The organism is Yersinia enterocolitica, from assembly GCA_002082245.2.
Classification (GTDB): Bacteria; Pseudomonadota; Gammaproteobacteria; order Enterobacterales; family Enterobacteriaceae; genus Yersinia; species Yersinia enterocolitica_E.
Genome location: NBTC02000002.1, coordinates 3,171,928 through 3,229,598, shown reverse-complemented (window position 1 = coordinate 3,229,598; position 57,671 = coordinate 3,171,928). Strand labels below are relative to the sequence as shown.

The window sequence follows — 57,671 nt, the reverse complement described above, 5'->3', positions numbered from 1 at the left end:
CTAAATTTATCTCCGGCATGATAAGTGACCGCTCAAATCCGCGCTACTTTATGGGCATTGGGTTGGTTATGACCGGGGTTATCAATATCCTGTTCGGCATGAGCTCGTCACTGCTTGTGTTTGGTTCTTTGTGGATCCTTAATGCCTTCTTCCAAGGTTGGGGTTGGCCGCCTTGTTCCAAAATCCTGACCAGTTGGTATTCGCGCTCAGAACGCGGGGGTTGGTGGGCGATGTGGAATACTTCGCATAACTTTGGTGGTGCACTGATTCCCTTGTTGGTCGGCTTTATTTCTCTGCACTTTAGCTGGCGTTACGGCATGATTATCCCTGGTATTATCGGTGTGGTGATCGGTTTACTGATGTGTTGGCGCTTGCGTGATAAGCCGAGCACGATGGGGTTGCCGAGTGTGGGTAAGTGGCGCAATGATGCGATGGAATTGGTCCAGGAATCTGAAGGCCAGGGGCTATCAAATAAAGAGATTGTGAAGCGCTATGTATTAACCAACAAATATATCTGGTTGCTGGCGGTATCTTACGTGCTGGTTTATATCGTTCGTACTGCTATCAATGACTGGGGTAACCTTTATTTGACACAAGAGAAAGGTTATTCATTGATGACGGCCAACTCGGCGATTTCACTGTTCGAGGTGGGGGGTTTTATTGGCTCGTTGGTGGCAGGTTGGGGTTCTGATAAGTGGTTCCGTGGCAACCGTGGGCCAATGAACTTGATATTTGCTATTGGAATTTTCCTCTCGGTGGCGTCGTTGTGGATTATGCCGGGTGTCAGTTACATCTTGCAGGCGAGTTGCTTCTTTGCCATTGGCTTCTTCATTTTTGGCCCGCAGATGTTAATTGGTATGGCTGCCGCTGAATGCTCACATAAGGATGCTGCGGGAGCTGCTACCGGTTTTGTTGGGTTGTTTGCCTACTTGGGTGCGGCCTTATCTGGCTACCCCATTGCCCGCGTGATGGAGGTTTGGCACTGGAATGGTTTCTTTGTGGTTATTTCCATTGCGGCCTGTTTATCTGCATTCTTCTTGCTGCCATTCCTACGGGCGCAATCGCCAGAATTAAAGCAAGCGGAAGCCTGATTTACGTGCAAATGCGTCAGTTTTAGCCGTTGGTGATGTTTTTAACAACAGTCACTCAGCGTTTGTTAAAAAGTGATTGACGGCCAAAAATCGTAGCAGTAAGATGCGCCCCGATTCGGCGAGTAGCGCAGCTTGGTAGCGCAACTGGTTTGGGACCAGTGGGTCGGAGGTTCGAATCCTCTCTCGCCGACCAAATTTAAGAACCCTGACTTTTAAGTCAGGTTTTTTTTTGTGTTTTTTCTGCCAAATTTGCCTATCCATCCCGCTATTTCCTTAATCTAAATCGCCCCCACTGACATGATTTGGTCACCGATAATATCTGTTGCGCAGTCATGCACTCATAAGGGGCACCATTAGGGTGCACTTTCGTATGAAGCCTTGCTATCTCTTGGACGGTGAGGGGGGTGGCAAGCTGACTTTGCTTTTTTAACGGCACGCAAGATGTGTGAAATTCTGGCTGGATGTGACAACGATCACGTCACTTATCGGCTGTCACGACAGCATTTCCTCCTGTTTTCTGTCGAGATTACAAAAAAATCCGACCAGATATGCATCATTTAGCAACAAAGTTTTTTCGTTTGTCACTGGATGTTGCGACTGCTTTATTCTAATTAGCCAGTCAATATCGCTGGCATATTACCGCTAGCATAATTTTTCATGCTAATAATGTTAACGAGAAGTTTTTTTTATGTTTGCATGCTGTTTCTCATTGTCTTGATAAAACCTTTCAGACCGTATTGACGTTGCCACCAACTGTTGCCAAATTGGTACCCTCAGGGGGAGTCATAGAGAGCAGTTTGGGTGATTCAATGCATTCAAAATTGCTGTCGTGATAGCTTTTATCCGACATCTCAATCCCGCATCCCTGCGGCTAATGAGCCAAAACGGTACAGTCCACGGACGAAAAAATTATAGGGTCTGGCCGTACACACAACACACATCACCATAATGGAGCACAAGCGATGACGATTTCCTTGGGAAAAACAGGGATACTGAAATTCGGTATTGGGCTGATTGCACTGACCGTGGCGGCCAGTGTACAAGCAAAAACATTAGTCTATTGTTCTGAAGGTTCACCTGAGGGTTTCAACCCGCAGCTCTTTACCTCTGGCACAACGTATGACGCCAGCTCGGTACCCATCTACAACCGTCTGGTTGAATTCAAACTCGGTACTACCGAAATTGAACCTGGTCTGGCTGAAAAGTGGGAAGTTAGCCCAGATGGCAAAAGCTATACCTTCCATCTGCGTAAAGGCGTGAAGTGGCAAGATAATAAAGACTTCAAACCGACCCGTGATCTCAATGCTGACGATGTGATCTACTCCTTCATGCGTCAGAAAGATGACAAACATCCGTACCATAAAGTGTCTGGCGGCAGCTATGAATACTTCCAGGGCATGGGTATGGGTGATTTGATCACCAATGTGGTTAAAGTTGACGACAACACCGTGCGTTTTGAATTGGCGCGTCCTGAGTCGCCATTCCTTGCCGATCTGGCGATGGACTTTGCCTCTATCCTGTCTGCTGAATATGCCGACAAGATGCTGAAAGCGGGCACCCCGGAAAAAGTCGATTTGAACCCAATCGGTACCGGCCCATTCCAGTTGCAACAATACCAAAAGGACTCCCGTATCCTGTACAAAGCCTTTGAGGGTTTCTGGGGTACTAAGCCGAAAATTGATCGTTTGGTGTTCTCTATTACACCAGATGCGTCAGTCCGTTACGCTAAATTGCAGAAAAATGAATGTCAGGTTATGCCATACCCTAACCCGGCTGACATTGCTCGCATGAAAGAAGACAAAACCATCAACCTGATGGAGCAACCTGGCTTGAACGTCGGTTACCTCTCCTTCAACGTTGAGAAAAAACCATTGGATAACGTGAAGGTTCGTCAGGCGTTGACCATGGCTGTTAACAAAGAAGCGATTATTGATGCGGTTTATCAGGGTGCTGGTCAAGCAGCCAAGAACCTGATCCCACCGACTATGTGGGGCTACAACGATGACGTGAAAGATTACGCTTACGATCCGGCTAAAGCGAAAGAGCTGTTGAAAGAAGCGGGCCTACCAGATGGATTCGCTATCGATCTGTGGGCAATGCCAGTTCAGCGTCCGTACAACCCGAATGCCCGTCGTATGGCTGAAATGATCCAGTCTGATTGGGCGAAAATTGGTGTGAAAGCCAAGATAGTGACTTACGAGTGGGGCGAATACCTCAAGCGTGCTAAAGACGGCGAGCATGAAACGGTGATGATGGGCTGGACTGGGGACAATGGGGACCCAGACAACTTCTTCGCCACCCTGTTTAGCTGTGATGCGGCCAAGCAAGGTTCCAACTACTCCAAATGGTGTTATAAGCCGTTTGAAGACGTGATTCAGCCTGCTCGTGCTGAGTCTGATCATGACAAACGTGTCGCACTTTACAAACAAGCTCAGGTTGTTATGCATGATCAAGCTCCGGCGCTGATTGTTGCTCACTCAACTGTGTATGAGCCAGTGCGTAAAGAAGTGAAGGGTTATGTTGTAGATCCGTTGGGTAAACACCATTTCGAGAACGTGTCCCTGGATTAATTTTAACCGTGCATAAGACCGGTGAGTATGTGTAAAAGCATATTCGCCGGTTTCTTATTGATACCCAAAATAATTCGAATTGCAGGAAGGCGGCAAGCGAATGAGTCCCGATGAGCTTACTGAAGTAAGTGATTCGGGTGATTGAGTGTAGCCAACGCACATGCAGTTTGAAGTATGAAGGGTATAGGTTAAAACAGATACAGATGTGAGCCATATAACCTCTCCCAATAAGTGTCATTGTCGCAGAAATTTTGAGCATGGACAGCGCGCAAGCACTGGAGCGGACACCATGACCTTGTAAATCATGGCTACGTGACGGTGGTGAGCACTACCCTAGGTCAAAATGGCAAGTAAAATAGCTTATTGGGAAGGTTTTAATAAGCTGGGTTGCCCACGAGCAGCCCGGCATTCTACACAGAGAGTTCGGGATATGTTGCAGTTCATACTCCGACGTTTGGGGTTAGTTATCCCAACGTTTATCGGCATTACTTTGCTGACCTTTGCTTTTGTCCATATGATCCCGGGTGACCCGGTGACCATCATGGCTGGGGAACGCGGCATCTCCACCGAGCGTCATGCTCAAATCATGGCGGAAATGGGGCTAGACAAGCCTCTCTATCAACAATACTTCCATTATGTGAATGGCGTATTACATGGCGACCTCGGCATCTCGCTGAAAAGCCGTATTGCTGTCTGGGAAGAGTTCGTCCCACGCTTTAAAGCGACACTGGAACTGGGGATCTGCGCGATGCTGTTTGCTATCGCGGTGGGTATTCCGGTGGGGGTGTTGGCGGCAGTTAAACGCGGTTCAATATTCGATCACACCGCTGTTGGGATCTCCCTTACCGGCTATTCGATGCCTATCTTCTGGTGGGGCATCATGCTGATTATGTTGGTCTCGGTCCAATGGAACCTGACTCCGGTTTCCGGGCGCGTCAGTGATACGGTGTTCCTTGATGACAGCCTGCCTTTGACTGGTTTTATGCTGATTGACACCTTTGTTTGGGGTGAGCCGGGTGATTTCAAAGACGCGGTGATGCATATGATTTTGCCTGCCATCGTTTTAGGGACTATCCCTCTTGCCGTCATCGTGCGTATGACGCGCTCCTCGATGCTGGAAGTCTTGGGTGAAGATTATATCCGTACTGCGCGGGCGAAAGGCCTGAGCCGGATGCGGGTGATTGTGGTCCATGCACTGCGTAATGCTTTGCTACCGGTGGTTACCGTGATTGGTTTGCAGGTTGGTACCATGCTGGCAGGCGCTATCCTGACGGAAACCATCTTCTCCTGGCCGGGGTTAGGGCGCTGGCTGATGGATGCTTTGCAACGCCGTGATTACCCAGTGGTTCAGGGTGGTGTGTTGCTGGTCGCAATCATGATTATTTTAGTTAACTTGCTGGTAGATGTGCTCTATGGCGTAGTTAACCCGCGTATTCGTCACAAGAAATAAGGGGCGCAGAATGTCTCAACTTACTGAGTCTACAGTAAAAAGTGCGCCGAAGCCGATGACTCCATTGCAGGAGTTTTGGCACTATTTCAAGCGCAATAAAGGGGCTGTTATCGGCCTGTTCTACATTATTATTATGCTATTGATTGCTGCCGGTGCTACCTGGCTTGCCCCGCACGGGCCGGCAGAGCAATTTCGTGATGCGTTACTGAAGCCGCCGGTCTGGGAAGAGGGCGGCAGTTGGAAATTCCTGCTGGGTACCGATGATGTGGGCCGTGATGTCTTATCTCGCCTGATGTACGGTGCTCGCCTCTCGCTGCTGGTGGGTTGTCTGGTGGTGGTGCTATCACTGGTGATGGGCGTGATTTTCGGTTTATTGGCCGGTTATTTTGGCGGTATCGTTGATGCCATCATCATGCGTGTTGTCGATATCATGCTGGCACTGCCAAGCCTGTTGCTGGCATTAGTGCTGGTGGCGGTATTTGGCCCCTCCATCGTTAACGCCTCGCTCGCATTGACCTTTGTTGCCTTGCCGCATTATGTGCGTTTAACCCGTGCCGCGGTGCTGGTTGAGGTTAACCGCGACTACGTAACGGCCTCAAGAGTGGCTGGGGCGGGTGCGATGCGCCAGATGTTTATCAATATCCTGCCCAACTGCCTTGCGCCGTTAATCGTGCAGGCTTCTCTCGGCTTCTCTAACGCCATTCTGGATATGGCGGCTCTCGGCTTTCTCGGCATGGGTGCGCAACCGCCAACACCGGAATGGGGCACCATGCTCTCTGACGTGTTGCAGTTCGCCCAAAGCGCCTGGTGGGTCGTGACCTTCCCCGGTGTGGCGATCCTGCTGACGGTTCTGGCGTTTAACCTGATGGGGGACGGCCTGCGTGATGCTCTCGACCCCAAACTCAAGCAGTAACAGAGGTAGAGAGAGATGGCACTTTTAAATGTAGATAAATTATCGGTGCACTTCGGTGACGAAGGTGCGCCGTTCAAGGCCGTAGACCGTATTAGCTACAGCATTGAGCAAGGGCAGGTGGTAGGGATTGTGGGTGAATCCGGTTCCGGTAAGTCGGTCAGTTCACTGGCGATTATGGGACTGATTGATTACCCCGGCAAAGTGATGGCTGACAAGTTGGAGTTTAATGGCCGTGACCTGACCAAGATTTCCGAGAAAGAGCGACGTCAGTTAGTGGGTTCGGAAGTGGCCATGATCTTCCAGGACCCGATGACCAGTTTGAACCCGTGCTATACCGTCGGTTTTCAGATTATGGAAGCGCTGAAGGTGCATCAGGGCGGCAACCGTAAAACCCGCCGTCAGCGGGCGGTGGATTTGCTGACGCTGGTGGGCATTCCTGATCCCGCGTCACGTCTGGATGTGTATCCGCATCAGCTTTCCGGCGGGATGAGCCAGCGCGTGATGATTGCGATGGCGATTGCTTGTCGGCCGAAATTGTTGATTGCTGATGAGCCAACGACTGCGCTGGACGTGACCATTCAGGCCCAGATTATTGAATTGCTGCTGGAGTTACAGCAGCGTGAAAATATGGCGCTGCTGTTGATAACCCATGATCTGGCACTGGTGGCTGAGGCGGCTCATCATATTATTGTGATGTATGCCGGTCAGGTAGTGGAAACCGGTAAAGCCTCGGAAATCTTCCGCGCGCCACGGCACCCGTACACTCAGGCATTGTTACGAGCCTTACCGGAGTTTGCTCAGGATAAAGCGCGTCTGGCGTCGTTACCGGGTGTGGTACCGGGTAAATATGACCGTCCTGACGGGTGCTTATTGAACCCACGTTGCCCGTATGCCAATGATCGTTGCCGCCGTGAAGAGCCAGAACTGCTGGGGCCAGCGGGGCGTCAGGTTAAATGTCATACACCGCTCGATGATGCGGGGAGGCCGACCTTATGAGCCAACCAACTGATATGAAAAAAGAATCACAGGTATCCAAGCCGCTATTACAGGCTATCGACCTGAAAAAATACTATCCGGTCAAAAAAGGGTTCTTTGCACCAGAGCGTCTGGTTAAAGCACTGGATGGGGTTTCTTTCACCTTGGAGCGCGGTAAAACATTGGCCGTGGTTGGCGAGTCCGGTTGTGGTAAATCCACACTGGGCCGCTTGCTGACCATGATAGAGATCCCAACTGGCGGTGAGCTTTACTACCAGGGTCAGGATTTACTTAAGCCGGATGAAAGTGCGGAAAAACTACGGCGTCAGAAGATTCAAATTGTGTTCCAGAACCCTTATGGCTCGCTGAACCCACGTAAGAAAGTGGGGCAGATTCTGGAAGAGCCACTGCAAATCAATACTAATCTCAACAGCAAAGAGCGGCGTGAGAAAACATTGGCAATGATGGCAAAGGTCGGCCTAAAAACCGAGCATTATGACCGTTATCCCCATATGTTTTCCGGCGGTCAGCGCCAGCGTATCGCCATTGCTCGTGGGCTGATGTTGAATCCCGATGTGGTGATTGCCGATGAGCCGGTTTCTGCACTGGATGTTTCGGTGCGGGCTCAGGTATTGAACCTGATGATGGATTTGCAGCAGGAACTGGGTCTGTCGTATGTCTTTATTTCCCATGATTTATCAGTGGTTGAGCACATTGCTGATGAAGTGATGGTGATGTATCTGGGGCGCTGTGTTGAGAAAGGCAGTAAAGAAGCCATTTTTAATAACCCACGCCACCCTTATACACAGGCATTGCTCTCTGCTACCCCTCGGCTGAACCCTGATATGCGCCGTGAGCGAATTAAATTGACGGGTGAGCTACCTAGCCCCATGAGCCCGCCACCGGGGTGCGCATTTAATGCCCGTTGTCGTCGGGCGTTTGGGACTTGCACCCAACTACAGCCGCAACTGAAGCAATATGGTGATCAAATGGTCGCCTGCTTTGCGGTTGATCAGGATGAAGCAGAAAAAGCCAGCTAACACGAGTTAAGGCCCCAGCGCTGTTGGTTGGGGTCCAATCGACGAGTGCGATATCAATTACAACAACGCCGATAATTCGGCGTTTTTTTATAACTGAAAATAGCCTTCCACTGACTATTTATAACTTCATTTTAAAAATAATTACTGTAAATGTGAATGTAATATTGTAAATAAATAGTTACGCAACAATTTAATATTGCTGAATGTGACTTAATAACCGAGTACTCCTGTTATTTAGGTCGAGATTAACATTCACTTAAAATGATATAGATCACATTTTTAGTTCTATCTGGCAAATGCAGTCACTATCGATGTAAACATCATTTTGTTGATATGTGAATAATAAAGGGTGCAATGAATGCACCCTTTATCAAATAGCCGAAGACAATACTATTCGGTTTTTATTGTGGGTAAGGCACCCAGTCACCGCCATTTAATCGAATATAAGGTTTTCCCTGATATTGAATCACAATGGCATTATCGTTTTCCGATATTACCGCTGTTTGCGGCAATCCTTGTGTCAGGGTCTGCCAATTGATAGTCGGCGCAGTAAATACTTTGCCATCGACCATACGTGATACTAATTCAGAAAGCGCCAGATAGCTGCTTGGCGTATTGATAATCACCGGGCTGGCGGGCTGTGGCGCTTTGATTCCCATTAACGTAATCCCAACAGGGATATGCGTGATACTTGGGCTGGGGATATCCCTCAGGCCGGACATCTGCATTTTATCGCCAACCAGCGCGGCTCCATGCTCTGGTACCACCACCACCATAACTTTGCGGCCTGATTTTTCCAACGCCGCCAAAAACGTATTCAATTGGTCAAATAGCGTTTGGGCGCGAGCGTGGTAATCAGCCGTTTTATTGGTACCAACGAAACGGTTACCATCATGTAACGGTATGATATTCAGGAAGGTTGCGCTGCGGCTATCCCCCCCTTTCTGCTGCTGTTCCAGCCAGCGGTTGAGCAGTTCCAGATCATTGTAAATTGGCTCACCATCGAAGGACGCCAATTGATTACTGATGCCTTTTTGTGACATCAGCGGCGCGCGCATATTGCCGTCATCTTGAATGTTTTGCAGATAATTACCAAATACACCTGAGTGGTCCATCATCAACTGAGATGTGAAGCCAAGTTTCGCAAGATTATCAAACAGATAACACTGCTGCTCTTGTGGCAGATAGAGGTCTTTGTGCGATGACTGGCCACAACTGGCGCGCAGTAGTCGAATAGAGGCTGGGCCACTGTAGGCGGTGGCAGAGTTGAAGTTCTTGAACAGAATATCAAACTTATTCCACAGCGGGTGCTTATCCAGTTGGATAGCTTCAATGTCTGACCAAGACAGCGAGCAGATATTAATAACTAACAAATCAAAAGGTTGCGCATCTGTTGGCAGCGATGTAGGGAATGCCGTATGGCGGGTTTTCTCCTGCTCATAAAATGCATTCAGATAAGCCGTCAGATTGGCATCGGTTGGTGGGCCATTGGCCGCCACCTGATGACTATTAGGCGTTGGCGGCTCAGCCCCCAGTGTTACTGGAGATGATGCTACCGACGTTTCAGCGGCAGGTGCCAGAGAAAATGCCGGTGCGGCGATGCTGGCAACATTCAGCCAAATCATGGCTGCAACAACAAAAACCGTCACTCGAATCCACTGTGAAATAAACAGGTAGCCCACCAGAATAACAAAGGCGGTCCCTATCATGGCCCAGTTAATAAAACGGCTAATTAATTCAATTAGATAACTGAAGCTAAAGCCCGTAATCTGCGAGCCTTGGCTCAGGATACTGTTGAGCCCCGGTAGCCAGGTGTCGTGATATAGCAAACCAATACCTATTGGTATCGCAATCCAGTGACGCCAGCGGTGGACCCTATAGGCCGGGATCGGAAATAGCAGGAAAGCAATAAACACCAAGTTGGCCAGCGGATGGAAGTTCAGGTAACCAAACCACAGCAAGGCAAACTTTAGCAGGAAATAGTAGTTCCATGCGCCAAGACCACGCCAATAGCGCCACGGGCTCGGTGATTCTTGCAGTTTATTCTTTGCATTCATGGTTGTTTCTTCGTCAGTGAAGAGGAGCCATTACGCAACCAAACCCCTTCTGATTTTAAATATCGCGCAGATAAGAACAGATGTTGTCTTTTCTCCCACCAGCGTGGAAACCAACGGTGTGCTACATAACCCAGAGGGAAAAAGATAACCGCAGCGCACAGCAGGATTTGCCAGATATCGTTGAGATTCATTGGGTTTGCTCCTTGTTCGGCCCGACATTCAGTGCCAGAGGCACGGGGACTCGTCGGCTAACTTCGGCTTGCTCAGCTGTATCCATTTGTTGCGTATAGGATTTTTTGTCACCGGTCATTTGCCATGCATCGGGGGTATTCATCCGATGAATCTCAGCGATAATTGCCTGATCCTGATACCACACCCGTTGATTACTGAAAATTTCAGCCACCGGCAAACGGAATATATACTTCAGAGCGGTATCTAAATCATTGATACGGCAGGTAGAAAGGAATAATACCACGTGGTTATCAGCTACCGTTACCACATCACCATAGCGGCGTAGATGGCACAGTGTTAGTGCTTGTCTGGCCTGTAACCCAGGGACTGTCCGCAGAGCAACCATGACACCTTTGCCGTTTTCTGGCAGCAGCGTGTTGTTCATCAGTTGCAAAACAGAGTGGCAGAACTCAGCGGGAGGTAAATAACCTTTAAGCTGAAGTGGGCGTAACGCCTCCAATAACGCATTGATATCTTGAGGAACATGCCGAGAGGAATGTTGGCCCTGAATACCTTCTAACATGGTAAGAAAGCGTGACAGCGGTGCGATGTGAGGCACGATCAGATTCGCGCCGCAGGCCAGCAATAAACGTTCATCGCTGTAACGCAGGCTGGCGTTCATTTCACGCACCACAATTTTGATAGCATCACCCCGTTGGCGGCGTATGTTATGGATCTGATGTGCTAAATCGTCAATTTGCTCACTTTGATTAAGGGCAAAAATCAATGTGGCGGCATGAGCACTTATTGCCCGCTGCGCCAATACTACATTATTATCAAGTAGTTGCCAGTTGGTAGAGAGTGGCGGAGCGCCTTCCAAAATAGTGCGCTCCGCCAAATACAGATGCTCATCATTACGTGAAAGCGGCAGTGCCTGTTGAACTTCATCCGCCATGCTCCAGCCTTGTTCATCTGCTTCCAATCGGACTAACTGATTGGCGGTAACCCCTTTTTCAGTGCTCCACCAAGAGGCAACATACTGGGCATTATCTTGCTGCCATTGCAGGCTAGCCAATCCTTGTAAATAACGGTGCTGGCTAACTAATTGATTCTTAATTTTATTAATACCAGAACTGTGGCAAATTACGATTAACGTACAGTTTTGCGCCTCCAGCCATTGCTGAATATGCTGTAGCCACTGCTGCATCTCTTCGCCAGTGAATGTTTGCCATAAACTGGCCGGTGCTAACAGAATGAACAGTCGCTGTTGCGGCCGTAATGAACGCATTAAATCTTGAGTTAAATGTAGTAATGCTTTTCTTTGTGCCGGTAAGGTAAAAAGTGGCAATTTATAGGGGCCATAACCCACAATATTTGCCAGTAATTTCTCAGGTTTTAGCCCGCAACAAATCAAGGCGGCCCGAGTATTTTCAGATTGGTTACGAATAAGTTGCTGACAGAATAAATTAGCATCAATTTGACGTTCAATATTGACCCAATAAAACCCAGGCGCCTGCATCACTGCTAATTCATCCCAGATTTTTCGAATACCTAATGTGAAAGATCGTGGCATAGATTCTTTATCTGCTTGGTTAAAATGCGATTGGGCCAATTACTGGATAAATTCAGTGAACAATTGTAACATTGCAATAATTATTAACCAATGTCTTTCCCGTGATAATAATCTAAGACTCATCTTATTGGGAGAAAGTATACTCGAATTATTGTTATAATTAATTACCATAGCCTATTTTCTAAAGGCGGATAAATGAAAACCATAATAAATCGATTTCACGCCAAAACATCGCTCGAATCTCAGGATGATCTACTAGCATTAACTCAGGCTTTCTCATTACCAACGTTAAGTTATATCGATATCGTCCGTCAGGAACGATTAACTCAGATGATGGCTCGCTGGCCATTGTTGGCTGAACTGGCACAATCCACAGGGAGTGAATAGTTTATGCCGGTACTGGCGTTACAAGGGATAAGAGGGGGGACTGGTACCACATCGGTAACCGCCGCGCTTGCTTGGGCATTGCAACAACTGAAGGAATCAGTTCTGGTGATCGATTTTTCACCGGATAATTTATTGCGGTTGCATTTCAATATGCCGTTTGATCAAACCCGTGGTTGGGCCAAAGCTGAAATTGAGGGCCAAGGTTGGCAGCAAGGGGCGATGCGCTATACCGAAGGGTTGGATTTTCTGCCATTTGGCCAACTAACTCTCATTGAAACTGAGCAACTGAACTCGTCCTTACAACAGCACCCCGGTCAATGGCGAGAAAACCTGTCTGCGTTGCAAGCCAGCGCGCCCGATTGCTGGATTCTATTGGATATCCCTGCGGGTGATAGTATATTCACGCGCCAAATTTTAGCGCTGGCTGATCTGGTGCTGGTATTGATCCATGCCGATGCCAGTTGTCATATTCGTCTACATCAGCAAAATTTGCCTGTCGACTGCCATTTCCTGCTGAACCAATTTTCTGCCAGTAGCCATCTACAACAGGATTTACATCAGCTTTGGCTACAAAGCCTAGATAACTTATTGCCTACATTTATTCATCGCGATGAAGCAATGGCTGAAGCGTTGGCGGCCAAACAACCATTGGGTGAATACAGTGAGCAAAGTTTGGCTGCTGAAGAGGTCACCACACTGGCAAATTGGTGTTTGATTACTGTGGCGAACAACAGGCTATGAACTACTTGATGCGGATGTTATTTCTGACCCCGGTTTATCAGGGGATGCGCCGTCGTTATCATCTGTATATGCAGCAAGGTTGCACCGTGCTCACCGCCTTTTTGACCACGTTGGCGCTGCCGTTGTGCTGGATTTTTCTGCGTCTGGAGTCGCCCAGTTGGCAACGTGTAATACAAAACCGCACTTACTGGTTCCCACAGATTTCACCTATTCGCCCACGGCTTGGCGATGGCCTACGGTATCTCTTGCAAGGGCTGTGGCTGCTACTGACCTATCCTGAATCGCGCAATGAAAAGAGGCACCAGCCTGCCGCAGTCGGCAAAAAGTGGGTAAAACATACCAGACAAGGTTATATCCGTTGGCTGGGGAATATGCCCGAACGTTTTGAACTCCAGCGACTGGAACAATCGCTTATCACCCGATTAACCCCGTCATCAAAGCGCACCCGCCGGGTCCTGTTTATTATTTTGGGTATTTTTACCGGCATATTAGCGTTGCTGTGTATTTCTCAGCCGTTTGGCATGATGGCGCAGTTCGTTTTTGTGCTGTTGCTTTGGGCGTTGGCGATGGTGGTGCGACGGGTGCCGGGTCGCTTACCAACCTTAATGCTTATCGTGCTGTCTTTAACCGTCTCCTGCCGCTATCTGTGGTGGCGCTATACCGAAACTCTGAACTGGGATGACCCCGTCAGTCTGGTATGCGGCTTATTGTTGCTGTTCGCTGAAACATACGCCTGGGTGGTGCTGGTGCTGGGTTACTTCCAGACCATTTGGCCGCTTAATCGCCAGCCGGTGGCAATGCCGGATGATATCAATAGTTGGCCGACCATTGATTTGATGGTGCCGACCTATAACGAAGATCTTGGCGTGGTTAAACCAACTATTTATGCCGCTCTTGGTATTGATTGGCCAAAAGACAAAATCAATATCTATATTTTGGATGATGGTAACCGACCCGCGTTTAAAGCATTCGCTGCTGAGGTCGGGGTGCACTACATTGCCCGACCCACCCACGAGCATGCTAAAGCCGGTAACATTAACCATGCACTGAAACAGGCTAACGGTGAGTTTGTCGCCATTTTTGACTGCGACCACGTGCCGACCCGTTCTTTCCTGCAACTGACGTTGGGTTGGTTCTTTAAAGATACCAAGTTGGGCATACTCCAGACGCCGCATCACTTTTTCTCTCCCGACCCCTTTGAGCGAAACCTGGGGCGTTTTCGTCAGACGCCGAATGAAGGCACACTGTTTTATGGCTTGGTGCAAGACGGTAACGATATGTGGGATGCCACCTTCTTCTGTGGCTCTTGCGCTGTGCTGCGCCGCAGTGCGTTAGATGCTATTGGCGGTATTGCGGTAGAAACAGTGACTGAAGATGCCCATACCTCGTTGCGTATGCACCGTAAAGGATACTCCTCCGCCTATATCCGCATTCCGCAGGCCGCAGGCTTGGCAACAGAGAGTTTATCGGCGCATATCGGGCAGCGTATCCGCTGGGCGCGGGGCATGGTTCAGATCTTCCGGCTGGATAATCCACTACTGGGTAAGGGGCTGAAGTTAGTCCAGCGCTTATGTTATGCCAATGCCATGCTGCACTTTTTATCCGGTATTCCACGCTTAATCTTTCTAACCGCTCCGCTGGCTTTCTTGTTGCTGCATGCTTACATCATTTTTGCTCCGGCACTGGCGATTGCACTCTATGTGTTGCCGCATATGATCCATGCCAGTCTGACCAACTCCCGCCTGCAAGGGAAATACCGCCATTCCTTCTGGAGTGAAATCTATGAAACGGTGTTGGCATGGTATATCGCCCGTCCGACCACCATGGCACTTCTCAGCCCACACAAAGGAACGTTTAATGTGACGTCGAAAGGGGGGTTGGTTGAAGAGCAGCATGTGGATTGGGTGATTACCCGCCCGTATATCGCGCTGGTTCTTCTCAACGTTGCCGGCCTGATTGCGGGTTTGTGGCGTTTGGGTCATGGCCCGTCGAATGAAATTATGACGGTGGTTATCAGCTTGGTGTGGGTGATTTATAACATGACGATTTTAGGCGGTGCCGTCGCGGTGGCAGTTGAAGCTAAACAAGTGCGCCAGTCACACCGGGTCGAGATAGCCATGCCAGCCGCAGTAGCCCGTGCTGATGGTCACTTGTTCTCCTGTACATTGCGCGACTATTCCGATGGTGGCGTGGGGATTGAAATGCGCGAAGCCGGATTACTGCAAGAGGGTGAGGCGGTTCATTTACTGCTCAAACGTGGGGCGCAGGAGTACACCTTCCCCTGTGAGGTGACCCGAGCCTTCGGCACTAAAGCCGGGATGCGAATGCATCAACTGAGCGTGGCACAACATATTGATTTTATACAGTGTACCTTTGCCCGTGCCGATACCTGGGCGCTGTGGCAGGATGGTTTTCCTGAAGATAAGCCGATTGAAAGTCTGCGCGATGTGTTGGCGCTGGGCTTTAGAGGATATGTCCGTATGGCCAGCTATGCGCCACCGGTAATGCGAAATGTATTGGTAGGATTTACTTCCCTGATTGCCTGGATAGCGTCATTTGTACCCCATGGCGTCGGTAAGAATCAGGCTCCGAGTAGCCAAGGCCAGACAGTGGCTCAACATTGATGATGGTATGGTGATGAGAAAAATAACATGGTTTACCGCATTGGCTTTGGGATTGACGTCATTCACCCATGCTGAAACTCCAACGGTACCGTCAGCTCAATCGGCGGTCATGGCCACTGACGTGGCGCAGATACCCGCAATATCGGGTGATGTACCGATGCGCGACGTAGAATATTCGTTTGCCAAAATCGCGCCGCCGCCGGGGACCTTCTCCTTGCGTGGCACTAACCCTGAAGGCCAGCTTGAGTTCGGCGTGCGCAGTGATGAGGTGGTGACTCATGCGACCTTGAATCTTGAGTTTACGCCATCACCTTCGCTGATCCCGGTGGAGTCGCAGGTGAAAATTTTGCTGAATGATGAACTGATGGGCGTCATGGCGATCACCAAAGATCAGCTTGGTAAACCCACCCACCTTCAATTACCGATCGATCCGCGTTACATCACTGATTTCAACCGCTTGCGGTTAGTTTTTGTCGGCCATTATCAAAATATCTGTGAGAACCCAGCGAGCAATACCCTGTGGTTGGATGTCAGTAAGTCCAGCTCACTGGATTTGCGCTATCAATCGCTGCTGGTTAAAAATGATTTATCCCACTTTCCTGAGCCATTTTTTGATGCCAGAGATAATCGCCCGCTGATTCTACCCGTGATATTTGCTGCTGCACCTGATGTGTCGCAGCAGCGGGCCGCCGCTATTCTGGCCTCATGGTTTGGTGATAAGGCGCAATGGCATGGGCAGAACTTCCCGGTATTGTATAACCAACTGCCTACTCAGCATGGCGTAGTATTCGCGACTAATGCTCAACGCCCTGATTTCCTAAAAGATTACCCGCTGGTGAAAGCTCCAACGGTGGAAATCATCAGTCATCCGAATAACCCGTATGTGAAGTTATTGCTGATTCTGGGGCGCGATGATAATGACCTGATTACTGCGGCACAGGGGATCGCGCAAGGCAATATTCTGTTTCGTGGTCAGAATGTAACGGTGGATAAGGTTGAGCCATTAGCACCTCGCCTGCCTTATGATGCACCAAATTGGGTGCGTACCGACCGCCCGATGACATTTGCTGAGTTGCAGCAATATCCTGAGCAACTGCAAACATCGGGATTACTGCCGCCGCCGATTTCATTAGCGATGAATCTGCCACCGGATTTGTTCTTGACTCGCAGTGCTGGTATCGATATGCGCTTGATATATCGTTACACCTCAACACGTTTGATGGATGGTTCCCGCTTAAGTATTAGCTTGAATAATCAGTTTGTGCAGGATTACCCACTGTCACCGAATATGCCCGAAGACAGTAAGATCCTGCGTCTGCCATTGCTACAAGGCTTACAGGATGCTGCCAAAAGGCTAAGCATTCCGTCCTTGAAACTGGGCGCGACTAACCAATTACGTTTTGATTTTGATTACAGCACCTTGCTGGCAAGCGGTGCCGAGGGGCGATGTGAAACCTATTCTACCGCGCCGAATCACGCGGTAATTGACGGTAACTCTACTATTGATTTCTCCGGTTACCGTCACTTTATGGAAATGCCTGATCTACGGGCATTTGCCAATGCTGGATTCCCCTTCAGCCGTATGGCTGATCTCTCCGAAACGCTAGTTCTGGTACCACCAAACCCGGCGCCAGCACAGATAACCACCCTACTCAATGCGGTGGGAAATATCGGGGCGCAGGTGGGTTACCCCGCGGTCGGTATTAACATTACCGATGATTGGTCACAGGCGGCGGAGAAAGATGCGGATGTGTTGATTATTGGCACCATTCCGCCAGAACTGCGCAATGATCGAAAGATTAACGTACTGGTGGAACAGACCCTGAGTTGGGTAAAAATGCCAAATCGGCAAACCGGCTTACCAACCATGATGGTACCGCAATCAGATTGGGTAGCAGACAGCCAGGCGACGATAAGCTCTGAAGGGGCGATGTCGGCGATTATCGGTCTACAGTCACCTCACTTCCCTCAGCGCAGTATTGTGGCGTTATTGGCCGACAGCTCGCGTGGTTATACCTTGCTGAACAATGCCATGCTCGATACTGGCAAACGCGAAGCGATATTTGGCTCAGTCGCGGTTATTCGCGAGTCGGGCGTCAACAGCCTGCGGGTTGGTGAGACCTATGATGTCGGTCATTTACCGTGGTGGGAACGTATCTGGCATACCTTATCTACCCATCCGGTACTGTTGGCAGGGGTGGCCGTATTGGTCGTGGTTATGGCTGCAATGATGGTCTGGCGTGTATTACGTCTGATCAGTCGCCGCCGGTTATCACCTGATGAGCGAGATTGACGTTGAAGGTCGTGATGTTTAAGCGACAGATCTGTGCCCTGCTGCTCGTCAGTTTTGGTAGCGCAGCAACATGTGATTGGCCAGCATGGCAGCAGTTCAAACATGACTATGTCAGCGATGGCGGGCGCATTATTGATCCCAGCAGCCCGAGGAAAGTCACCACGTCGGAAGGACAGAGTTATGGGTTGTTTTTTGCTCTGGTTGCCAATGATCGGGAAACCTTTGACCAATTATTGTCCTGGACGGAAAACAACCTGGCCGCCGGGGATTTAACCGCACGTCTGCCGGTATGGCTATGGGGACAACGCAAGGATAATAATTGGGATGTTCTGGACCCCAATTCGGCCTCTGACGCGGATTTATGGATTGCATACAGCTTGCTGGAAGCGGGGCGGTTATGGGATAGCCGCCGTTACCAGACGATGGGTACTTTGTTGCTGCAACGTATTGCTCAAGAGGAAGTGGTGAATATTCCGGGCCTTGGCGAAATGCTATTGCCGGGGAAAATTGGTTTTAATGATGATGACCGTTGGCGGCTCAACCCGAGTTATCTGCCGCCACAACTGTTGGCCCGCTTTGCCTCTTTGGCGGGGCCGTGGAAAGCGATGGTTAAAGTCAATCAGCGCTTATTGCTTGAAACGGCACCCTATGGTTTCTCCCCTGATTGGGTGGTTTGGCAAGAGGGCAAAGGCTGGCAACCTGATGAGACACGGCCCGATGTCGGTAGCTACGATGCGATACGCAGCTATTTGTGGGTTGGTATGTTGTCCAATAACAGCCCAGAAAAGGCTGTATTAATCCAGCGCTTCCAGCCGATGGCGGGGGTAACCCAACAACGTGGGGTACCACCAGAAAATACGGATACCAGCAACGGTAAAACCAGTGGTAAGGGATCGGAAGGGTTCTCGGCGGCATTACTGCCATTTTTAGCCAGTAGCCCTGAACCCTATAATCAGCAAACCTTGAGCGTGCAACAACAACGTGTGCAAGATTCGCCACCGCCCGCAGATGCCTATTACAGTGCGGTGCTAACACTGTTTGGTCAGGGATGGGCGCAGCATCGTTATAGTTTCAATCGTCAGGGTGAGCTTCAGCCCTCATGGAACAGTCAATGCGCAACATTAAAATATACTGGCTCTTAAGCTTAGCGCTGTTGTCCCAAGCCTTTACCACTCCGGCGCAGGGCGCTGAGCCTATCTCACCGACCCAGTTTTTACTGGAGCAGGTACGGCTAGGGGAAGCAACCAATAGAGACGAGTTGGTTAAGCAATCACTGTATCGCTTGAATATGATGGACTCGAATAACCCGGAAGTGGTGGCGGCAGGAATGCGCCAAGCTCTGAGACAGGGTAATTTGGCTGAAGCACAAAAACAGTTGGATAAGCTGCAACAATTGGCACCCGACTCAGAGGCTTATCAGCGGGCTAAACTGCTGTTGGCGCTGACTAAGCCGGAGGTACGCCAACAATTACAACAAGCGCGTCTGTTAGCGACCGCCGGGCGGGTGACTGAGGCCAAAGTTCAATATGATCAACTGTTGCAAGGCAAACCACCAACACTGGATCTTGCTGTGGAATACTGGCGGTTGGTCGCACGTGTACCGGGGCAGGAAGCTCTCGCCACCCAGAAATTAGCCGCGCTTGACCAACAATACCCCGGTAATGTCGCGCTGCGAATGGCCTTGGCGCGCCTGTATTTCAATCAGCAAAATGCCACGCAAGGCTATGCCACATTGGAGAAAGTGGCCGCGGACCCAGTGGGAGCTTCAGATGCCGCAGACTTGTGGATGGAGACTGTCAAAACCATGACTGTCAGTCCACAAAGCGTGGCGGCGCTGACCCATTTCCTCGACATCTTCTCGTCTGGTCCTCAGGCTAATATCGCCCGTCAAGCATTGGCCAGCCAGCAGGCCATGCTGGCTTCACCGACTTATCAAGCGCGTTTAAGTGGATTGGCAAAAGTAGACAGCGGTGGCGGGGCGGCGGCTATCCCCGCACTAAAACAGGCACTGGCTGCCGCACCTAATGACCCCGAGATACTCGGCGCGCTGGGTCTGGCATATGCCCGTAGTGGTGACCGTGCCCAAGCTCTGCGCTTGTTTGAACTGGCGCAAAAATCAGATAAAGATGGTCTGAAAAGCGACAAGTGGATCAGCCTGATAAAAACCAATCGCTACTGGCTGCTAAATGACGAGGGGGATAAAGCGCTGAAAGCCGGTAATACCGGGGTGGCACAACAGAAATACCAGCAAGCGCGCCATATTGATGGCAGCGACAGCTATGCATTGATTGGTTTGGCTGATGTTGCCGTGGCCCGTCATGATGATAAAACGGCCGAGCAGTATTATCAGCAGGCACTCCGTCTGGACCCATCAAACGGCAGTGCGGTACGAGGGCTAACCCATATCTACCAGCGCGAATCGCCGCAAAAAGCACTGAGTTATCTGAGCAGTTTACCACGCAGTCAACAAGCCAAAATGCATGACACATTAGACAGCCTGCAAGTCGATATGCTGAAACAACAAGCCGAAAATCTGGCGGCGCAGCAACAATGGCATCAAGTAGCGGAAAAATATCGCCAGGCGCTGAAGATGGCCCCGGACGATGTCTGGATAACCTACCGGCTGGCACAAGCGTTAGCGCAAGAGGGGCATTTGGTGGAAGCTGACGCACAGTTCCACCAATTAGCGAGCCGTAAGCCGAAAGATCCCGAGCAGGTATATGCCTATGCGCTGTATCTCTCCAGCACCGGGCGTGATAGTCAGGCATTGGCGCATTTGGCAACACTGCTAACCCTGCACTGGAACGATAATATCCGCGCTTTAGACCAGCGCTTGAAATTTGCTCAGCTACTGACATTAGCTCGCCAACTGCGGGCTAGTGGTGATGAAGTGGGGGCGATAACCCTATTACGTCAACAGCCAGCCAACACTGCCATTGACTTGACGCTTGCTGATTGGGCGTTGGAGCGTGGTGACTATCACACAGCGCTGGTGGGGTATCAGCGAGTTCGGGCGCGCGAGCCACAAAACCCCGATGCTATTCTGGGTGAGATTGAGGCTTATATTGCCGAAGGCCGTCTCAGTGACGCTCGCCAATATTTACAACATGAGCCACTTTCCGGTGACGGGACTAACTCAAGCGCCCAGCGGCGGATAGCCAATGCCTGGTACGGCGTGGGCGAGCCACAAAAAGCGGCAGAGATCTTCCAGCACTTGAAACCGGCGGCAGCTAAAGGGGGACCCTCACAGGATAATGCATTGATATTCCGTGATTCAGGTCGATTAGCACAAGCGCAGGGGCAACCCGCTGCGGCACAAGATGATTTCAAACATGCCATGGTAGCCAGTGGTATCACACCGACACTGGCGGCGGATAACGACAGTTATACCTTGCTGACCCGCAATCAGGCCACCGATGACTGGCTTAAGCGGGGCATTCGTTCTGATGCCGCTGACCTTTACCGCCAGCAGGAGACCCGTATCACGATTGATCACGACTACCTGCGGTCAAGCGGCACGGAAGGGATCTCTGATCTCCGGGCGCACAACACCATGTTGCAGGTAGATACCTCGCTGGCTGATGGTCGGGCTTTCTTACGAACAGATACGGTGCAGATGGATGCCGGGACCTTTGACAAGAATGCCCGATATAAAGCCGGTACCTGTTACCAGACAGAAAAGCCATGTCAGACTAATCTACATCAACAGGCAACGGGTACCAGTGTTGCCGTGGGCTGGCAAAATGACAGTTGGGAAACTGATCTTGGTACTACACCGATGGGTTTTGATGTCGTTGATGTGGTCGGTGGGCTGGCATACAGCAATAGTTGGAATCATATTGGCTGGACCGCCACGGCGTCACGTCGGCCAATATCCAGCTCGATGCTGGCCTTTGCTGGAGCCAAAGATCCGAATACCAATGTGACCTGGGGGGGCGTGCGTGCCAACGGTGTGAGCCTGGGAGCCAGTTATGACCGAGGTGAGGCTCACGGAGTGTGGAGCGATTTAAGTTATCACTATCTGACCGGGCAGAATCTGGCGGATAACCAGCGGCTGCGCTTTATGACGGGTTATTATTACAAGCTAATCAACGAAGATAACCGCCGTGTTACCGTCGGTTTGAACGGGATGTGGTGGCATTATCAAAAAGACCTCAGCGGTTATACGCTAGGCCAGGGCGGGTATTACAGCCCGCAAAAATATCTGTCACTGGCTATTCCGGTAAATTATCGGCAGCGGACGGCTAACTGGTCGTGGGAGTTGGGTGGGTCGGTGTCTGTTTCACATTCTGCAACTAGCTCACGGGCACGTTATCCACTGCAAAATCTGCTCAACCACAGTATCCAGACTATTCCAGACCGGTATGAACCCGATGATGGTGATAGCAGTAATGGGGTGGGTTATACCTTGCGCGCCTTGATCGAGCGCCGGTTGAGTTCGCATTGGACATTGGGAGCTGGGGTTGATATCCAGCAGGCGAAGGACTATACCCCAAGCCATGCGCTTATCTACTTGCGTTACTCTCTGGCTGGATGGCAAGGCTCTCTGGATATGCCACCACAGCCATTGGTGCCATACGCAGATTTTAAGTAATCATTGGGTCGTGATGATTTGCACGAAAAAACAACGTTAGAGTGAGAAATAGCACTCTGACGTTGCGATCCTGATAGGAAAAGACTGAAACCCACGGTATTCTTCCCCTCCGGTTTGGTTTCACCAGATAAAATCTGAACGCGATCGAGTATCATACACCCAAAGTAACTGACTCGCTGTGAGCGAGCCATAAGCTGATGCTGGTTAGTGCTTCGTGAGTGGAGAGCCGCTAACATCGCTGCAACTTCAAGCAAGAAGGGTATACTCAGACAGCATCGACGAGTCGCCATATCACCATGGCACTCTCTTATATTATTCAGTTGGCATTGGCGGAGAGCGAGTTTGCAGGTAAGGCGTTCATTAACGATTAAACAAATGGCGGCAGTGGCAGTTGTGGCACTGGTGACCATCTGTATTTTTATCGTCCTTCAGTTGTTCCACTTTGTGCAGCAGCGCAAAGATGACTACGCCAAGCAGTTGGAGAGCATTGCATATTCGGTTCGCCAACCGTTGTCAGAAGCCATACTAAGTGTCGATGTCCCACAAGCCAAAAAAATCCTCAATAGCTTGTTACCGATTGGTATTCTCAGCCGCGCTGAAGTGATATTACCGAATCAGATTCAGGTATTACATGCTAACTTCCCCACAGAACGGCCTGTTCCACGCTGGGCTAAGCGTATTTTTTCCCTGCCAGTACAGATAACAATACCGCTGTATGCACTGGAGCGGGTATCCGCAAATCCGCAGCCACTGGCACATTTAGTGTTGCGAGCCGACTCATTTCGTATGTATCAGTTCATTCTCAGTGCATTGTCGGCCATGCTATCGACCTATTTGTTACTGGCATTGGTACTTTCGGTCTCTATCGCCTGGTGTATTAATCGCCTGATTATTCATCCATTGCGGGCGATGGCCAAAGAGCTGGAAAAGATTGGTCAGCAAGGTGTGCTTAACCACCAACTGTCCTTACCTGCCCACCATCAGGATGATGAATTAGGCGTACTGGTACACAATTACAACCGTAACCAGCAACTATTAGCCGAAGCTTATACGGATATGACCCGTATAAATACCCGTTTCCCGGTGACTGAACTCCCCAACCGCCCGTTGTTTATGGCTCTACTTGAGCAGGAAATTGCAGCTGGCATGCATGCTGAGAAATTCCACCTGTTAGTCATTGGCATTGAAACATTGCAAGAAGTGTCCGGCGTAATGAGTGAAGAGCAGCACCGGCAGCTCTTGCTGACTATGGCACAGCAACTTGAACAATGCATTGATGAAAACAGCTTGCTGGCACAACTGAGTAAAACTGAGTTTGCAGTACTTGCCAGAGGGATCAGCCGCCCGTTCCCGGCGATGCAGTTGGCGCGGCGGATTATGCTGCAAATTACTCAACCCTTAGTCTTTGGCAATATGCAACTGCGGCCCAGCGCCAGTATTGGGATTACTGATTACCAATACCAAGATGAAACAGCCGAGTCTCTGATGGGCAATGCCAGCACTGCGATGATGGCCGCTCACCATCAGGGGCGAAACCAGATTATCGTGTTTGAGCCGCATTTGACTGAGAAAACGCAAAAGCGACTGACTCAGGAGCATGACATTTTACAGGCAATTGAAAATCACGACTTCAGGCTGTTTTTACAACCCCAATGGAATATGCAAGATCAGCGGGTTATCGGTGCAGAAGCGTTGTTACGCTGGCCCCAACCGGATGGCAGTTATCGTTCCCCTTCAGAGTTTGTCCCCGGAGCGGAAGAGGGGGGCGTGATGATGCCACTAGGTAACTGGGTACTGGAAGAGGCATGCCGCATTCTGGCTGACTGGAAAGCACAAGGGATTACCCTATCTTTGGCAGTAAATATTTCGGGTTTGCAGGTGCAGAGTGATCAGTTTTTACCGCATCTGAAAACCATCATCGATCAGTATCAAATCGACCCGCGCCAATTATTACTGGAAATAACCGAAACCGCCCGTATTCAGAATCTGGATGAAGCTCTCGGGCTACTGCGCGAATTACAAGGGCTAGGTTTGTCGATCGCTTTGGATGATTTTGGTATGGGATATTCAAGTCTTCAATATCTCAATCATCTGAAAGGCCTACCAATCAGCATGATTAAGCTCGATAAATGCTTTGTGGAGCACCTGCCAGAAGATGATGTAATGGCGCGAATAATCGCCACTATCTCAGAAGTATTAAAGCTGCGAGTGATGGCCGAAGGTGTCGAGACCGATGAGCAACGTCAATGGTTGCTAAACCACGGCATTTACTGCGGGCAGGGTTTTTTGTTTTCGGAGCCGTTACCGCGAGAGGTGTTTGAGGCGCGCTACATCCTTCGTCCTTGACGCCGCAGCGTTGTTAGCTGCACTCGTATACTCGGCCCATCCTTGGGCCTCGCCTCGTTGAGGCCGCTGCAAGCAGCGTTCAAATCTGCTCCCGGCAGATTTGTCACCCGAATCACTGACTTGAGCCAGCTCATCGGGATTCATTTGCTGGCTGCCTGGCTGCAACGACAATGACTTTGGCTGTTTCCTTCGTCCTTGGCGCCGCTGAAAGCAGCGTTCAAATCTGCTCCCGGCAGATTCGTCACCCGAATCACTGACTTGAGCCAGCTCATCCTACGGGCTAGCATAAATGCTGTCCAAATAGATTCCCGACCAATTTGCCGTTTGCTGGCTGCCTGGCCGTTATTCCATTTCAGGGGTATTGCGTTGAAGCCAGCGGTAAGTTGATCACTACTGGCTATGTGCAAATTACCAAAAAATGAGCCTTGTATTTTTATAAAAAAAAGCATGATGTTAGTTTGTATTTATCGAGAATTAAGTTAAATGAATGTAGGATAAATGTACTAACACAGGCAAATAAAAAATAAAATTCTCACTCCGTTGTAGGAATTTTATTTTTTATCTGTAGGCTAAAATACGGGGTATTTGGGATTGTTTACCCCCCAAAATGGAAATGGATTATTTTATTCTTTAAAATAAAAACATAATAATCTGCTAAAATGATCTTAATCCACATTAACGATTACTTTTCTATATGTAGACGATCTAAAAATCTTCGGAAAAGACAGTATTCGGTATAATATACTGCAAACCAATATTGCTTTCAGACCATTGATCTGCAATATCGGTGTTTACTAGATGAATCGATCGCGTATACTTTAATCCATAGCAAGTGAGCACAGCGACAAGGATGTTTCAGGTTTCTAAGTCGCTTAATATACAGCACGGACATTGTGAATATTAGAAACCCGCTTTACTCCCGCTCTTAAAAGATATTTAAAATATCGTTTTCGCTACCTAGTATATATATTGAGCTTCGACATTTATTGGATGGTTGAAAAAACTCATTACTGGTCTTATTGCCCAGCAGCGATAAATAAATATCTAATGGATTCTTGTGGAATAACCACCACCAAATTAACACAACAGTACTGAGTTATTTAACTCATACATCTATTATTAATTGGAAATATAAATGAAAAAGTTAGCTATTATTGCCTCAATCGTTGCTGCATTCGCGGGTGTTAACGCTGCTCAAGCCGCTTCTACCGGTACCATCACCTTTAACGGTGAACTGACAGCGTCTACTTGTGACGTATCCGTCGACGGCCAGGGTGCAGACGCAACAGTGGTACTGCCAACTGTCGGTACCAACCAGTTGACTTCTGCTAACCAGGTTGCTGGTAGCACAGGCTTTAACATGGCGCTGAGCGACTGTGCTGGCACCCTGAAAACAGTTTCTGCTTTCTTTGAAGCAGGCCCAAGTGTCGATGTGGTTACCGGTCACCTGAAAAATGTAAGCGGTACTGCCGGTCAGGTTAGCCTGGAACTGCTGGACGCGTCTAACGCCATGACGCCAATTAAAGCCGGTAACAGCAACCAGACGACCAGCACGACTTATATTGATGCTTCTACGGGTTCTGCTTCACTGCCGTATGCGGTTCAATATTATGCTGATGGCGCAACCACTGCCGGTACAGTTATCAGCAACGTGGTTTACTCTATTCAATACAAATAAGTATTAACGAGTAACATATAAATTTTAAAGGGCAGATATCTGCCCTTTTTGACGATAATAACTAAAATTAAAGCATGCACACATTCAATAAGTGTCGAGGTTGTTATGAACAGCACTAACCGTCTTTTATTAACAGTATTTTCAGCCTTGTTCTTGATTCTATTTGTCGGACGCTCTGTTCAGGCCAGTGTGGTTATTACCGGCACCCGGGTAATTTATCCGGAAAAACAAAAAGAAGTGACGGTAAAGGTTAATAACACCGGCACCGGCCCGGTGGTATTACAAAGCTGGATTGACAATGGGGATGTGAATGCCCGCCCGGAAACCTTGAAAGTGCCTTTTGTGCTTACGCCTCCAATCAATCGCGTCGAACCAAATAAAAGCCAGACATTACGCATCAGTTATACCGGAGCCTCTTTACCCACAGATAAAGAATCGGTGTTTTGGTTGAACGTATTGGAAATTCCCTCGAAAGTGGATTCGGGTAGCAGTCAGAATTATTTGCAGATGGCGTACCGCTCCCGTATTAAATTGTTTTTCCGTCCCGCAGGGTTAGTGGGTAATGCGAATGATGCTGCACAATCTTTAGTCTGGACCAAAGTCCCTGGCGGACTTAAAGCCACCAATCCGACACCGTTTCATGTTTCGTTGGTCACGGTGGGGATAACGGGCAGTAAAACAGCGCCGGTTGAAGGCCAAATGATTAGCCCTAATAATTCGCTGACCTTTTCGTTACCGGGAAATACCGCCGGCAATAACGTTGATTTTGAATTTGTTAATGATTATGGCGCACTCAATAAACTGAGTCAGCCCATTAAACCTTAATTTAATTTATATACAGCAGTTATACACAGCGTCCGCTGGTTATCTCGTGGGGGCGGAATACGTCTGTACACTACGGAATAATTGAATAATGAAACACCCTGCAATGCCTTTTTCAGCAGAACGGCGTACCCGCAATGTTGGTTTAACACCCGTTGCGGCGGCGGTTATTACCGTTTTTTTGTCACCAACTGTTTTGGCTGTTGATAGCATTGGAAAAACAGAGAGTACTGTATCACTTGAGCCTAATAAACCTCAGGCGGTGGAGTTTGACAGTATTTACTTAAATACCGAACACGGTGGTTCCGGCATTGATTTAAGCCGCTTCTCGAAAGGGGGCAGCGTGCTACCCGGCACTTACCGGGCTGACATTTATTTAAACAATACCCTGATTGGCAATGAGAATGTGGAATTTAAGGCCCGCGACGATAAAAGTGTCCATGCCTGCTTATCCTCGTCGGTCATTGGCAGCCTTAATCTCAAACCTGACGCGCTGCCGCCTGAATCACTGGCCCCGCTGAAAAAAGAGGACGGCTGTGTTGATCTGGCGTCGCTGCTCCCCGATGCCCAGGTGGCTTTTGACAGCGGCGAACAACGGCTGGATATCGCTATTCCCCAGGCATTGTTACTCCGTACCGCCCGTGGCACCGTCAACCCCGCGTTGTGGGACAGCGGCGTGACATCAGGGATGTTGGGCTATTCACTCAATGGCTACAGCTCCTCCGCCAACGGACAGACATTTAACTCGGCTTTTGCCGGGATTAACACCGGGCTAAACCTCGGCTCATGGTATTTCCGTCATAACGGCTCGTATAACTGGCAAGAAGACGGTGACAGCAAATACACCAGTATTAACAGTTATGTGCAGCGGGATGTCCCGGCTGCGCTGGGCCGGGTGTTGCTGGGACAATCCAATACCACCGGGCAGTTATTCGATACCGTGCCTTTCACTGGAGCACAATTCAGCACCGATGACCGCATGTTGCCAGAGTCCCTGCGTGGCTATGCGCCGGAAGTGCGCGGGATTGCCCGCACCAATGCGCTGGTGACCGTGCGCCAGAGTGGTCAGGTGTTGTATGAAACCACGGTTTCACCGGGCGAATTTATCATTGATGACCTCTATCCGACCGGTTACGGCGGCAATCTGGATGTCACGGTGCGTGAAGCCGACGGCAGCACACAGAATTTCCAGGTGCCGTTTGCGGCAGTGGCGCAATTGCTGCGCCCCGGTTCGCAGCGCTACAGCCTGACGGTGGGTAAAGTGCGCAATGATTCGCTCTCCTTTACCCCGGGTCTTTATCAGGGAACCTATCAGCGTGGTCTGAATAACAGCATTACCGGTTATACCGGGGCGCAGGCCAGTGAAGACTACTATGCCGTGCAGGTCGGGACTGCGTTCAGTACCCCGATTGGGGCGGTGGCGGTCGACGTGACCCAGGCCAATACCCGCCTGCGTAACGGCAATGAAAGTGGCCAGAGCTATCAGGTCAGTTACAGCAAGGTGATTGCTGAAACCAACAGTAACCTGAGTGTGGCGGCGCACCGCTTTTCGACTCAGGGCTATCTCGATTTCGCCACGGCGATGCAAACCCTTGATGCCGAACGTCAGGGCTATGACGCCAACAGTATCTACCGGGCAAAAAACCGCTTAACCGTGACCGCCAATCAGGGATTACCGGACGGCTGGGGCCAGATGTATATCAGTGGTTCTTTGCAGGATTACTGGAATAAAGGTGGCAGTGACCAGCAGTATCAGGTGGGTTACAGCAACAACTATAAAAGCATGACCTACGGCGTCAGCGTGAACCGCAGCCGCTCCGGGTTTGGCGAGATGCAAAATACTTATCTGGTCAGTATGAGTTTCCCGTTGGGGCGTAATGACCAGCAGAACGTGCCGCAAATGCGACTGGAAATGAACCGCAATGGTCAGGGCAACTGGGGCGAACAGGCATCGGTTTCAGGCAGTGCTGGCGAGCAAAGCCAGTTCAGTTATGGGGCAACCGCCATGAACAGCAACGGCGGGTCGGGGGCCAGTGGCAGTGTCAATGGTCAGTACCGCGGTTCTAAAGCCACCAGTATGGCGTCTTACGGTGGCGGTCGCGACTATCAGAGTGGCTCGGTCGGCATTTCAGGCAGCATGATTGCCCACCCCGGCGGCGTGACATTAACGCCGTACAGCAGTGAGACCTTTGCGGTGGTGGAAGCTAAGGGCGCTGAAGGGGCCGAAGTGTCCGGTTACTCCGGCGTGAAAATTGATTCACGGGGTTATGCCGTGGTGCCGTATCTGAGTGCCTATCAGATGAATGAGATAACCATCGATCCGAAGGGGACCTCTTATGACGTGGAGCTGGAATCCACCAGTCAGAAAGTGGCGCCGAATGCCGGTGCGGTGGTGATGGTGAAATATAAAAGTACCAAGGGCTATCCGATATTGGTGAACGCCACCCAGTCAGATGGCGAGCCGGTGCCGTTTGGCGCACAAGTGTTAGACACCAAAGGTCAGGTAGTGGGTTCTGTCGGTCAGGGTGGGCAGATTTATGCGCGGGTGAGCGAGGAGCGTGGCCGTTTGCAAGTCAGTTGGGGTGAAGGTACCGGCCAGCAATGTTACCTGAACTATATTCTGCCGCCGCAATTAGCCAACGGTAAAGCCAGCGCGATGATGCGGTTTACCTCGACCTGTGTGCCCCAAGGACAAGTCAGTGAGCATCGAGCCATCACAAACTGAGAAGAACGGCATACAGAACTAAAGGGGGAATAACCTGTGCGTAAAGTATATTTAAATCAATTTTGTGTTCTGTCGATGACCGCCAAAATAGTGAACGTAATGCGTAGTTGTGCCAAAGGTGAACGAATGAAAAAAATAATACAAAGTATCGCCGGGCTTGTTTTACTCATGATGACCAGCCATAGCGTTTGGGCTGAGGTGGTTTGTGCGCCGCTGAATGGGGCCCCCCGCACGGATACGGTGCAACTCACTCCTCCGGCGATTTCAGCCGGTGCAGATATTCCAGTCGGAACGGTGATTTATCAGGGGCGCTGGAATAGTGGATCCACTGGCCTTAGCGTGATGAAATGCACATCCCCAGTAGATACCACTATGTGGCTCAATATTGCATGGGGGATTGAGCAAGCCCCTTTGCCACTGGCTAATTGGACGGGTAGCCCCTTTAGCGGTGCGGTATATCAGACCAATATTCCGGGTGTCGGGATTGCCATATCCCGGAACAACAACGCTGATGCAGCTATTTTGGGCCAGGCTAACTATCAATTCCCTGCCGATGTACAAAGTCCGGTAGCGGGTGGGTCTTATGAACCTTTCCTGAATGGCAGAACCGTCTATGTCTCATTGATCAAAATCGGCACGATTACACCTGGAAATTATAGTCTTGATGCGTCAACACTGCCGTCTGCCAGTATCTCTATTGTTAACCCACTGACTCACTCTGCAACAACAGGGCTTCCGGTCAAAGCTAATGTGATCAAGTTTCAGGGGCAGTTAACGGTCTCTGCCCAGACTTGCACGACACCGAATGTGAATGTGAACATGGGGAGTTATGAGAAGCGGCAATACTTTACGGCTATTGGTGCTACGACGCCGTGGATAGATGCCTCGATTATATTGACAAATTGTCCTACTTTTTATGGCTTCTATAATGCGAACAATAGCACGCTGATGTTTGATTACAGCACCGGCACGGGTGCTGTAGCAACGTCAACCAGTAACAGTATTGGTGTGCGATTAACACCCACTAGCAATGTTATTGATTCGACAAGTGGAGTAATGGCTATCGATTCAACAGTATCAGGAGCCGCATCGGGTGTAGGCATACAAATCGGTTGGGGTGTGAGCAACCAGACGCCAACACTCTTTAACTTTGCCGCAGAACAAACGTTAACGCTGCCAAAAGATGGCAGTTCTACGATACGCGTTCCACTGGTGGCTCGCTATATTCAAACAGAAGCGAACCCCATGCCAGGTAAAGCGAATGGTAAAGCCGTATTCTTGATCAATTACTATTAACTAAATTGTTGTATCAAATTTAATTAAATTAATAACATGGCCTTTATGGGAGGCGAGGTGCCGCTGAAGATAAAGCGGCACCGTTGCAACGTTGGTTTTGGTGCTTACCAAAAAACGGGTTGAGGTAACCGGTGGTATTGGCCATTCGCTGGCTGCTCCTCTTGGTCTACAGATTGTGCTGGTGTAATCACTGCAATATGGCTAGATATCAGAACTTTCATCTATGCAGGAAATATCAAGATATTATCTTTTCTTATATTAATTAACCTTAATTTTTAATAAGAAATATCCGTCACACCTTGGTTCGGCGTGTATATCCACTAATCCTTTGCCCACAAGAAAATAGCAAATATCATCTGTAGTGTAAAAGTGATTAAAACTATCAATAATACCCATATGAAAATATTGGACTAGGATGTATTTGCCTTATATTCGCTTGTACCTACAATATTATTGCCTACCACGTCAAGACTATTTATCCCTCACATTATCCTCTTTAAAATAGCGACAATCCCTTGCTATGCCTACGTTGCAGCAGAATTATTACAGACGAGAGACATTGGTTAAAACTATTTACTTTGAACCATGTCACATAAATGGATATTGGTTTTATTAATTTCAAACTATCGGTCATGGATCTCGGAACTTAATATCAAAATAAATAGAATTATGTTTCATAAATGTCTTTTGTATTTATCATAATAATACTTATCTTTATTAAAATAAGGGAAATTGGAATGAAATTTAAATTACTATCTCTGGCAATGGCATCACTTATCAGCACTAGCGCAATGGCGGTAACTATTGACTATCGTCATGAAATGCAAGATCAAAGTGGTAACACCCACAAAGATCGTTTATTAATGTCACATCGTTTTGCAAATGGCTTCGGTTTGTCACTGGAAGGCAAGTGGAAAGGAGCTCAGGACAAAGATAAAGCATTTAATGAAACAGTCAGCAATGGTACTGAAGTCGTTGCCAGCTATGTATACAAAATTGATAATACATTTTCTATTGAACCAGGTTTCTCATTAGATTCAAGCTCCACAGCCAATAGTTATCGTCCTTACCTGCGAGGTAAGGCTAATATCGTTGACGACCTCTCTGTTTCCTTCCGTTATCGTCCTTATTACAAACGCACCAGCGCCAATATTAATACGCCAAAAGATACATCTGAAAATGGCTATAATCTGACGAGCGTGGTTAGCTATAAATTCTTTAAAGATTATCAATTAGACTATGAGCTGGACTACAAACAAGCCAATAAAGCTGGGGTTATACTGGCAAATAACGAGAACTACGATTGGAGCCACGATTTTAAATTGACTTACAAGTGGGATAAAAACTGGTCTCCTTATATGGCAGTGGGTAACGTTGCTGGCAGCAAAAATACCAACGAACGTCAAACCCGTTATCGCGTTGGGGTGAAATACAGCTTCTGATCCATTATTGAAATAATCAGATTCTGACCTCAGGGGGTCACACCTCACATAACGATTTTTGACAGGTAGCAAGTAATGAAAAAAAGAGCGTTATTCTTGAGTATGGCAGCGCTGGCAACGCTGTATATACCCGCTGGACAGGCAGCGGATACCGATCGTCTCACTGTCGTGAAACAGTATGTCGATAACGTGTTAAGCAAAGCTTCAGATACTTACCACGGCGATAAGCCCAGCCCGTTATTGGCGGATGGTGTTGACCCCCGTACTGGCCAACAAATGGAATGGATATTCCCCGATGGCCGTCGGGCTGTGTTATCAAACTTCTCAGCACAACAAAATCTGATGCGTGTCATGAGCGGCCTGAGCCAGCTTACTCAGGACGCCCGTTACCAAAAACGCGCTGAAGATATCGTTCGTTATCATTTCCAAAATTATCAGGACCCGAGCGGCTTACTCTATTGGGGCGGCCATCGCTTTGTCGATTTGAAAACGCTGCAACCAGAAGGGCCGAGTGAAAAAGAGATGGTGCATGAACTGAAAAATGCCTATCCCTACTATGACCTGATGTTCAGTGTTGATAGTGATGCCACTGCCCGGTTCATTCGTGGTTTCTGGAACGCCCATGTTTATGACTGGCGTATTCTCGAAACCAGCCGCCACGGCGAATATGGCAAACCAATGGGGAAATTGTGGGAAAGTAAATTCGAGCAACAGGCCCCCTTCTTTGCAACCAAAGGGCTTAGCTTCCTCAATGCAGGTAATGATCTGATTTATTCCGCCTCTCTGCTTTATAAACATCAGCAGGAGCCAGAGGCATTAGTGTGGGCTAAGCGTTTGGCCTCGCAGTATGTATTGCCACGTGATGCGAAAACCGGTCTTGGTGTTTATCAGTTTACCCAAGCTCTTAAACGGGAAGAGCCAACAGATGACGCAGATACCCACTCCAAGTTCGGTGACCGCGCCCAGCGTCAGTTTGGCCCAGAGTTTGGCCCAGCAGCATTGGAAGGCAACATGATGCTCAAAGGGCGCACCAGCACGCTTTATTCTGAAAATGCGCTGATGCAACTGCAACTGGGTAAAGATCTGGGCAATCAAGGGCAGGATTTATTGAAATGGACCGTGGATGGCCTAAAAGCATTCGCGCAATATGCTTATAACGATAAGGACAACACCTTCCGCCCAATGATTGCTGATGGGCAGGACTTATCCAATTATACACTGCCGCGTGATGGCTATTACGGCAAAAAAGGCACCGTACTCAAGCCGTACAAAGCGGGCAACGAATTCCTGATTTCATATGCCCGTGCTTATGCCATTGATAATGATCCACTGTTGTGGAAAGTGGCTCGCGGTATTGCAAACGATCAGGGGCTGGGTGATCTCGGCACAGCACCGGGTAAAGAGGTGAAGATCAAGTTGGATACCACCAACAGCGATCCTTACGCATTGTTTGCTTTGTTGGATCTCTACCATGCCAGTCAGGTGGCGGAGTATCGGTTATTAGCAGAGAAAATCGGCGATAACATCGTTAAAACCCGCTATATCGATGGTTTCTTTATGGCTTCACCGGATCGTCAATATGCAGATATAGATGCCATTGAGCCTTACGCTTTATTGGCGCTAGAGGCTTCACTACGCAATAAACCACAGGCAGTACCCCCTTTCCTGAATGGTGCTGGTTTTACTGAAGGTGCTTACCGAATGGACGACGGTTCAGCCCGGATCTCAACCCGTGATAATGAACTGTTCTTGCTCAATGTGGGTGAGAAGCTGCAACCGAACGGCCGTAAATAGTCCCGACAGCGGCCCGTGCTGGGGCCGCTGTTGGTAAAGTGCCGGGCAGTGGCTTCCCAGGGTTGCTTGTCCCGGCGCTTTCCTCTCGGGTTTCTGTGTCGTGATAAAAAGGCTAGGTTGATGAAAAAACAGGTTTTAGCCACTCTGGTGTTAGGTTCGTTGTTCTGCGCATCGGGTTATGCCGCGCAGATTGTTGCTGTCACTGCATCGGGTTATGACAGTGAGAAAGGCCATGTTCCGGCGAATATTGCCGACGGCGATGTAAAAACGCGTTGGGCAGCATCGGGAGATAGCTGGATTCAACTGGAATTGGATAAAGCGCAATCCATTGAAAATATTCTCGTGGTTCCATTTAAACCCACCGAACGCAAGCTGAAGTTCTCCATCGCCTATTCCAGTGATGGGAAGAGTTGGCAGCCGCTGGCGCAAGGGCTGGAAACCTCTACGGCGAACAAAAGCGGTGAGAAGCTGACTTTTACACCGGTGACAGCCAAATATATCAAGCTGGACACTTTTGGCACAGATATCAATAAGTGGAGTGCCATTAACGAAGTCGCCCTTAACAGTGCTGCCACCGCGCCCACCCGGGCAATTAAATAAGCCTACTGGAAATGGCTAACTCGCCCCCTTGACCAATCATCCTTAAAGGGGGCTATTGCTGCAATACATCGGCTGTTCACGTCGTTCAAAAACCTTCTTTTTCCCCGACACACCATCACGATTATTTATCTCATTTCTACCCCTTCTGCGGACTAATCATTTTGGTTAATTGTCTGGTTGATCTGTCTGTTTTTCCGTTGTTGCTCCCGCTTGAAGCGTTTCAGTTCTTAATTTCGTGTTAAGGGTGCAATCCAGTGCAACTAATAATTTCCATATTGTTATGAGGGTGTTATTTTCCGCGCAAGCACGGATAAAAAAGAAGTGTCACTCAATCATCACAAAGAGTTAAGCGACAGGCTGCCGTGTATTTACCCAAAAGGACATAGTCATGAAAGTTTCAATATTTAAAAGTCTTTATTTTCAGGTGTTAACGGCGATTACCTTGGGCGTATTGTTAGGGCACTTTTACCCTGACCTCGGCGCTCAGATGAAACCTCTGGGTGATGGATTTGTTAAACTAATTAAAATGATTATCGCACCCGTGATTTTCTGTACCGTGGTTACCGGTATCGCGGGCATGGAAAGTATGAAGGCCGTTGGCCGTACCGGTGCGATTGCACTGCTCTATTTTGAAATTGTCAGCACCATTGCACTATTGATTGGGCTGGTGATTGTTAACGTGGTGCAACCCGGTGTCGGTATGAATATCGACCCGGCAACTTTGGATGCCAAAGCAGTTGCACTTTATGCCGAACAAGCCTCGCAACAAGGGATTGTGCCATTCTTGCTGGATATCATCCCAGGCAGTGTGGTGGGCGCGTTTGCCAGCGGTAATATTCTGCAAGTATTGATGTTTGCTGTTCTGTTCGGTTTTGCCCTGCACCGTTTGGGTGAAAAAGGTCAGCTCATCTTTAATGTTATCGAGAGTTTCTCCCGCGTTATCTTCGGTATCATCAATATGATTATGCGCCTGGCGCCGATTGGTGCTTTCGGTGCGATGGCCTTTACTATCGGTAAGTATGGTGTCGGCAGCTTGGTGCAACTGGGGCAGTTGATTATTTGCTTCTACGCGACCTGTATTCTGTTTGTGGTGGTGGTGCTGGGGTCAATTGCGAGATTCAATGGCTTTAACATCTTCAAATTTATCCGCTATATAAGAGAAGAACTGCTGATCGTATTGGGGACGTCATCTTCTGAGTCCGTGCTCCCGCGCATGCTCGATAAGATGGAGAAAGCAGGGTGTAAGAAATCGGTGGTGGGGTTGGTTATCCCGACCGGTTACTCCTTTAATCTGGACGGCACCTCTATCTACCTGACCATGGCGGCAGTGTTTATTGCGCAGGCGACCAACACCCATATGGATGTTATTCATCAGGTCACATTACTGGTAGTACTGCTGCTCTCCTCAAAAGGTGCGGCCGGTGTGACAGGCAGTGGCTTTATTGTGTTGGCGGCGACCATCTCTGCGGTTGGGCATTTACCACTGGCCGGGTTGGCGCTGATTCTGGGTATCGATCGCTTTATGTCCGAAGCTCGCGCCCTGACTAACCTGATAGGTAACGGTGTGGCAACTATTGTGGTTGCCAAATGGTGTAAACAACTGGATAACGACCAGTTGCAGGCGGTGTTATCAAACAAAACACCACCTAACAGTGAGATAAAAAACGGTCTTTCTTCTTCGTAGCATCAAGTGCGAAAGATATAACCAAGATTCAGTCGATTAGTACGACCAAATCACTACCGGTGGCTTGCTGTCACCGGTAGCACCTCTGCACTATAATCGCGAAAATAATGCCCCGCGATCCATTTTCTGGTGTTAAATACCCTTTAGCTACTATTTTTTACTCTGTTGAGTGACATCGGCAAAAGCATGCGGTCTAACAGAATGGTACACTGCCACCTCCGGTTTTCACGGTGGCGTTGACCGTTGATTTTTCGCCTAATAATGACGGCAGAGCGATCAGTTTGTGATGGCTGGACTGGGGTTATTAAAGCTGGATTGGTTTATGCATGTCTTTATGGCTGCCATATCGATGGCGCTGACAAGTTAAACATGGGCTGTTCGGGTGAAAACACGACTGGCTGGTGTAAATTTGTATCGTTTTAAAATTGGATGGTTTATTAAGTAGGGGTTCACATGCAGGGCACCAGAATTCGTCTCATAGTTGGTGGATTATTGTTGGCTGCCGCCAGCAGTAATGTGCAGGCTGAAGCACTACAACCCGATCCTGCTTGGCAGCAGGGGAAGTTAGAAAACGGGTTCTCATGGCAGTTGCTGGCTACGCCGCAACGCCCAAGCGATCGGATCGAGTTACGTCTGGTTGTTAATACTGGCTCATTATCTGAAAGCGCACAGCAAGTTGGCTTTGCCCATCTGCTACCACGCCTGGCATTAATGAGTAGCGCGAGTTTTACTCCCGCCCAACTTCAGTCGCTGTGGCAACAAGGGGTCGATAACGAGCGCCCGTTGCCACCGGCCATTACATCTTATGATTTCACGTTATACAGCTTAAGTTTGCCCAATAACCGCCCCGACCTGATGAAGGAAGCGCTGGCCTGGTTATCTGATACCAGTGGCAAGCTGGCTGTAAATGAACAAACCGTTAATGCAGCACTGAATGGTGCCACCGATCCTATTGCCACTTTCCCGCAAAATATTCAGGAACCTTGGTGGCGTTATCGGCTTAAAGGTTCTTCTTTGATTGGGCATGATCCGGGTCAACCTGTGGCGAAGCCGGTCGATGTCGAAAAGCTAAAACAGTTTTATGAACAGTGGTACACCCCGGATGCGATGACGTTGTACGTGGTCGGAAACGTGGATAGCCGCAGCATTGCCGCCCAAATTGGTAAAGCGTTCTCTGAGCTGAAAGGGAAACGCGCGACACCTGCACCGATTGCGATGTTAGCGCCATTGCCGCCAGAGCCGGTAAGCCTTATTAATGAACAAGCGGCACAAGATACGCTATCGCTGATGTGGGATACCCCATGGCATCCTATTCAGGATTCCATCGCATTGAGCCGCTACTGGCGCAGTGATTTGGCGCGCGAGGCACTGTTCTGGCATATCCAGCAAGTGTTGGATAAAAGTGATCAGAAGAACCTGAAGCTGGGCTTTGATTGCCGGGTGCAATATCAGCGTGCGCAATGTGCTATCCACTTGAATACGCCGGCTGAAAACCTGACGCCAGGGATGAGTTTTGTCGCCCGTGAACTGGCTAGCTTGCGCGCTAATGGCTTGAGTCAGGCTGAGTTTGATGCGTTGATGGCGCAGAAAAATGATCAGCTAAGTAAGTTGTTTGCAACCTATGCCCGGACTGATACCGACATTTTGATGAGCCAACGTTTGCGTTCACAGCAAAGTGGCGTAGTGGATATCGCCCCGGAACAGTACCAGAAGTTGCGCCAGGCATTCTTGTCGGGTTTGACGCTGGCTGAGCTTAATCAGGAATTGAAACAGCAGTTATCGCAAGATACCACGTTGATTCTGACGCAGCCGAAAGGCGAGCCAGAAGTGAATGTGAAGGCATTACAGGCGGCGTATAACGCAATTATGACACCCCATACGGTGGTGCCAGAGGATGCCACGCCAACAGTAGCGGCAGCGGAAGCAGCACCACCAACACCGACCACTGCGCAGTAATCAAAAAAGCCCGGGCGGTATGTGCCGGGCTTGTCGTTAATGAAATGAATTCATGACGATATGAAGCAGCAGAGGCGGACCGTAGCGACGTCAGTCACCGGCCGCCTGAACCTGTTGGCGAGTATCAAACTGCTGGCATTGCTGCCAGTGGAATGATAGCACCACGATATTGAATCACCGTGCTGGCTGTTAAATGGCCACGTACTGCTGCGTCGTGGGCGCTACCGCCCGTTAAGCGAACCGCCAGATAGCCCGCACTGAAGGAATCCCCCGCAGCAGTGGTATCCACCACTTTCTCTTTCGGCAGTTTGACCGCGGGAACATCATATTGATGGGCTTCAAAACCGTCTTTTACCCAGACGATACACGAGTCCGCACCACGCTTGATGATAATCTCGCTCACGCCCAAAGCCTGAGTGCTTGCAATCACCTGTTCCAGTGGCTTCTCGCCCCACAGCATATCTTCATCATCCAGTGTCAGGAACGCGATATCCGTACAGGCTAACATGTCACGGTAGGCTTCCTGAGTCTCTTGCTTGCTCTGCCACAGGCGTGGGCGGTAGTTGTTATCAAAGATAACTTTGCCGCCGTTGGCACGACAGGCGCGCAGCAATTGCAGCAGACGCTGGCGCGATGCGCTGTCCAGAATGGCCAAACTGATCCCACTAAGGTACAGATAATCAAATTTTTCCAGCCGCTGGCAGATTTCATCGGCTGCCGGGCTGGTCAACCAGAAACGGGCTGCGGCATCATTGCGCCAGTAATAGAAGGTTCGCTCACCGGTGTTGTCGGTTTCGATGAAGTACAGACCCGGCAACTTATTATCCATACGCTGAATAAGATCAGTGTGGATTTGTTCTTGCTGCCAGGCAGCCAGCATCTCTTCACTGAAGTTATCAGTCCCCAATGCGGTCACGTAATGTACATTCAAAGCCTGCTTTGATACCTGACGGGCAACATACACCGCAGTGTTCAGCGTATCACCGCCAAAACCCCGGCTAAGATCGGTACCTTTTTGTGACAGTTCAATCATGCATTCGCCGATAACGGCAATATTTTTGCTGGTCATGGAAAGCGGCCTATTTCTGAATGATGAGTCAGTGATGGGAATGATATTGGGTTATCCCCGGCTAACTTGACGTTGTAGCGTTGTTTGCAGCCGTGCTACAACGCCAATGACTTTGACTATAGTCTCACTGCTGGCTTGGTCGGAGTCAATAGTATTAAAACGACGTTTTAAATTTTTTATGATGTAGGTCGGGAAACTGACAAGTTTCCCGCCACTCAGAACAGAATTATGATGATTTCCGCAGTTCGGTGACGCTTTGACCACCAATACCCCAGTTATCAGTGTCCACTTCATCAATCACGACGACCGTAGTCGCGGGGTTTTTACCTAAGGTATCGACTAATAGTTGGGTGACTCCGGCAATTAGCTGTTTTTTCTGCTCCGCCGTCGCTCCTTCGCGAGTAATTTTAATATTTACATAAGGCATACAGACCTCCATTAACATTAATGGCATTATTGAGTTAACTACTGTAGATGGCTTTAACGTACCGTGCCAGCCCGCTTGGGAGCGATAATCTGTCATGCCGCTATATAAAGTTCTGGTCGCTCGAGTCGATAACATCTCCAGAAAGAAAACCGTTTACCACAGGATGCAATCAGGCTGGCAGCGATATACACTGCCATTACTGTACGGTGTCTTGCAACATGGCGACTAAACTGATGATGACCAATAAAGTATCAGGTTTACTTGCGCCATCCTTTGCCGCTATTGATCGAAATAAAGGACAGAGCTTCTGGCGGCAATGTCAGCGTCGGTACACTTTTCAACCTATCTATCGTACATCTGGTGCGTTGCTGGCAATTGAACTGCTCACGGCTGTTTTTCATCCTTCATCCCCGGATACACGTTTAAATCCAGAGGATTACTTCAGTGCTATTAGTATCCGCGCTCGTTTGGATGTGGTACTAGAGCAGTTGAATATGATTAAGCAGTGGCACGCCATATTTGTTCATCACTCGGTACTGGTTTCGATCAACATTGATGGACAGGCATTGATGGCGATGCAAGATGATCTGCAAGCCAAATTGCTAATCGATGCTATGCCCTATATTCGCTTTGAATTACTCGAGCACGTTGATACCTCCCTTGATACTCCTTTTGCGCGTATTGCTGAAGCTGACCGACTCTGGTTGGATGATTTTGGCAGCGGGCTGGCGAATTTCACTTCATTTATCAGTTGGCGCTATGAGTACATCAAAGTCGCCAGAGATTTATTTATTGTGTTGCAAGAAAGTGAGGTTGGAAACCAACTGTTCTTCACCTTGGTCACCTTAATGGGGCGCTACTGCAAAGGGGTTATAGTTGAAGGGGTTGAGACCTCGCAGGAGTGGGCCATGGTGCAACGCTCTGATGCCGCTGCCGCACAGGGTTATTATCTGTCCCGGCCAACTTCATTTGATAGATTACAGACGCTGCCTATGTTGTTTTGTGGTTAACCTTCTCTGAGAAAAAGCACTTCCCTGCCGTGTTGCCTCTGCGCATCACCGGATTCAACTGCCCAAATAATGGATTCTGAACCATCATCGACTATGGTTAGTGTAGTCTTCTGAATCCGCATTATTAATCAGTTAGCTATTTTTATGGCTGATTTTTCGATTAAATTACCGCGAACTGACGTCCATTAAATACGCGCCTGGTGTCGGATTTAGCTTTATCTATTATGAGTACGGGCATGGAGCTGTTATGACAAAAACCGGAAAAGTGCTGACAGGTGTTGGTGGACTTATCGTGCTGCTACTGGCGGCGACGGTGATTTTCGTGATGACCTTTGACTGGAACCGTTTGAAGCCAACCATCAATGAAAAAGTCTCTGCTGAGTTGCAGCGGCCGTTTGCTATCCGTGGCAACTTGGGGGTGGATTGGTCACGTAAAGGGGATGAGCCGGGTTGGCGCGGCTGGATACCATGGCCACATATTCATGCTGAAGATTTGGTGTTGGGTAACCCGTCAGATTTAGTCAGTGATAAAACAGATAATAAAACTAACACGCTAGCCACAGATTTTCCGGCTGGGGAAATGGTCACGTTAAAACGGGTTGATGCCAGTATTGCGCCGTTGGCTTTATTGGCACAGAAAGTGTGGATCCCTCGTATCTGGCTAACACAACCGGATGCCAAGCTGCTTCGTCTGGCTAACGGTAAGAATAACTGGACCTTCAATCTGGCCAATAGCCCTACGCCGGGTGAAGCACCTTCTTCATCTTGGTCAGTGAATATTAACGATATTGTGTTTGATCGCGGTGAAATAACCCTCAGTGATGCCATTCTGAAAGCTGATTTGCACGCCGTGATCGACCCACTGGGTAAGCCATTGCCGTTTGCTGAGGTGACCGGTACTCGTAATGAGACAAAGGATAAACAGGTCACGGATAAGGCGCAGAGCCATACGCCAGATTATGTTTTCGGCTGGAAAATTGACGGTAAGTATCAGAGCCAGCCACTCACCGGCAGCGGAAAAATAGGCGGCATGCTGTCGATGAGTGATGCGAGCGTACCATTCCCGTTGCAGGCTGATGTGCGTTCTGGCTCTACCCGTGTGGTGGTAGCCGGTACCTTAACCGACCCTGGCAATCTGGCGGGATTAGATCTGCAATTGAAATTCTCCGGTGCCAGTCTGGACAACCTCTATCCCCTTATCGGTGTATTGCTGCCCGCGACCCCGCCTTACAATACCGATGGCCGCTTAATTGCCAGCCTAAAGCAAACTGGTGGCGCAGTTTATCGCTATGAAAACTTTAACGGTAAAATCGGTGACAGTGATATTCACGGCAGCCTGACCTATACCGCCAGCCAGCCACGGCCGAAATTAACGGGCAAAATGTCATCAGAAAAATTACGTTTTACTGATTTAGCCCCCTTGATTGGTGCTGACTCCAATCAGGAAAAGGCCAATCGTGGTGAGCGAAACCGGCAGCCTGCAAACAAGGTATTACCGACAGATAAGTTTGATACCAAAAGTTGGGGAGTGATGGATGCAGATGTTACGTATGCGGCTAAGCGTATCGAACGGGATAAATCATTACCTTTGAATAATCTGTCTACCCACGTGGTACTCAATCAGGGTGAGTTACGACTCGATCCACTGCGTTTTGGCATGGCGGGCGGTAACCTTAATGCCACTTTGCGGCTGAATGGCAACAAAGATCCGATGACCGGCAAGGTTGATTTGCATGCCCGTCGCCTGCAATTGAAAGAGCTATTGCCACAGGTACAGGCGATGCGCAACAGTCTGGGGCAGTTGAATGGCGACGCATCATTTACCGCTACCGGTAACTCAGTGGCTGCGTTGCTGGCAACCAGTAATGGTAACCTGCGCTTGCTACTGAATCAGGGGCTAATCAGCCGTAGCCTGATGGAGTTGTTGGGGCTGAATGTGGGTAACTATCTGGTGGCGAAGCTGTTTGGTGATGATGAGGTGAAAATTAACTGCGCAGTGGCCGATGTGCAGTTGCGCAATGGATTGGCAACACCGCGCCTGTTTGTTATTGATACCGAGAATGCCATTATCAACATTACCGGTAATATCAACTTTGCTACTGAGCGGTTGGACTTATCGGTCAATCCAGAAAGTAAAGGGCTGCGTATTCTGACCCTACGCTCTCCGCTGTATGTGAAAGGAACATTTAAACAGCCTGATGCTGGTGTGAAAGCGGGGCCGTTGATCGCCCGTGGTGCGGTTGCTGCTGTATTGGGTGTCGCACTCACACCTGCTGCGGCCTTGCTGGCACTGATTTCGCCCAGTGAGGCTGATGAAAACCAGTGCACCCCTTTCCTGCAAAAGATAAAGCAAAAGAAATAGAGCAATAAAAGATCTATCGCCAGGCTAATGGGAGCCGGTAAATCAATCAATTTGAACAGGGTAGCGGCTGGGCGGTGAGAGCGAGTAACTAACTGCCCGGCCGTTTTAACTCTACGAAGAAGAGAGCAGCGGCGGCGGCGGTGGAGATAGCAAATTACAGTCGTGATCCTGCAATTCTTCCACGGATGCACGGTGCAGTTTCGTCAGGCTCGCCTGGCTTGCCAGTAGTAAAAATGCCCCATCAGGCAATGCGGTCATGGCTAAACCATAGCGGCCCATACTATCTTTCGCTCCAGCCACCTCATCGGCTAACAGGCGGAATGCACCTGAGTGCTGCAATTCAGCGGCTGTTGTGCGCCGCACCAGATAGTCATGACCTAACAGACCACCTGGCAGGGGCTGCCACTGCTGACGGAAGTTTGCTTCTTGCGCCGCCAGCGCCGCTTTTACCTGTGGTTTCAGGCAAGAAATATGGATATGTAAATGATCCTGACTACGCCCGTATTTTGAATTAATGGTCAGTGAAATATCCGCATCATCAATTGGTGCGCCATATTTATCGGCCATAAAGTGACGGGCTTGCCAGGCATCAAGGAAGTAGTTTGGGCTGCTGCTCGTTAACAACTGTGGGCTTTCCATGCCGCTGATTTTAGCGGTCGGCATCAACAAATACTGCAATGGCCCAACATTCGATTTATACACCACAAAACCAGCCGGTATGTCAGCCGCGACACAAGGCTGCGGGCTATGTTCTGCGACCATATGGGGAACACATTGCTGGCTGACGATTTTCCACAGTGCATCCGCATTGCTAAAACGCAATTTATACACTGTGGCCAGCACCGCAACTGCAAGTAATATCAGTAAAAACCACGGTTTTTTTATATAACGCGACACGGATAGCCCTCTGTTTTTGATAACGGCGGCCAGTGTAGTGATAAGTCAGCGAGGTGAGCAAACGCCATAATGCTTATTTATCATTAATGGGGTATTGACCCTATCTGGTTGGGCTTATTGGGTGGCCTTGTTTCCCCCGCCTTGCGGTAAGGTTTCATCCTCATCGTAGTGGGCTGTGGCTATCCAGGCGGCACAAAATAACGTTAGCCGGGCAAAAAAGTAGAAAAACGCCATTAAACCAATAACGGAGCCAAAAGCCGCCCCGGACGGCGAACTGGCAAGGCGTGGTAGCATCATCGTCATGACAAACTTAATTATCTCAAAGCCGATAGCGGCAATCAGGGTGCCGCGCAGTAACGCTTTTTTCTTAGGTTTATGGCGCGGCAGAATCCAGAATATCCATAAAAATAACAAATAGTTAGCCGCAATAGAGATCGACAACGCAATCAATGTCATAACGGGCCGTAACCAATCAATTCCCCCCAATCCTAATGCATCAACAATGGCAGATTGTGCAGCACCGGCAATTGACGTCAGTGACAGGGTGATAATCAGTGCGATAACCAACCCGGTCAGCGAGATAAAATCGCGGGCATAACGGTAGTAGAACTTTTCCTGATCCTGTGGATTACGCTCCCACACATCCCGTGATTGAGCACGAATCGCCTCGCGTAAGTTCCCCATCCAACTGATACCGGAATACAGCGCAATCGCTAAGCCAGTCAAGCCGACGGTGGTGCGCTGCTGGATTGCGGTATTTACCGTGTTTTTAAGTGTAGCGGCCAGTGTTGGATCACTGATGGTATTGACAATTTTATTAATTAATTCAGCTAATAAGTCAGGATTAGACGCCAGGACAAAACCGACTGCGGCGAAAGAAACCATCAAAATAGGGATCAGTGACAAAAAAGAAAAATACGTAATAGCTGCACCAAACTGGCTGCCCATCCGGTCATTAAAGCGATCGGTGGCACGGATAATATGAGCAACCACTGGGTAAGCTTTGATGTGGTTACTCAGCTGGGTCATATAGGAAATGGCTTTTTTACCGGTTTCAATCCCCGCCGCCAGTGGGGCTGAATTGTCTTTCGGTGCGTTCGGCATAATTCTCCTCAGTGGCCTTAATCCATGCCTTATGCAGATGATTATTCTACAAAATATGATACAAAATGGCAGCAACCTGTTGATAATAGCAGAGTCGACGTCTATCACAACCTAACCAATAGTTATGCCAGGGTGTCGGTCGGGATTCTGTATGACCACGGATATCTCGATAGCTTATGTGTGCTCAATCATCATCACCGCAGTGGTATCCACGGCCAGTGCTTCAAAAATATGTTCCACATCAGCAGAATAGCTAATGTAGTCTCCTGCGTTTAACTCAACTGCTTGATCAACTGGGCCGATTCTGGCTTTTCCTGAACTGATAATCACATGTTCAATGGTACCGGGCATATGTGCTCGGGAGCGCCTGAGTTCACCGGGTTGAACATTAATCCGATAGATATCCCGCTGTACCCCTGTGGGGCAGGCAGCCAGCAACGTCGCGGTGTAGTTCGCCTGTTCAGAAACCGCAGTAATCCCTTCATTGGCCCTGATCACCTGAACATGCATGCGCGGCTGGGCGATAAGCCGACTGACCGGAACATCCAGTGCCATGGCTAACGACCACAGTGTTTCCAGACTGGGATTACCGGCTCCACCTTCCAATTGCGATAACGTCGATTTCGCGATACCTGCACGCTTTGCTAATTCCGTTACCGTCAGCCCTAACTTCTCACGTTCCCGGCGAATAGAGGCAGAAAGCAAGCCAATCGGGGTTGCTGCATGGTCTGAGTTATCGGGTATAAAGTGAGTCATTGTTCACCATATCATTCATTTGTTCATCTTGACGAACGACTGATTGTCGTTCACCATAATAGTCACTTGTTCATTTTAATGTATTGTCTGTTGAGTGCCAAGCACTCAAATACAAAAGCATCCTGGCAGCGATTACGGAGAGAGAATGATAAAAATGAAAGCTCGCGGGGCCATGGAAATGGTCGCAGCTATGCTTATTTCCGGTACTGTGGGCTGGCCGGTTATCGCATCAGGGCAACCTGCGGTAACGGTTGTGTTCTGGCGCTGTGTATTTGGTGCATTCGCCATGTTTATCGCTTGTGCCATGCTGGGTTTACTCAAACGCGGTGTGCTCACGCGACAGCATATCGTCATTGCAGTTATCGGTGGTATTACGCTGGTATTGAACTGGGTTCTACTGTTTGGCGCTTACTCTTATGCCTCCATTTCGATGGCAACCGTTACCTACCATACTCAACCCTTTATGCTGGTTGGGCTGGGGGTGCTGTTTTTTGGTGAGAAATTAACAGTAAATGCGCTCTGTTGGTTGCTGGTCGCTTTTGGCGGGATGCTGTTTATCATTATCGGGCAACCGGGGGCCATCACCTCAGGTTCTGACTACCTCTTCGGCATCATTATGGCGCTGGGGGCGGCATTTATGTATGCGGTAACGGCCGCGATTATCAAACGGCTAAAAGGCTTGCCACCACATCTGATTGTACTGATTCAGTTGTTGGTCGGCGCTATTTTGCTGGCACCCTTTGTGTGTTGGTCTGATTTACCGCTATCAGGCAACACATGGGGATTACTGTTCATTATCGGCGTGGTTCACACTGGGTTAATGTCCGCACTGTTGTACAGCGCGATTCAGAAAATCCCAACCAGTTTGGTTGGCACGTTATCTTTTATTTATCCGGTTGTGGCGATTATTGTCGACTGGTTGGTATTCGATCACCGCTTGAGTCTCGTGCAAATAGCTGGGGCGACCGCCATCCTATTGGCTGCTGCGGGCATGAATTTTGGCTGGAAACTACTAAGGGATCACCCGCGCGAAAGTAAGAAATATTCGCGAGGATAGAATTTAAAACAATAAAAAAGGCTATCAACCCTGCGGTCCATAGCCTTTCTGATCTTTTACCAAACCTTAACGCATGGTTACAAACTCTTCTGCGGCGGTCGGGTGGATAGCGACGGTGTTGTCGAAATCTTTCTTGGTCGCGCCCATTTTCACGGCGACAGCAAACCCTTGCAAGATTTCATCCATACCGAAACCGATACCATGGATACCAACAATCTTCTCTTCCACCCCTACGCAGACTAATTTCATCCGGCATGGCTGGCGGTGCTGAGTCACCGCGCTGTACATTGCAGTGAATGAAGATTTGTACACTTTCACCTGATCGTCGCCAAACTTCTCACGTGCTTGCGGCTCAGTCAGACCAATAGTGCCGATTGGAGGATGGCTGAATACCACGGTTGGGATATTACTGTAATCCAGATGCTCATCCGGCTTGTTATTGAACAAGCGTTCAGACAAACGGCGACCCGCAGCCACGGCTACAGGGGTCAGTTCAACCGCACCGGTGTTGTCCCCGACGGCGTAGATACCTTTGACGTTAGTGTTTTGGAACTTATCAACTTCGATATAGCCTTTGTCATTGGTTTTGACACCGCTGGCAGACAGATTGAGGTTGTCAGTTGACGGTTCACGGCCAATGGCCCAAATCAGGTGGTCAACGGTGACTTCAGTGCCATTTTCCAGTTGCAGCGTTAGGCTACCATCGGCGTTTTTAATCACCGCTTTTGGTACCGCGTCGGTATGCAGTGTTGGCCCTTCGGTGTTCATCACTTCAAGCAGAGTTTCAACAATCAGCGGATCAAAAGTACGCAATGGTGCATGTTTGCGCACAAACAGATGGGTTTCTGTACCTAACCCATTGAGCACCCCGGCGATTTCTACCGCGATATAACCTGCACCTACTACGGCAACTCGCTTTGGCATCTCGTCTAATTCGAAGAAGCCATCGGAGTTAATCCCGTATTCTGCGCCAGGGATATTCGGGTGACTTGGGCGGCCACCGGTGGCGATCAGGATGTGATCAGCAGTGATTTTTTCACCGTTCACTTCCACAGTATGCGCATCAACAAAACGCGCGAAACCATGAATAATATCCACTTTGTTATTGCCTAAACCACGCTCATAAGACTGATGGATACGATCGATGTAAGCAGTACGGTTAGCGATCAGCTTTTTCCAATCGAAATGGTTCACCGTGGTATCGAAACCGTAATCTGGGCCATACAAATGAATCGCTTCTGCAATTTGCGCAGCATGCCACATTACTTTTTTCGGCACACAACCAACGTTGACGCAGGTGCCACCAAGTTGTTTAGCTTCGATCAGCGCACACTTTTTGCCGTACATGGCTGCCCGGTTGATCGACGCGATCCCACCACTGCCACCGCCAATTGCCAGATAGTCGTAATGTTTGGTCATCAGAATCGTTCCCACGTTGTTTAAAATTTGCCTAACAGTTTAACGCTTACCCGAGTTTTGTCGCAAAGGTTGCGTCAATGGCTCTGATTCGCGTGACCAATTGATTTAGGCTGTGTTTATTCTGGCACTACCCACTTCACCAGGGTATGACCATGGCCCGATGGCACCAGCACGTTGTGCAGCCACGGCAACAAGGTATTCATCTGTTGTTCTAGCTTCCACGGCGGGTTAATCACAATCATGCCAGATGCGGTCATACCATGTTGGTCACTGTCCGGGCGCACTGCCAGCTCAATTTGCAAGATACGGCGGATGCCGGTGGCTTCCAGATCCCGTAACATACGTTTGATTTGCTGACGTAAAACCACTGGATACCATAATGCATAGGTACCCGTTGCAAAGCGTTTATAGCCTTCCTGAATACCTTTCACCACATCCTGATAATCCGTTTTCATTTCATACGGCGGATCAATCAGAACAAAACCCCGGCGTGATGATGGGGGCAATTGTGATTTAAGTTGTTGATAACCATCGGCACGTTGAACTTTAGCTCGCTCATCTTTAGCAAACTCATTGCGCAGCAACGGGTAGTCGCTTGGGTGTAGTTCAGTCAGATGAATTTTGTCATCTTCACGCAATAAATGGCGGGCGATTAATGGTGAGCCGGGGTAGTAACGCAGTTTTTCACTACGGTTAAAGTAATTGATAGCACTGATATATGGCGCTAAATCAGCAGGTAAATCATCTCGTTGCCACAGTAGGCCGATACCATCAAGGTATTCACCCGTGCGCTCGGCATGCTCGCCGCTTAACTGGTAGCGACCGGCACCGGCGTGGGTATCCAAATAAAGGAACGGTTTTTCTTTTTCCTTCAAAGACTCAATAATCAGACTTTGAACGGTATGTTTAAGAACGTCGGCATGGTTGCCGGCGTGAAAACTATGGCGATAACTTAACATTTTATTTTAACCAATTGATATTCTAATTTAAATCAAGGATTTAGCGAGAATATATGCTGTAGATTGTGGCAGTGCTTTTTATCTGTGGATGCGACAAACACCCTGGTGAGAAACCGCAGCCAGCACATTATGGCAACTAGTATAAACTGTCTGGTGGATAAAAACTGAATTGCATTAATCTGTGATGAATACCTGATCTCACCTCAATGGATATAATAATGACTAACAAGATAATTGCTGAGCACTACCCAGACGCTTTGCTCTGGTCCTTTGGCGACAGTTCTGAGATGGCAGATGAATTGGCACAATTGGTCATCAATGGCGCTAAAACAGCGACTTGTTGCTCCTATCGTGCTTATAAATCAGAAGCTTCGCCCAGTGTTGGTGATTACAATGTCATTCTCGATGGCCGAGGCACACCGGTTTGTGTCATTAGAACCATGAGCTTAACGCTGGTCCGCTATTGTGATGTCACCGCAGAAATGGCGGCCAAAGAGGGCGAGGGAGATAAAAGCTTGGTTTATTGGCAGACCGGGCATCGGGCCTTCTTTGAACGAGAGGGTGATTTCTCCCCTGAGATGCTATTGGTCTTTGAGCAATTTAAGCTGGTTGAGGTTTTTGCTACACCAGCAGTGCGAGCTTGATTGCCAAAATCGGTGGGTAATCAATAGTCGTCAGGCCGCCAGCCATTGATTTTCATGTTGATAGACCTCATGTTAATCATACATAGATAATTTATAAGTCGTCGTTGTATTCACCATCGCGGCGGTATTGAAAACGATCATTGATATTCAAAAGAATCATTGATATCCAAAACTATAATCAGGACTGCCCTATGACAAATCCGCTGTTGACCCCGTTCTCCCTGCCGCCATTTTCTGCGATTCGCCCCGAAGATATCGTGCCTGCGGTGAAATCCGCGCTGGATGAATGCCGTCAAGCGGTGGAGCGGGTAGTTGCCCAGCCAGGACCTTTCACTTGGGATAACCTGTGCCAGCCATTGGCTGAGTCTGACGATCGCTTATCGCGTATCTGGTCGCCGGTCGGGCATTTAAATTCGGTCAAAAATAGCCCGGAACTGCGCACTGCATATGAACAAAGCCTGCCATTGCTGTCGGAATACGGTACTTGGGTGGGTCAACATAAAGGTTTGTATCAGGCCTATGTCAGTCTGAAAGAAGGCCCGGGGTTTGATGCATTGACAGCCCCACAGCGCAAAGCAGTAGAGAATGCGCTGCGCGATTTCCAGTTATCCGGTATCGGTTTGCAACCCGATCAGCAGAAACGTTATGGCGAAATTGTCGCCCGTTTGTCTGAGCTAGGCTCCACTTACAGCAATAACGTGCTCGATGCCACTATGGGCTGGAGCAAGTTAATTACTGATGTTAACCAATTGCAAGGCTTGCCAGAAAGTGCCTTGGCTGCGGCTAAAGCTATGGCTGAAGCCAAACAGCAGGATGGTTGGTTGCTGACACTGGATATGCCAAGTTATCTGCCGGTTCTGACCTATGCTGATAACGCTAAATTGCGCGAAGAGATGTATCGCGCCTTTGCTACCCGCGCCTCTGATCAGGGGCCAAATGCCGGTAAGTGGGATAACAGTGAAATCATGGCGGAAATTCTGACATTGCGTCATGAATTGGCACAACTGTTAGGTTTTGGCAGCTATGCCGAGAAATCGCTGGCGACCAAAATGGCAGAAAGCCCGCAACAGGTGCTTGGTTTCCTAAACGATTTGGCGAAACGCGCCCGTCCGCAGGCTGAAGAAGAACTGGCACAATTACGTGCTTTTGCTGAAAAACACTACGGCGTCAATGAGTTGGCTGCTTGGGATATCACCTATTATTCAGAGAAGCAGAAGCAGCATCTGTTCTCCATCAGTGACGAGCAATTGCGACCTTACTTCCCGGAACAGCGGGTGGTGGAAGGGTTATTCGAAGTCGTTAAACGTATTTACGGTATTAGCGCCAAAGAGCGCCGAGATGTGGATACCTGGCATCCAGATGTGCGTTTCTTCGAACTCTTTGATGCCAGCGGTGAACTGCGCGGCAGCTTCTATCTTGACTTGTACGCCCGTGAGCACAAACGTGGCGGTGCCTGGATGGATGATTGCGTCGGTAGCCTGCGTCTGGCGAACGGTCAATTGCAAAAGCCGGTGGCTTATCTGACCTGTAACTTTAACGGGCCAGTCGGCGGTAAACCGGCGCTGTTCACCCATAACGAAGTCACCACCTTGTTCCATGAGTTCGGCCATGGTTTGCATCACATGCTGACCAAAATTGATACTGCCGGCGTCTCGGGTATCAATGGTGTCCCTTGGGATGCGGTCGAATTGCCGAGTCAGTTTATGGAAAACTGGTGCTGGGAGCCACAGGCGCTGGCGTTTATTTCCGGCCATTACGAAACCCATGAGCCACTGCCACAGGAGATGCTGGATAAACTGTTGGCGGCGAAAAACTATCAGGCGGCGCTATTTATTCTGCGTCAATTAGAGTTCGGGCTGTTCGATTTCCGCATGCATTATGAGTTCGATCCACTGACCGGTGCACAGATCCTGCCGATCCTGTATGAAGTGAAAAAGCAGGTGGCAGTGGTACCGTCACCGACATGGGGCCGCTTCCCACATGCCTTTAGCCATATCTTTGCCGGTGGCTATGCAGCGGGTTACTACAGCTATTTGTGGGCAGAAGTGCTCTCGGCAGATGCATTCTCGCGTTTCGAAGAAGAGGGGATTTTCAATGCTGCCACCGGGCAGTCCTTCCTCGATAATATTCTGTCCCGCGGTGGCTCTGAAGAGCCGATGACGCTGTTCAAGCGCTTCCGTGGCCGTGAACCGCAGTTGGATGCTATGCTGCGCCATTACGGTATTAAGGGCTAGAACGTGTCACAAGTCAGTATCTGTTTATTGTCTGAAGCAGGCGCCGCCCCCGGCGCCTTGTCTATTTTGGCTGAGCGTTGGGGTTTGGTGTCTGACGAGCAGGCCATTATGGCACTGGTGTTGACACCTGAGCGCCTTGAATTGCGCAAGAGGGATGAGCCGAAGCTCGGCGGCATTTATGTCGATTTTGTCTCCGGCACGTTGGCGCACCGCCGCAAGTTCGGTGGTGGGCGAGGGGAAGCGGTAGCCAAAGCCGTCGGGGTCAAAAAGGGTTATCTTCCCCGCGTGGTCGATGCTACCGCAGGCTTAGGGCGGGATGCGTTTGTTTTGGCGGCGCTGGGTTGCCAGGTGCAAATGCTGGAGCGCAATCCAGTGGTGGCAGCATTGCTCGATGATGGTTTGTGTCGCGGTTATCAGGATGCTGAGATTGGTCCGTGGCTGCGCGAACGGTTGACGCTGTTGCACGCCTCCAGCCTGATAGCACTGGCAGATATTGAACCCCGGCCAGAAGTGGTTTACCTCGATCCGATGTATCCGCACCGGCAGAAAAGTGCACTGGTTAAAAAGGAGATGCGGGTGTTCCAATCGCTGGTGGGTGCGGATGAAGATGCCGATGGTTTATTGGCACCGGCCCGCGCGTTAGCGACCAAACGGGTGGTGGTGAAGCGGCCAGATTATGCCGAGCCGTTGGCAGGAATAGCTGCGCAAGCGGCTGTAACCACTAAAAGTCATCGTTTTGACCTCTATATGCCACTTCCTTGATGTTATTACAGTGTCAGTTTGCCCTATGGCTGTAACACCAATGACTTTGGGTATATTGGTTTCAATCAGGCGGCTGCGCGTTATTGCAGCCACCTGAATCATCGATTCTACCTGGATAAATAGTTATGAAATAAGCGGTGAACTGACAATAAAATCATTGTGGGTGAATTGATGTTTACCGGTGAATTTTATCATCATATCGACTTTGCTTATTTTTGGATCGAAATCAATCATCAGATAGGTAATATTAGCGACATCATCATATTTCTGCATTAATTCTGTTTGACCATTCGCGCTGAATTGATTGACCATAACAATATTATTATTGCCAGCCATAATGAATGATAAATCAATTTTATCTTCACCAGAGGTAAAGTCGATGATGGTATCGGTATATTTTTTGGTGGAATCTCTGCTATTACGGTATTGGAAAATATCATGGCCCTCTCCCCCTTTCATCCGGTCAGCGCCGCGCCCGCCGAATAGCCGGTCATTGCCATTGCCACCGCTGAGCCGGTCATTACCCGCGCCGCCGGATAAGAAGTCATCACCCTTACCACCGGATAGCCTGTCATTACCACGGCCGCCAAATAGCCGGTCATTTCCCACCCGGCCCCATAATCTGTCATCACCACCCCCTCCGTTCAGGGTGTTATTTGATCGGTTACCGTTGATTTCATCATCACCGCTACCGGCGATGGCATTTTCAATCACGACTTTATTTGCAATTGAGACATTGCCTCTCAAACCACCAATATCAGAGAAACCACGCTTAGTCAGTGTGATTCTTTGGTCTTGATGATAGCCCGAGAAATCAAACGTATCGTTACCACCGGCATCCCACACGCAGAATACCAACTTGTCGTTAGCGTGGGTTGCAGTAAAGTAATCCCTATTACTATTGGAATTGAAACCATAAGTCGTATTACCGATACGGGTACGATTATTGGCTCCGTAAAGGTATTGAAGTGCTAAAATATCATGGAGTTGCGGGGTTGATGCAAAGTTACCCCCGTAGATTGCTCCTGAGTAGAACTCAGATAAATAGCTCATTACGCTGGTTTGTTGTGTTAAGCCTACGGTGTCATGAGTATGTTCCAAGCCGAGTGCATGGCCGAGTTCATGCATAAACACCCGACCACCATAGTTTGATTGCGTGGGGGCTAGATTCTCCTCTATCTTCGCATTAATAAATATGGGGCTGAGGTTACTAGGATTCGGGGGATAGGCATAACCGCCACGTGACCCATCGAGTGAAACATTGGTAATGGGGATGTTAGCTATAACATCATCTTTAGCCTCAATAAATTTAATATTCGCCACATCAGCAATGGCGAGCATAGCGGTTCTTATCTGGTGAATTTGGGCTTCATTAAGGGAATAGGCCGGAACACCCTCAGCTGATTTATAATAATGGTAATCTATTGGTATTCGTTGGCTAAATGAATAAGTGATAATACTTATTCCATTCTTATCTTTATTTTGCCATTTGTTTCTGCTGGTTATCGCTAATAGATTAATCGTCTTTGATTTATTAATATCAATACTATTATTAATATCTACAGTTCTGACATTATTTTTAGTCTGTTCCCTGAGCATTATTATTCCTCATAATTTAAATTATTTACTTTGCTATCGACTCATGCATGGGAAGGATGTTACTGACATCGATAATATTTAAAATAAGCACGTTCTTAAAAAGAACTAAGGATTTTATATATTACTCTGCGGGATATATGATTTTTAAATCTATGAGGATAAAGTTCCCATATTCTTCTGGTATTGTTACCTCAAAGAATATGGGAATAGAGTCTTACTTACAACACACCTTGGGCCAGCATTGCGTCTGCCACTTTAACAAAGGCCGCAATATTCGCGCCGTGTACATAGTGGGTTTGCTTGCCTTCGCCACCGTATTCAACACAAGATTGATGAATATCGAGCATGATGTGATGCAGACGGACATCAACTTTCTCTGCCTTCCAGCTCAGGCGGGCCGCGTTCTGCGCCATTTCCAGACCTGATGTGGCAACACCACCGGCATTGGCGGCTTTACCCGGTGCAAACAGCACCCCTGCATCAAGGAAAGCATCAGTTGCCTGAATAGTCGTAGGCATATTAGCGCCTTCGGCAACGGCTTTAACCCCGTTGGCAATCAGTTGACGTGCCGCTGGCAGGTCCAGTTCATTCTGCGTCGCACATGGCAGCGCGATATCAACCGGTACACTCCATGGCTGCTGATCGGCTAAATAGACCAGATTACGTTCACGGGCATAATCTTCAATACGACCATAACGATTGTTCTTAATCTCAGCCAGATGAGCCAGTTTTTCTGGGGTAAAGCCTGTTTCATCAACCACTGTACCACCTGAGTCAGAAGCGGTAATCACTTTGGCACCCAGCTCCATGGCTTTTTCAATAGTGTATTGTGCGACATTTCCGGCGCCGGAAACCGAGACTTTACGACCTTCAAAACCTAAGCCGTGACGTTTTAACATGGCGTCGGTGAAATAGACCAAGCCATAACCGGTGGCTTCCGGGCGAATCAGACTACCGCCGAAGGAGAGACCTTTGCCGGTGAAGACACAAGCGGTGTTATTCGACAGTTTTTTCATCATGCCAGACATAAACGCCACTTCACGGCCACCAACACCAATATCACCCGCCGGAACATCGGTATCCGGGCCGAGATGACGATACAGTTCCATCATCAGTGCCTGGCAAAAACGCATCACTTCAGCCTGACTTTTTCCTTTAGGATTAAAATCAGAACCGCCTTTGCCGCCTCCCATAGGCAGGGTTGTCAGGGCATTTTTAAAGGTCTGTTCAAAACCAAGGAACTTCAGAATTGATAAGTTTACTGATGGGTGGAAACGCATCCCGCCCTTATAAGGACCAATCGCCGAGTTAAATTGAACACGCCAGGCGCGGTTAACCTGAACTTTACCTTGGTCATCAGTCCAGGCAACGCGGAATTGAATAACACGTTCTGGCTCGACTAAGCGCTCGAGTAGGCTTTGTTCACGGTAATGTGGGTTTTGCTCCAGAAAGGGCCAAAGTGACGTGAAGACTTCACGTACTGCTTGGAGATATTCTGGTTGGTTGGCATCACGTTGTTGTAAAGATTCTAAGAACGACTCCAGAGAGGTTAAACCATTCATCACTAATAATTCCTTGTACCAATTAAGACTCTCCCTACACCTTTTTGCGAACTATTATTATTATCCAAATAGTGAGGAGACGATGTTGTGCATCTTCGACTATATCACTGGTTTATATTCATACAGCAAGGGATTTTGACAAAAACTTAGCAGGGTTATCAATGAGTGGCTATCGGGGCTTGGCGGGGGTTGTTGATTAAAAACGCCCGCAAAAGGCGGGCGTTAAAGCTAAACAGGATGACTCTCGCGAAACTTATTCGTCTTCGGCGTCGTCATCGCGCAGTGGCACGATAAGCATATCGACATGTACGGTATTGATCAGTTGGCGTGCTGAAGACATCAATTTGCTCCAGAAATCCTGATGATGACCGCATAATACCAAGTCCATATCATATTTCTTAATGGCATCAACCAGTACCTGGCCCAAATCGCCGCTACCGCTGAGGGTTTGCTCAATTGGGTAGCCCGCATTTTGCGAAAGCTCAGTTAATGCATTATGGGTTTCTTCAGAGATACGTTTTTGCATATCACCAAGATTAACGTCGATCAGACCGGTATAGAGGTCTGAGTAGTTAACATCAACATGGATCAGGGAAACTTTGGCATTGTACGGTCTGGCCATGGAGACCGCCTTTTCCACCAATACCTTACTTTCTGGAGATAGGTCAACCGCAATCAGAATGTGTTTGTAAGCCATAAGTAAACTCCTTCCATAATGTTAATTAATGGGTAAGCAAACATTCAACCTGTTGAACGGGTGCTAACACGGTATCTGCATACTATCATTATGACCCCTAACTGAAGTGTTTCACGGATCACAACGCACTGTTTTGATGATGATCACTAAAGCATCCGTATGTCATTTTGCACCAAATTGCACCAATAAGTGATGAGATTCGCCCGTTAATTGCCTTGGCGCACGGTGAGAATACTTGAATTTAAAGCAGATCATTATCTTAAGTATAGCGCTGATAAATCATCATGATTA

43 protein-coding genes, 1 tRNA gene and 1 pseudogene (1 of these 45 running past the window's edge) are annotated in these 57,671 nt (G+C 48.9%); 29 read left to right on the top strand and 16 right to left on the bottom strand.

The window, feature by feature from the left end:
* The 7 genes from A6J66_016275 to dppF form a co-directional block, all read left to right on the top strand.
* A protein-coding gene (locus A6J66_016275) for an MFS transporter (protein ID PNM27046.1) crosses the window boundary here: on the top strand, positions 1-1,091 show its 3' portion. 241 nt of this gene lie to the left of the window's left edge; 1,091 of the gene's 1,332 nt are visible here — the last part of the coding sequence; its start codon lies off the left edge, out of view; its stop codon occupies positions 1,089-1,091.
* Between the two features lie 116 nt (positions 1,092-1,207).
* A tRNA-Pro gene (locus tag A6J66_016270) sits at positions 1,208-1,284 on the top strand.
* A gap of 769 nt (positions 1,285-2,053) precedes the next feature.
* Entirely contained in the window at positions 2,054-3,661 is a 1,608-nt protein-coding gene (locus tag A6J66_016265) for an ABC transporter substrate-binding protein (GenBank protein PNM25594.1), read from the top strand.
* 430 nt (positions 3,662-4,091) lie between these two features.
* Complete coding sequence (locus A6J66_016260) at positions 4,092-5,111, top strand: dipeptide ABC transporter permease DppB (protein ID PNM25593.1); 1,020 nt, start codon at positions 4,092-4,094, stop codon at positions 5,109-5,111.
* A 10-nt stretch (positions 5,112-5,121) separates the two neighbouring features.
* Positions 5,122-6,024 (top strand): dipeptide ABC transporter permease DppC, encoded by a 903-nt coding sequence (locus A6J66_016255; GenBank protein ID PNM25592.1) that lies wholly within the window; start codon positions 5,122-5,124, stop codon positions 6,022-6,024.
* 15 nt (positions 6,025-6,039) lie between these two features.
* Positions 6,040-7,020 carry a dipeptide ABC transporter ATP-binding protein gene (locus A6J66_016250; GenBank protein ID PNM25591.1) on the top strand — a complete coding sequence of 327 codons (981 nt, stop codon included), beginning with the start codon at positions 6,040-6,042 and terminating at the stop codon, positions 7,018-7,020.
* A 14-nt stretch (positions 7,021-7,034) separates the two neighbouring features.
* Positions 7,035-8,039 (top strand): ABC transporter ATP-binding protein, encoded by a 1,005-nt coding sequence (gene dppF, locus A6J66_016245; GenBank protein PNM27045.1) that lies wholly within the window; start codon positions 7,035-7,037, stop codon positions 8,037-8,039.
* Positions 8,040-8,440: 401 nt separating this feature from the next.
* Here dppF and bcsG read toward each other — a convergent pair whose 3' ends face one another.
* From bcsG to bcsE, 3 genes are read right to left on the bottom strand one after another with little or no spacing between them, the layout of a single operon-like run.
* A complete protein-coding gene (gene bcsG / locus A6J66_016240; protein ID PNM25590.1) occupies positions 8,441-10,096 on the bottom strand; it encodes a cellulose biosynthesis protein BcsG in 1,656 nt (551 codons plus the stop codon).
* On the bottom strand, positions 10,093-10,287 hold the full coding sequence (gene bcsF, locus A6J66_016235; GenBank protein PNM25589.1) for a cellulose biosynthesis protein BcsF: 195 nt from the start codon (positions 10,285-10,287) through the stop codon (positions 10,093-10,095). Before bcsF ends, bcsG begins: the two co-directional genes overlap by 4 nt.
* On the bottom strand, positions 10,284-11,840 hold the full coding sequence (gene bcsE, locus A6J66_016230) for a cellulose biosynthesis protein BcsE (GenBank protein PNM25588.1): 1,557 nt from the start codon (positions 11,838-11,840) through the stop codon (positions 10,284-10,286). Before bcsE ends, bcsF begins: the two co-directional genes overlap by 4 nt.
* A gap of 195 nt (positions 11,841-12,035) precedes the next feature.
* Here bcsE and A6J66_016225 point away from each other — a divergent pair, with 195 nt between their 5' ends.
* From A6J66_016225 to A6J66_016200, 6 genes are read left to right on the top strand one after another with little or no spacing between them, the layout of a single operon-like run.
* Entirely contained in the window at positions 12,036-12,227 is a 192-nt protein-coding gene (locus tag A6J66_016225; GenBank protein ID PNM25587.1) for a hypothetical protein, read from the top strand.
* A 3-nt stretch (positions 12,228-12,230) separates the two neighbouring features.
* The gene (gene yhjQ / locus A6J66_016220; protein ID PNM25586.1) at positions 12,231-12,968 is read left to right on the top strand and encodes a cellulose synthase operon protein YhjQ; all 738 of its coding nucleotides are present in this window, start codon (positions 12,231-12,233) and stop codon (positions 12,966-12,968) included.
* Entirely contained in the window at positions 12,965-15,592 is a 2,628-nt protein-coding gene (bcsA, locus tag A6J66_016215) for a UDP-forming cellulose synthase catalytic subunit (protein ID PNM25585.1), read from the top strand. Before yhjQ ends, bcsA begins: the two co-directional genes overlap by 4 nt.
* Before the next feature lie 7 nt (positions 15,593-15,599).
* The gene (locus tag A6J66_016210) at positions 15,600-17,885 is read left to right on the top strand and encodes a cellulose biosynthesis cyclic di-GMP-binding regulatory protein BcsB (GenBank protein PNM25584.1); all 2,286 of its coding nucleotides are present in this window, start codon (positions 15,600-15,602) and stop codon (positions 17,883-17,885) included.
* Between the two features lie 14 nt (positions 17,886-17,899).
* Positions 17,900-19,027 carry a cellulase gene (locus A6J66_016205; GenBank protein PNM25583.1) on the top strand — a complete coding sequence of 376 codons (1,128 nt, stop codon included), beginning with the start codon at positions 17,900-17,902 and terminating at the stop codon, positions 19,025-19,027.
* Positions 18,997-22,479, top strand: coding sequence for a cellulose biosynthesis protein BcsC (locus tag A6J66_016200; protein ID PNM25582.1), 3,483 nt, complete (start codon positions 18,997-18,999; stop codon positions 22,477-22,479). Before A6J66_016205 ends, A6J66_016200 begins: the two co-directional genes overlap by 31 nt.
* Here the strand turns inward: A6J66_016200 and A6J66_016195 are convergent.
* Positions 22,472-22,678: pseudogene (locus A6J66_016195) on the bottom strand (hypothetical protein). The gene A6J66_016200 and the pseudogene A6J66_016195 overlap by 8 nt on opposite strands.
* A 110-nt stretch (positions 22,679-22,788) precedes the next feature.
* Here A6J66_016195 and A6J66_016190 point away from each other — a divergent pair.
* Positions 22,789-24,825, top strand: coding sequence for a HAMP domain-containing protein (locus A6J66_016190; protein PNM27044.1), 2,037 nt, complete (start codon positions 22,789-22,791; stop codon positions 24,823-24,825).
* A gap of 140 nt (positions 24,826-24,965) precedes the next feature.
* Here the strand turns inward: A6J66_016190 and A6J66_016185 are convergent, their stop codons facing one another.
* Positions 24,966-25,274: a hypothetical protein gene (locus A6J66_016185; protein ID PNM25581.1), complete on the bottom strand. Its 309-nt coding sequence runs from the start codon at positions 25,272-25,274 to the stop codon at positions 24,966-24,968.
* A gap of 686 nt (positions 25,275-25,960) precedes the next feature.
* On the opposite strand from A6J66_016185, the gene A6J66_016180 reads away from it, so the two are divergent.
* From A6J66_016180 to A6J66_016140, 9 genes are all read left to right on the top strand, one after another.
* Positions 25,961-26,503: a fimbrial protein gene (locus A6J66_016180; protein PNM25580.1), complete on the top strand. Its 543-nt coding sequence runs from the start codon at positions 25,961-25,963 to the stop codon at positions 26,501-26,503.
* 105 nt (positions 26,504-26,608) lie between these two features.
* On the top strand, positions 26,609-27,328 hold the full coding sequence (locus A6J66_016175) for a pilus assembly protein PapD (GenBank protein ID PNM25579.1): 720 nt from the start codon (positions 26,609-26,611) through the stop codon (positions 27,326-27,328).
* Positions 27,329-27,416: 88 nt separating this feature from the next.
* A complete protein-coding gene (locus A6J66_016170) occupies positions 27,417-30,050 on the top strand; it encodes a fimbrial biogenesis outer membrane usher protein (GenBank protein PNM25578.1) in 2,634 nt (877 codons plus the stop codon).
* Between the two features lie 126 nt (positions 30,051-30,176).
* Positions 30,177-31,346 (top strand): type 1 fimbrial protein, encoded by a 1,170-nt coding sequence (locus A6J66_016165; GenBank protein ID PNM25577.1) that lies wholly within the window; start codon positions 30,177-30,179, stop codon positions 31,344-31,346.
* Positions 31,347-32,083: 737 nt separating this feature from the next.
* Entirely contained in the window at positions 32,084-32,788 is a 705-nt protein-coding gene (locus A6J66_016160) for a porin (protein PNM25576.1), read from the top strand.
* 75 nt (positions 32,789-32,863) lie between these two features.
* Positions 32,864-34,582 (top strand): pectate lyase, encoded by a 1,719-nt coding sequence (locus A6J66_016155; protein PNM25575.1) that lies wholly within the window; start codon positions 32,864-32,866, stop codon positions 34,580-34,582.
* 120 nt (positions 34,583-34,702) lie between these two features.
* Positions 34,703-35,182 (top strand): hypothetical protein, encoded by a 480-nt coding sequence (locus A6J66_016150; GenBank protein PNM25574.1) that lies wholly within the window; start codon positions 34,703-34,705, stop codon positions 35,180-35,182.
* 388 nt (positions 35,183-35,570) lie between these two features.
* Positions 35,571-36,866 (top strand): dicarboxylate/amino acid:cation symporter, encoded by a 1,296-nt coding sequence (locus tag A6J66_016145; GenBank protein ID PNM25573.1) that lies wholly within the window; start codon positions 35,571-35,573, stop codon positions 36,864-36,866.
* Between the two features lie 453 nt (positions 36,867-37,319).
* Complete coding sequence (locus A6J66_016140) at positions 37,320-38,822, top strand: insulinase family protein (protein ID PNM25572.1); 1,503 nt, start codon at positions 37,320-37,322, stop codon at positions 38,820-38,822.
* Positions 38,823-38,946: 124 nt separating this feature from the next.
* Here the strand turns inward: A6J66_016140 and A6J66_016135 are convergent, their stop codons facing one another.
* Genes A6J66_016135 through A6J66_016125 form a run of 3 tightly spaced genes read right to left on the bottom strand, consistent with a single transcriptional unit; the run spans position 38,947 to position 40,318 of the window.
* Positions 38,947-39,891: a sugar kinase gene (locus A6J66_016135; GenBank protein PNM25571.1), complete on the bottom strand. Its 945-nt coding sequence runs from the start codon at positions 39,889-39,891 to the stop codon at positions 38,947-38,949.
* Positions 39,892-39,942: 51 nt separating this feature from the next.
* Complete coding sequence (locus tag A6J66_016130) at positions 39,943-40,155, bottom strand: hypothetical protein (protein PNM25570.1); 213 nt, start codon at positions 40,153-40,155, stop codon at positions 39,943-39,945.
* A complete protein-coding gene (locus tag A6J66_016125; GenBank protein ID PNM25569.1) occupies positions 40,118-40,318 on the bottom strand; it encodes a tautomerase in 201 nt (66 codons plus the stop codon). Before A6J66_016125 ends, A6J66_016130 begins: the two co-directional genes overlap by 38 nt.
* Before the next feature lie 233 nt (positions 40,319-40,551).
* Between A6J66_016125 and A6J66_016120 the strand changes: the two genes are divergently transcribed.
* Together A6J66_016120 and A6J66_016115 are read left to right on the top strand one after the other, a co-directional pair.
* Positions 40,552-41,328 carry a cyclic-guanylate-specific phosphodiesterase gene (locus A6J66_016120; protein ID PNM27043.1) on the top strand — a complete coding sequence of 259 codons (777 nt, stop codon included), beginning with the start codon at positions 40,552-40,554 and terminating at the stop codon, positions 41,326-41,328.
* A 247-nt stretch (positions 41,329-41,575) separates the two neighbouring features.
* Positions 41,576-43,690: an AsmA family protein gene (locus A6J66_016115; protein ID PNM25568.1), complete on the top strand. Its 2,115-nt coding sequence runs from the start codon at positions 41,576-41,578 to the stop codon at positions 43,688-43,690.
* 111 nt (positions 43,691-43,801) lie between these two features.
* Here the strand turns inward: A6J66_016115 and A6J66_016110 are convergent, their stop codons facing one another.
* The 3 genes from A6J66_016110 to A6J66_016100 all read right to left on the bottom strand — a co-directional run bounded on the left by A6J66_016110 (position 43,802) and on the right by A6J66_016100 (position 46,447).
* On the bottom strand, positions 43,802-44,587 hold the full coding sequence (locus A6J66_016110; protein PNM25567.1) for a CDP-diacylglycerol diphosphatase: 786 nt from the start codon (positions 44,585-44,587) through the stop codon (positions 43,802-43,804).
* Between the two features lie 114 nt (positions 44,588-44,701).
* Positions 44,702-45,691, bottom strand: coding sequence for an inner membrane protein YhjD (yhjD, locus tag A6J66_016105; protein ID PNM25566.1), 990 nt, complete (start codon positions 45,689-45,691; stop codon positions 44,702-44,704).
* A 174-nt stretch (positions 45,692-45,865) separates the two neighbouring features.
* Complete coding sequence (locus A6J66_016100; GenBank protein ID PNM25565.1) at positions 45,866-46,447, bottom strand: XRE family transcriptional regulator; 582 nt, start codon at positions 46,445-46,447, stop codon at positions 45,866-45,868.
* A 148-nt stretch (positions 46,448-46,595) separates the two neighbouring features.
* Here A6J66_016100 and A6J66_016095 point away from each other — a divergent pair, with 148 nt between their 5' ends.
* Positions 46,596-47,504 carry an EamA/RhaT family transporter gene (locus A6J66_016095; protein ID PNM27042.1) on the top strand — a complete coding sequence of 303 codons (909 nt, stop codon included), beginning with the start codon at positions 46,596-46,598 and terminating at the stop codon, positions 47,502-47,504.
* A 66-nt stretch (positions 47,505-47,570) separates the two neighbouring features.
* On the opposite strand, the gene A6J66_016090 is transcribed toward A6J66_016095, so the two are convergent.
* Together A6J66_016090 and A6J66_016085 are read right to left on the bottom strand one after the other, a co-directional pair.
* On the bottom strand, positions 47,571-48,923 hold the full coding sequence (locus A6J66_016090; GenBank protein ID PNM25564.1) for a glutathione-disulfide reductase: 1,353 nt from the start codon (positions 48,921-48,923) through the stop codon (positions 47,571-47,573).
* A 116-nt stretch (positions 48,924-49,039) separates the two neighbouring features.
* The gene (locus tag A6J66_016085) at positions 49,040-49,882 is read right to left on the bottom strand and encodes a 23S rRNA (adenine(2030)-N(6))-methyltransferase RlmJ (GenBank protein ID PNM25563.1); all 843 of its coding nucleotides are present in this window, start codon (positions 49,880-49,882) and stop codon (positions 49,040-49,042) included.
* Positions 49,883-50,100: 218 nt separating this feature from the next.
* Here A6J66_016085 and A6J66_016080 point away from each other — a divergent pair, with 218 nt between their 5' ends.
* From A6J66_016080 to A6J66_016070, 3 genes are all read left to right on the top strand, one after another.
* Positions 50,101-50,526: an ASCH domain-containing protein gene (locus tag A6J66_016080; GenBank protein PNM25562.1), complete on the top strand. Its 426-nt coding sequence runs from the start codon at positions 50,101-50,103 to the stop codon at positions 50,524-50,526.
* A 191-nt stretch (positions 50,527-50,717) separates the two neighbouring features.
* Positions 50,718-52,760, top strand: coding sequence for an oligopeptidase A (locus tag A6J66_016075; protein PNM25561.1), 2,043 nt, complete (start codon positions 50,718-50,720; stop codon positions 52,758-52,760).
* A gap of 3 nt (positions 52,761-52,763) precedes the next feature.
* Positions 52,764-53,522, top strand: coding sequence for a 16S rRNA (guanine(1516)-N(2))-methyltransferase RsmJ (locus tag A6J66_016070; GenBank protein ID PNM25560.1), 759 nt, complete (start codon positions 52,764-52,766; stop codon positions 53,520-53,522).
* 123 nt (positions 53,523-53,645) lie between these two features.
* Here A6J66_016070 and A6J66_016065 read toward each other — a convergent pair whose 3' ends face one another.
* The 3 genes from A6J66_016065 to A6J66_016055 all read right to left on the bottom strand — a co-directional run bounded on the left by A6J66_016065 (position 53,646) and on the right by A6J66_016055 (position 57,380).
* Entirely contained in the window at positions 53,646-55,121 is a 1,476-nt protein-coding gene (locus tag A6J66_016065; protein ID PNM25559.1) for a metalloprotease, read from the bottom strand.
* A gap of 218 nt (positions 55,122-55,339) precedes the next feature.
* Positions 55,340-56,683: an NADP-specific glutamate dehydrogenase gene (locus A6J66_016060; GenBank protein ID PNM25558.1), complete on the bottom strand. Its 1,344-nt coding sequence runs from the start codon at positions 56,681-56,683 to the stop codon at positions 55,340-55,342.
* Positions 56,684-56,936: 253 nt separating this feature from the next.
* Positions 56,937-57,380 carry a universal stress protein UspA gene (locus A6J66_016055; GenBank protein ID PNM25557.1) on the bottom strand — a complete coding sequence of 148 codons (444 nt, stop codon included), beginning with the start codon at positions 57,378-57,380 and terminating at the stop codon, positions 56,937-56,939.
* Positions 57,381-57,671 lie beyond the last annotated feature (291 nt).

Coding starts and splice junctions, on each gene's coding strand:
- A6J66_016255 (PNM25592.1), top strand. CDS start 5,122: ATGTCTCAACTTACTGAGTCTACAGTAAAAAGTGCGCCGAAGCCGATG.
- A6J66_016185 (PNM25581.1), bottom strand. CDS start 25,274: ATGCTTTTTTTTATAAAAATACAAGGCTCATTTTTTGGTAATTTGCAC.
- A6J66_016145 (PNM25573.1), top strand. CDS start 35,571: ATGAAAGTTTCAATATTTAAAAGTCTTTATTTTCAGGTGTTAACGGCG.
- A6J66_016155 (PNM25575.1), top strand. CDS start 32,864: ATGAAAAAAAGAGCGTTATTCTTGAGTATGGCAGCGCTGGCAACGCTG.
- A6J66_016085 (PNM25563.1), bottom strand. CDS start 49,882: ATGTTAAGTTATCGCCATAGTTTTCACGCCGGCAACCATGCCGACGTT.
- yhjQ (PNM25586.1), top strand. CDS start 12,231: ATGCCGGTACTGGCGTTACAAGGGATAAGAGGGGGGACTGGTACCACA.
- A6J66_016060 (PNM25558.1), bottom strand. CDS start 56,683: ATGAATGGTTTAACCTCTCTGGAGTCGTTCTTAGAATCTTTACAACAA.
- A6J66_016250 (PNM25591.1), top strand. CDS start 6,040: ATGGCACTTTTAAATGTAGATAAATTATCGGTGCACTTCGGTGACGAA.
- A6J66_016065 (PNM25559.1), bottom strand. CDS start 55,121: ATGCTCAGGGAACAGACTAAAAATAATGTCAGAACTGTAGATATTAAT.
- A6J66_016135 (PNM25571.1), bottom strand. CDS start 39,891: ATGACCAGCAAAAATATTGCCGTTATCGGCGAATGCATGATTGAACTG.
- bcsE (PNM25588.1), bottom strand. CDS start 11,840: ATGCCACGATCTTTCACATTAGGTATTCGAAAAATCTGGGATGAATTA.
- A6J66_016260 (PNM25593.1), top strand. CDS start 4,092: ATGTTGCAGTTCATACTCCGACGTTTGGGGTTAGTTATCCCAACGTTT.
- A6J66_016210 (PNM25584.1), top strand. CDS start 15,600: ATGGTGATGAGAAAAATAACATGGTTTACCGCATTGGCTTTGGGATTG.
- A6J66_016170 (PNM25578.1), top strand. CDS start 27,417: ATGAAACACCCTGCAATGCCTTTTTCAGCAGAACGGCGTACCCGCAAT.
- yhjD (PNM25566.1), bottom strand. CDS start 45,691: ATGCCGAACGCACCGAAAGACAATTCAGCCCCACTGGCGGCGGGGATT.
- A6J66_016165 (PNM25577.1), top strand. CDS start 30,177: ATGAAAAAAATAATACAAAGTATCGCCGGGCTTGTTTTACTCATGATG.
- bcsA (PNM25585.1), top strand. CDS start 12,965: ATGAACTACTTGATGCGGATGTTATTTCTGACCCCGGTTTATCAGGGG.
- A6J66_016115 (PNM25568.1), top strand. CDS start 41,576: ATGACAAAAACCGGAAAAGTGCTGACAGGTGTTGGTGGACTTATCGTG.
- A6J66_016055 (PNM25557.1), bottom strand. CDS start 57,380: ATGGCTTACAAACACATTCTGATTGCGGTTGACCTATCTCCAGAAAGT.
- A6J66_016120 (PNM27043.1), top strand. CDS start 40,552: ATGATGACCAATAAAGTATCAGGTTTACTTGCGCCATCCTTTGCCGCT.
- A6J66_016180 (PNM25580.1), top strand. CDS start 25,961: ATGAAAAAGTTAGCTATTATTGCCTCAATCGTTGCTGCATTCGCGGGT.
- A6J66_016075 (PNM25561.1), top strand. CDS start 50,718: ATGACAAATCCGCTGTTGACCCCGTTCTCCCTGCCGCCATTTTCTGCG.
- A6J66_016205 (PNM25583.1), top strand. CDS start 17,900: ATGTTTAAGCGACAGATCTGTGCCCTGCTGCTCGTCAGTTTTGGTAGC.
- A6J66_016225 (PNM25587.1), top strand. CDS start 12,036: ATGAAAACCATAATAAATCGATTTCACGCCAAAACATCGCTCGAATCT.
- A6J66_016090 (PNM25564.1), bottom strand. CDS start 48,923: ATGACCAAACATTACGACTATCTGGCAATTGGCGGTGGCAGTGGTGGG.
- A6J66_016175 (PNM25579.1), top strand. CDS start 26,609: ATGAACAGCACTAACCGTCTTTTATTAACAGTATTTTCAGCCTTGTTC.
- A6J66_016125 (PNM25569.1), bottom strand. CDS start 40,318: ATGCCTTATGTAAATATTAAAATTACTCGCGAAGGAGCGACGGCGGAG.
- bcsG (PNM25590.1), bottom strand. CDS start 10,096: ATGAATGCAAAGAATAAACTGCAAGAATCACCGAGCCCGTGGCGCTAT.
- A6J66_016150 (PNM25574.1), top strand. CDS start 34,703: ATGAAAAAACAGGTTTTAGCCACTCTGGTGTTAGGTTCGTTGTTCTGC.
- A6J66_016080 (PNM25562.1), top strand. CDS start 50,101: ATGACTAACAAGATAATTGCTGAGCACTACCCAGACGCTTTGCTCTGG.
- A6J66_016100 (PNM25565.1), bottom strand. CDS start 46,447: ATGACTCACTTTATACCCGATAACTCAGACCATGCAGCAACCCCGATT.
- dppF (PNM27045.1), top strand. CDS start 7,035: ATGAAAAAAGAATCACAGGTATCCAAGCCGCTATTACAGGCTATCGAC.
- A6J66_016200 (PNM25582.1), top strand. CDS start 18,997: ATGCGCAACATTAAAATATACTGGCTCTTAAGCTTAGCGCTGTTGTCC.
- A6J66_016265 (PNM25594.1), top strand. CDS start 2,054: ATGACGATTTCCTTGGGAAAAACAGGGATACTGAAATTCGGTATTGGG.
- A6J66_016160 (PNM25576.1), top strand. CDS start 32,084: ATGAAATTTAAATTACTATCTCTGGCAATGGCATCACTTATCAGCACT.
- bcsF (PNM25589.1), bottom strand. CDS start 10,287: ATGAATCTCAACGATATCTGGCAAATCCTGCTGTGCGCTGCGGTTATC.
- A6J66_016140 (PNM25572.1), top strand. CDS start 37,320: ATGCAGGGCACCAGAATTCGTCTCATAGTTGGTGGATTATTGTTGGCT.